Raw genomic sequence first — 55831 nt, forward strand, 5'->3', positions numbered from 1 at the left:
CCTATCGGCGGTCGAGCTCGGCAAGGCGTTCGGCGCACGCGTCATCGCGGCGGTTTCCAGCGAGGAGAAGGGCGAAGTCGCCCGGCGCGCCGGAGCCGACGAGGTGGTGATCTACCCGCGCGAGGCGATGGATAAGGACGCGTCGAAGGATCTCGCCAACCGCTTCAAGGCCGCGTGCGGGCCGAACGGTGCGAACATCGTCTACGACATCGTTGGAGGACAATATTCCGAACCCGCGCTGCGCGCCATCGCGTGGGAGGGCCGGTTCCTCGTGGTCGGCTTCCCGGCCGGCATCCCCAGGATGCCGCTCAACCTCACCCTGCTCAAGAGCTGCGACATCTGCGGCGTGTTCTGGGGCGCTTTCACCGCGCGCGAGCCGGAGAAGTTCCGCGCCCAGGCGGCCGAGTTGTTCGAGCTTCTCAAGGCCGGCAAGATTGATCCGTTGATCTCCGAGACTTTCCCGCTGGAACGCGGAGGAGAAGCGATCGCCAAGCTGGAAAACCGCGAGGCTGTGGGCAAGCTCGTCGTCACGATGGAGTAGCGCGGAGGCCGGGTGCGCGCCCGAGCGGTCTTGCCGCTCCCGCGCGCGCGCCCTATGCCTGCCCGCACACAGACTTCTTTCAAAGGGCAACCATGACCACTTTTGACGATCGCGAGCGCGGCGAGGAACGCAAGTTCGCGATGGACGAGGAAACCGCCTTCCGCATCGCGGCGCGGCGCAATCGGTTGCTCGGCCAGTGGGCCGCGCAAAAGATGGGCCTGACCCCTGAAGAAACCGATGCTTATGCAAAGGCGGTGGTCCAGGCCGACTTCGAGGAAGCCGGCGACGAGGACGTGATCCGCAAGGTCCTGGGCGATCTCACCGGCGCGGGTTGCGATGTCGACGAGGCGGAGGTCCGCGCGGCGCTCGACGAAAAATCGGTCGAGGCGCGCCGCCAGCTGATGAGCGAGAGCTGATCGCATGGCGATGGCGGCGGCCGAGATCGAGGCGCTGATCCGCGCGGCGCTGCCCGATGCGGTGGTGGAAATCCGCGATCTTGCCGGGGACGGAGACCACTACGCTGCGCATGTCGTCTCGCCTGCGTTCGCGGGACTGTCACGCGTTGCCCAGCACAAGCTGGTGTACGAGGCGCTTGGGGGCCGCATGGGCGGCGCCCTCCACGCCTTGCAACTGACAACCGCCGTTCCCAACTGAACAGCAAGTCAGCACCACCAGGAGGGTTCGCTCATGTCCGACGTCAACCAGCGCATCAGCGACATCGTCAAAGGTAACGACGTGGTCCTGTTCATGAAGGGAACGCCGCTGTTTCCGCAGTGCGGCTTCTCCAGCCGCGCGATCGCCATTCTCGACCATTGCGGCGCGAAGTACGAAACCGTGGACGTGCTGCAGGACATGGAGATCCGCCAGGGGATCAAGGGCTACAGCGACTGGCCGACCATCCCGCAGCTCTACGTCGGCGGCGAGTTCGTCGGCGGCAGCGACATCATGATGGAAATGTACGAGGCGGGCGAGCTGCAGCAGATGCTGGCCGACAAGGGCGTCACGCAGGAAGGCTGAACGCCCTCTCTCCCATTCTTGCGGCGCAAAGAAAAACCCGTCCGGCTGGGTAGGCCGGACGGGTTTCTTTTTTGGGTCTTGGGCCGATCGGGGAGGCGGAACCGGGAGACTGGGTTCCGCCTCGTTTGCAAAGACTGTTTGGGTGACGGTTATCTAGCACGTCTTGTGCCAATTCCTGTTTCAGCCGTCTTTCCAGCCACATCCATGGTTAACGCCGCGCGCACGCCGTGACAGGTGTAAATTTTTCCGACGCCGGCGCACGATACAATCGGTCTTGGCAAGCAACCCATCGCTCGCCAAAGTCCGGTCATGGATACATCCGACCAGCCCGCTTCGATCCCGGCCGCGACAGTCGTCGTCTTTCGCCGCGCACCCGATGGCGGCGCACCGCAGATCCTCATGGTCACCCGCGACCGCGCGATGAGCTTTGCCGGAGGCATGGCCGTGTTTCCGGGCGGCAGGGTCGATCCCGAAGACTACGCGCTGGCGGAGACTTTGGGCACCGCGTTCGACCTCGACGAAGCAGCTCACCGCATTGCCGCCGTGCGGGAGACGCTGGAGGAAACCGGCCTGGTCATCGGCATCGCCGAAGGCGCGACCGACGCCCACGCGCGCGAGGCCCGCGCGCTGCTGCTCGAGCAAGGGGCGCTTGCCCCGGTGCTCGAAGCAATGGGCTGGACGCTCGCTCTGGACGCGCTGGTCCCGTTCGCCCGCTGGCATCCCAAGAACGAGCGCCTGCCGCGGGTATTCGACACGCGCTTTTACCTCGCCGACCTCGGGACTGGCGCGGTCGAGCTCGAGATCGACGCGACCGAGAACACGCACCTGTTCTGGTCGGGCGCGGCCGAGGCGCTGGAAGCGGCCGAGCGGGGCGATCTTTCGGTCATCTACCCCACCCGCCGAAACCTGGAACGCCTGGCCCAGTTTGCCTCTTTCGAGGAAGCCCGCGCCCATGCCGAGGCGATCCCGGTCCGCACGATCACTCCCTGGATGGAGGAACGCGGCGGCGAGCGCTGGCTGGCGATCCCGGCCGACGCCGGCTACCCGGTCGATGGCGAACCGCTCACTTCGGCCCACCGCGCCTGACTGGCCGGCCCGCCGCGCTACGCGGACACCTCAATCGCGCGTCGGGGGCGAAAAGGCAGGTTGGCGCGCCCGGCAGGACTCGAACCTGCAACTCCAAGCTTAGAAGGCTCGTGCTCTATCCAGTTGAACTACGGGCGCGCGCTGCGCCGCGCATAGCGCGCTTTTCGCGAAGCTGAAATCGGGATAACCGCACGAAATGAGCGATCAAGTGACCCGCATCGAAGGCGAGGCCGCGGCCCCGCGCCATTTCCGCTACTACGACCTCGTGATGGCGGCGTTCGTCGCGATCCTGCTGCTGTCGAACATCATCGGCGCATCGAAGCCAAGCTACCTCGTCCTGCCCGGCGGGACCGAGTGGTCGTTTGGCGCGGGCGTGTTGTTCTTCCCGATCAGCTACATCATCGGCGACGTGCTGACCGAAGTGTACGGATATGCCCGCGCGCGGCGGGTCATCTGGGCCGGGTTCGCGGCGCTCGCGTTCATGGCTTTCATGGCCTTCGTGGTTGTCTCCCTGCCACCCGCCAAGGGGTGGCCCGGGCAGGCATCCTACGAGTTCGTGTTCGGCAATTCGTGGCGCATCGTGGCCGCTTCCATGATCGCCTTCTGGGTCGGGGAGTTCGCCAACAGCTTCGTCCTTGCCCGGATGAAGGTATGGACCGGCGGGAGGCTGCTGTGGACCCGCACGATCGGCTCCACGATCGTCGGCCAGGGGCTCGATAGCCTGATCTTCTATCCGCTGGCCTTCTATGGCCTCGCCGGCTGGCCGCCCGAACAGTTGATGCAGGTCGTCCTCTCGCAGTGGGCGATCAAGACGGCCTGGGAAGCGGCGCTGACGCCGGTCACCTACGTTGTGGTGGGCGCTCTCAAGCGGCGCGAGGGCGTGGAGGTGTTCGATGAGGGCACCGATTTCTCGCCCTTCGGACGGTCTGGCCGGTAGCGCGCAAAGGAAAAGGGCCAGACCTCGCGGTCCGGCCCTTCCTCCCCCTCCAACCGGTCAAGCGATCAGAAGCTCACCCCGGCCGCGATGCCGTAGCGCCGCGGTTCGAGCGTGAAGATGTTCGTGTAGTTGCCCGAAGAAGCATCGGTCACATACAGGCCCGTTACCGAGTCTGAATCGAAGATGTTCTGCACGAAGGCGCGTACGAACCACTTGTCGTCCGGTCCGTTCAACTGGATCTGCGCGTTTGCCTGAGTAAACGGCGCAATCCGGTTGACGCTGCCGTTGAAGACGTTGCCGTACTGCGTGCCCGTCATCGAGACGTCGAACCGCGGGACCAGCGTCATCGAGTTCATGAACTCGTAGGTGTACTGGACACCTAGCGAAGCCTTGAACTCGGGAGCCTGGGGCAACTTGTTGCCCTTCAGGTTTACCTCGACGCCCGGGCTGAGAACGTCGATGCCCGCGGGGGCAAACGCTTCGAGCTGTTCGCAGATGCTGAACGCCCCGGTCGATGCAATTCCCGAGTTGTCCGGGAACGCCGTGGGCGCCCGCAGACCGATCAGCGAGTTGAAGTACGCCACGAAGCCGTTGGTAGCGGCCTTCGACGGACCGGTCACCGCGCACAGCGCGCCGTTCGTGATGTCCTTGATGATCACCGCGTTCGGATCGCCGCCGCCCGGATCGCGCGGATTGGCGAAGAACTGGTCACCGGCAACCTCGGCATTGAGGTAGCTCAGACCCATGTTGATCAGCCAGTTATCCGAAGGCCGGATGATCGATTCCAGCTCGACGCCCCAGATGTTGGCATCGATCGTGTCGTTGACAGAGGTCCGGGCGATGATGCGGCTGAGCTGCAGGCTCGAATACTTATAGTAGAATCCGGTCAGGTTGACCTGCAGCCTTCCGTTCAGGAACGTGTTCTTCGAACCGATCTCGAACGCGTCGATCTTTTCCGGCCCGAAGCTGTCGGGCACCGCGAAGATCGGCGAGAGCGGGGGGTTGATGCCGCCGGACTTGTAGCCCCGCGAGTACGAGGCGTAGAGCAGGTTGTTCGGCGTCATCTGGAAGTCGAGCACAGCCCGCCCGGTAACCTTGTCGAACCCTACGTTCCTGATCGAGTAATCCTGCAGGCCCGGGGTGCCCGGGTCGGCGTCATATGGATCGCCCAAGGTCACGTTCGGATAATAAGGACTGGAGAAGGGATCTCCATCGTTGCTGTAGGGGTTGAAGAAAGCCGCCAAGGTAGTGCGGGCTTTGATGTACTTCTTGTCGTTGTTGTACCGCAGACCTGCGGTGAGCTTGAGACGATCGGAGATGTCGAAATAAACTTCACCGAAGATACCGTAGCTCTTCAGCGTGAACGACGGTGAGTTATTACGGTAGAACGAAGTGGCAAAATAGCCCGGCGGCAGGTTGTTCGCCGGGTCGGCGTCAAGCACCGATCCGAGGCCGGTGAACGACCCCAGCAGACCGGTGACGTAATCGATCCCGAAGGCGTTGACGTAATAGTCGACATCCTTTGCCTTCGAATTGGCATAGATGGCGCCGACGAGGAAATTGAGCGGTCCGTCGAAGTCGCTCGAGAGGATGGCTTCAGCAGACCATGAAGTGCCCTTGCCATTCGAACGGTCGAATGCGCCCGGCGTGTCCCCGCAGATCGAATATCCCTCGAACGCACCAAGATTGTCAGCTCGCGTATCCGAAGTGCACAGCTGGCCGGCAGGCCCATTGGGAATGATTCCGGCCGCGAGTGGTGCGAAGTACGACGCGATGGCAGGACCAACGAGGTTCGGGTTCGCGAACACACTCAACTGGTTGAGCGCGCCCTGCAGGACGCTGCGATTCTGGATCCCGAGATAATAATCTTCGCGCGAATCGACCTCGGTCTCCTGGTACATGCCTGTCAGCGACAGGTTCATGTTACCGAAGCCCTGGTCCAGGTGCGCCTGCAGCTGGAGTTCGTCGGCGAAGTATTCCGGCGTGAACTGCGTTCCCACGCGGCGGACATCCTTCGGCTCGACATAACCCGAAAATGCGTCCGGTCCGTAGAGGCTGCTCGCGCCGAAGCCTGCCGCGCTGGGGCCAATGAAGATATTCAGGAATTCTTGCGACCCGAGGGTGCCCACGAACGTCGAATTGAAGTTCGTTTTCTCGAAGTTGCGGGTCGCATTGAGGCATCCCAGGACGCCGGTGGGATCGCGCTGGCACAGCTGCTTCTGAATGCGCATGCGGTTATCGCGTTCATGGAAGTAATAGCCCATCAGATCGAGGGTCGTGGTGGGCGTCGGCTCCCAACGGATCGAACCGCGGACCGCGTACATGTCGCGGTCGTCGATCCGGGTGTTGTTGAAGGTATTGAATGTGTAGCCGTCGCGGTTGAGGTAGAAGCCGGCCACCCGCACGCCCAGCGTCTCGCCGATCGGCAGGTTGATCATGGCCTTCGCCTTGATCGAATTGTAGTTGCCGTATTCGGCTTCGCCCTTGGCGTGGAAACCGGTGAGGTCGGGCTTCGCGGTAACGATATTGACCACGCCCGCGGTCGCGTTGCGGCCGAACAGGGTGCCTTGCGGTCCGCGCAGCACCTCGATCCGTTCAAGGTCAAAGTACTCGGTTTCGAACAGACGGGTCCCGAAGACGGGCGAGCCGTTGACGTGAATTGCCGTGGCCGAGTCGCACGTAGTGCCCACGCACAAGTCGCCGATGCCGCGAATGGTGAAGCTGGCAGCGGTGAAGTTGCCCTTCGTGAAAGACACGTTCGGCAGGGTGAGCTGAAGGTCGGAAGCGTTGTCGATCTGCTGCGCTTCGAGGGCTTCCTCGCTGAAGGCGCTGACCGCGATCGGGACGTTCTGCAGCGCTTCCGCGCGACGCTGCGCGGTGACGACGATGACGTTGCCGCTCTCGACGGGGCCAGGCCGCTCGGTCTGATCCGGCGGACTTTCGGGCGACGTGTCCTGCGCCTGGACTGGGAATGCGACCACGGTCGCGCAGATGCCCGCAAGCAGGGCGGCCTTAACCCTCATAAGTCCTCTCCTCGATCGGGCCGTCTGTAATCGCGGCCTCTATCGAGAGCGAAGCTAATGCAATTTCCGGTATGCTGGCAATAGGCAGCATTGCAGTATGCCACCGCCCGCTACCACGAAACTTTCTTGCCCTACGGCCTGGAACCGCGGGCGGGGCGTTTACGCTACGGAAATCGTTGCGAGGAATTGGGGGTGGCGCGAATGCAACAGGGGTGACGCAATCGCCCCGTCAGTCGATGAGCGTCTCGCTCGGGGCGATGGCGGTGATCCCGCGCCTTCCCTCGCCATCGCGGCCAAGCTGGACGACCACGTCGATCACGCTCGCAGCATAGGCGATGGTGTCGTGCCGGGAGAGGCCGATGCCGGTCTGCATGACCATGAGCGCAAGCTGGTCCAGCGCGCCGCGCAGGCTGTTCGCATGGATGGTCGAGAAACTCCCCGGATGGCCGGTGTTGATGGCGCGCAGGAAGCTCACGCTTTCGGCCCCGCGCAGTTCGCCCAGCACGATCCGGTCGGGCCGCAGGCGCAGCGCTGCCTGGAGAAGCTCGTTGGGGGTCACCTTGGCCTCGCCCAGCTCGCCCTTCACCGCGACCAGGCCGACGCCGTTCTCGCCTGGCAGTTTCAGTTCGGGAGTATCCTCCACCAGGATGACGCGCTCGTGGCCGGGGATTTCCCCCAGCATGGCATTGAGGAAAGTCGTCTTGCCGGTGCTGGTGCCGCCCGAGATCAGGATCGTCTTGCGCTGCCGGATGGTCTCGCGAAGGTAGGCGATCGGCTCCGCCTGCGGATCCGGCAGATCGGGCGAAGCGGCGCTGGCAAGGGGCCCCGCGTCGTAGGCATCGAGCGGCAGGTCGAGCCGCCGGTGGCGGCGGATCGCCATCGCCCAGTGCTTGCGCGCCGCCGGCGGGCCGCAGAACTGAACTCGCGCGCCGTCTGGCAACGTGGCGCCGAGCAGCGGATGCTCGCGGTTGATGCCCTGGTGGCTGACCCGCGCCACCTGCTCGGCCAGCCGCTGGACGAGCCGGTCGTCGATCCCCGGCGCGGCGATGCGCTGCATCCCCGGCTCGGCAGCGTCCTCGATCCACACCTCCCCCGGTCGGTTGACGATGATCTCGGTCACCGTGTCGCGCGCCAGCCACTCCTCGAACGGAGCGAGATAGGCATCGAGATAGACGCTGCGCTCGCCCGTGCCGGCCTGCGGCAGGGGATGCACCTCCGCTGTCACCTCACTTGACCGCGGAGACTTGGCTGAAATCGAGGTCGCGCGCGGTGAACACGCGGATCGGTTCGCCCTGGCGCACGCGCACCGTTGGCCCGATCTGCCCGTCCTGCTGGAGCGCCGTGCTCGCCGCGCTCGCCCCGCCGCCCAGGACGACCGAAGCGCCGCCGGTCGCCAGGCCGCCGATCACCGACAGCAGCATCGCCGAACCGAAACGCTTGAAGAAGTGCGTGTTGACGCTGCCCGCCAGTCCCGTCGTCCCGTCGAAACCGACTGCCGGCGAGGCGATGTTGACCGAGGCGCCATCCGGGCGGATCAGCCGCGTCCAGATGACGTAGGCGCGCTTCTGGCCGCCCTGCAGGCCCGACTGGTACTGCCCGATCAGGCGACTCGAGCGCGGCACCAGCACGCGCGTGCCATCGAAGCTGCGCACGTCCTGGCTCACGACGGCCCGCACGAAGCCCGGGACGTCGGTGTTGATCGCGGTTTCGAGCACGGCGGGGATCAGCGTGCCCTGGGTCACCGTGGTCTGCGGATTGACCATAGCTTTTGCCTGCGCCGTGCCGCCGCCGACTCCGCCCACACGGCTGGCGAAATCACCCGCGTTGGCGGTGACGGCCTCTCCCGGCGCGACCACGCCCTCCCCAGCCGGCTGGGCGAGATTGCCCGCGTCGAACACCACGGTCGGGTTGGCGTAGGGATTGGCCGCCGGCATCGGCTGGCTTCCCGGCATCATCGACAGCACCGGCTGCGGCGCGGGGTCGCTGCGCGGCATCCCGGCGGGCTGCGGCTGAGCGACCGGCGGCACAACCGTCACCGCCTGGGCGGGTACGGCGACCGGCTGCACAATCGCCGGCCGCTGGTCCGCGGTGTCCTCGGTCTTGCCGGTCCGCGCCGCGTTCATCGACCACAGAGTAACCGCGCCAAGCAGGCCGATAACGGCCACGCCGGCCGCCAGTCCGAGACCATCGGACCTGCCCTTGCGCTGGGTGACCGCCGGAAAGGCATTGCGGCTGGCGAGATCGATGATTTCGGCCGTCTCGCCTTCGCGCGGATCGATGTCGTTGGCGACCGGGGCGCCGGCGTTTTTCGCGGGCAGGCGCATGGCTAGGCGCATCTCTACTTCTCCCCGAATGGCTGGCTGTCGCTGCGCGCAAGCGCTGCCGCCGGCATTTGCTTGACCGGTCCGCCGTTGGTCAATGTCGCAACGTCCTTTCCGGAACGCAGCACGATTTCGCGCGGCACCCCGTCCACCACGATGACATCCCCGCGCACGGTGAAGTTGACCGGCCCTTCGGTGCCAGCCGTGTCCTTGATAAGGATCGCCGGCACCGGGCTGCCCGCCGGCCACGCGAGGAAGGTGGCGGTCCCGTCGTCATAGGTGCGCGCGGGCAGGAGCTTGCGGTCGCCCTTCCCCGCCCATGCGAAATTGAGCGCAGCCGGATCGGTCACCGCCTCGGGTTCCGAAGCGGCAGCGATTTCCTCGGCGGTGGCCGCGCCGGCGGCCGCCACCTGGGGCTTGGGCTCGTCCGGATAATTGAAGCGCAGCACGTAGAGCGGCCGGGCGCTGGCGCTCGCGACCAGGTCGAACAGGTATGTGCGCCGGTCCGTCACCACCGTCATGTTGGTGGCCGCAGTGGGGGCCAGCGGCTTCACGAACAGCAGGTTGGCGCGCTTGTTCGGCGTCACCTGCCACGCTTGGGAATCGCCGATCGCGACGTTCTCGATGTGCTCGTCCTCGGCGAACTCGATGGTCGCCTGGACCTTTGTCCTCCCCTCGATCCGGACGACCTTTCCGGGATCGTAGAACTTCTCGACGATGCGCGCGTCGTCGGCGAAAGCCGGCACGGCCAGTGTGGGGGCTGCAAGCGCTAGGACAGACAGCGCGGGGATCAGCGCACGGCTCATTTCACTTTCTCCGAAAGACGCGGCGCGGGGGTGCGGAACCGGCTGCCAATGCCCCGCGCGCGTGAGGCGGTGGAGGGCGCGAGCGGCGTTGCCTGTAGGCCGGCACCCGTCACCTCGCGCGAGATCACGCGGGTGTCCCGGCCGCCCGCGCCAACCGCGCCGGCATCGTTGGCCGGGGGCGCGACTGCAAAAGATGACACCGGGATGCGGCGCTCTTGCGCGGCGGCCGGCGGGGCGGCGGCCACCTGGCCGACGGGGACGACACTGGCCGGTGCAGCAGCGAAGCCCGGAACGTTCCGCTCCCACTTCTCCGGCGCGAGGCCGAACACCCGCCAGCCACCGACCATCGTCGCGGAAACCTTCAGGACCATGACCATCAGCGCCATGTGCACCGCGCCCACAAGGAAGAACGCCATCGCCGCCTGCGGATCGACCTGGCCCGGCATCTGCGTGAGCGCAGCCAGAATCGGCACCGCGAGTTCCAGCATCACGCTACCGCCAATTACTGCGAACAACGGCACCAGCGCCAGCATGACGAGCCCTTTGAGCCAGCCGGTAAACAGGCCGCGAGTGCCCGGGAACAGGGCCATGACCACGAACACGGGACCGATCGCCACCAGCACGGCGAGCGCAATGCGCGCGGTCACGAGTACGCCTACCGTCCCCAGCAGCAGCAACATGGCACCCAGCCACATCATCCCTTCGGGCGAGAAGGCCGAAATGTCCTTGCCCGCCCCCTGGCCGGAACCGGTCTGCTGGCTTGCCTGCTGGAGCGCCTGGAACACCACGTCGATCTTCTGCGCGAATACCTGGGTGGCGGATTCGCGCGTGCCCGTGACGATCCCCGCGATCCAGTCGGGGCCGCCGACGGCGAGGTTCCACACCATCGTGCTGTAGGCAATCCAGCTGGTGACGAAGGTCAGCACCAACCCGATCGTCATCATCCGCGGAGTGACCGAGCGCACGCTCAGGCTGGCGCGGCCAAGCATCAGGTTGACCGCGAACCAGCCGACCACCAGCGTCAGCAGGATGGTCAGCGATGTCACCAGCGCGCCCCCGGGAGCGAACAGGCGCGCGAACGCCGAGGTCATCGTTTCGCCGGCAACGCAGTCGACCGCCTGCAGCGCGGCAGCCACGCCGTTGCCGACGGACTGCGCGACCTGGTCGCAGGCCGCGCTCATTCGGCCGCGAGCCGGAAGGGCTCGTCGCCGCTTCCGCCATCCTCGATAGCCGGGCCGCCCGGCCAGGCGTGGCCGGTGATTGCCGGGAACCAGTCGGCCGGATTGTCGCCCACCGCTTCGCGCAGCAGGTCGAGCCGACGCACGGTGCTTTCGCGGCCCGACAGCACGCTGAGCACTTCGGGCGCGCCGGACAGGTCGAGCCGGACCACCACGCTTGCGTCCGGCTGGCGGATCAGGAACGCGCGGCTGTGCGCGGGGAGCGAGCGGATCAGCGCCAGCTCGTGACCGCTGAGGCCGAACCCGTCGCAATAATCCTCTGCCCGCGCCCGGGCGTTGGGCATGAAGATCATCGTCGCGGTCTGCTCGACCAGCGCGGTGGCGATGCGGCTTTCGAGCGCATCGCGCGCCGACTGGGTGGCGAAGCCGACCAGCGCGTTGCGCTTGCGCAGGGTCTTGAGCCAGTCGCGGATGCGGGCGGCGAACACCTCGTCGTCGAGCGCCTTCCAGCCCTCGTCGATCAGGATCATCGTCGGCTTGCCGTCGAGCCGCTCCTCGATCCGGTGGAACAGGTACATCATCGTCGGCGTGCGCAGCCGCGGGTTCTCGAGCAGCGCGGTCATGTCGAAGCCGAGCACCCGCGCGCCGAGATCGAGCCGGTCCTCGGCATTGTCGAACAGCCAGGAATGCTCGCCGCCCGAAATCCACGCCGAGAGGCGGTCGGCAAGGTCACCCGGCTGCGGCCGCCGCGCGCCCGACAGCAGCTCGCGGAAATGCTTGAGGCGGCGCAGCGAAGCGTCGTTGGCGTAGGCCGCATCGACCGCCCCGGCGATCGTCGCCAGCTCCTCCGGCCCTTCGGCCTTGAGCAGCACCCCGAGCCAGTCGCGCAGGAACGCCCGGTTGGTCGCGGTATCGGGCAGCGCGAGCGGGTTGAAACCGGTCGGCAAGCCGCTGGCGATCCGGTCGTATCGCCCGCCGATGCCGCGGATGAACAGCTCCGCGCCGCGGTCCTTGTCGAACAGGATGGTGCGCGGGGAAAATTTCTGAGCCTGCGCGGCGAGGAAGTTCATCACCACCGTCTTGCCCGAACCCGACGGCCCGATGACGGTGAAGTTGCCGAGATCGCCCGAATGGAAGTTGAAGAAGAACGGGGTGCTGCTGGTGGTCTGCAGCAGCGTGACCGCCTCGCCCCAGTGGTTGCCCTCGGCCTGGCCGAGCGCCATGCCGTGCAAGGATCCGAAGCTCGCCATGTTGGCGCTCGAGATCATCGCGCGGCGAGCGATATAGGCCTCGTTGCCGGGGAACTGGCCCCAGAACGCGGGTTCCAGGTTGGTGTCCTCGCGCACCACGATCGCGCCGGTATCGGCCAGCGCCGCGGCACAGGCGGCGGTGGCTTCGTCGAGCGCGGGCAAGGTCTTCTCACGCACCAGCACGGTCAGGTGATGATCGCCGAAGCCAACCGCGCCATTGCCCAGCGCATCGCGCGCGGCGAGCATGTCCATCCGCTCGGCCATCGCCTCCTCGTCGGCCGATTTCAGCCGCCGGATGGCAAGGTCCATCCGCTCGCGCGCGGTGGTGCGTTCGGACGGGGCGTAGCTCTCCGACACGATCATTTCGAACGGCTGGCGCAGCAGTCCGTCGAGCAGGCCGGGGCTGGTCGCCTCGGGATAGTCCTTGAGGCTGAGGATCGCCGCGAAGTCGGGCTCGCCGCTGCCGCGCAGCTCCATCGCATCGAGCCCGAAGCTGGCGCGGCGATAGGGCAGCATCTGGCCGATGTCGGTTTCATGCGCCGGCCGCCGCACGGGACGCATCTCGCCGTTGTAGAGCGCGCTCAGCAGCTCCAGGATCTCGTTGTTGGTGCCCCCGCTCGGCCCCTGGTAATCGTCGAGCAGCGCAGCGTTGTAGGCTTGCAGCGAAGCGACGAGGCCGGTCGCGGCGGCTTTCAGCGCGCGAATGTCCTTCGGGTCGGCCTCGACCTCGCGTTGACCCTTCCGGCTCCACATCTTGCTCGCCTTTTCGGCGAGGCCCGCCTTGCCCCGCGCGGGGCGGCGGATGAGGGTGACGAACTGGTCGTTGACGAACAGCGATCCGCTGCCAAGCCGCTCCTTCCAGCGCCGGTCGATATGCGCGCTGAGCGGATCGGGGAATTGCGCCTCGAGCTCGATCTCGACGCGCCGCCGGATGACGTGGTGGTACAGCACGAACCGCGCGTCGAGCGTCGAGCGCAACATCACCTCGCGCGTCGCCGCGTGATGGTTGAGCGCGTCCGAATCCTCGGTCTCGAACAGCAGGCCGGGCACCTGCAGCGCGGTCATCACGCTGCCATCGCGCAGCAGCACGGTGCTGCCATCGATCAGGCGGGCATAGGGCAGGCGGTCGCCGGCGCGGGCTTCCTTCGCGCTCCAGGCGGCGGCTCCGATCCACTTGCTCATGGCCGTTCGTCCAAAGTGCGACCCATTGCCATCATGCCGCGTAGCTGTTGCAGTTCCAGCGCTTCCAGTTGGGCACGCGCGGGCATTTGCTGACCTTGGTCAGCCACAGGTCGAAGATGCGCGGTTCGCGCAGGCAGGCGAAGTAGCCGATCGCGTGCAGAACGATGGGCACGGGCACGATCCAGAAGCTCTTGGTCATCAGGAACAGTTCGGACGACACGAACAGCCAGACGATGATGAAATAGTTGAGCGTGACCCCGGCGAACATCTGCGGCCTGGTCAGCGCGCGGTGAACGGGATGACGCACAAGCTCCACCGCTCAGACTCCCGCCGCCGCGCCCTGGATGCCGGCCACGATCGAGGCCGCGCCGAACAGGATGAACACGCCGATGATCACGGTCGCGCCGAAGCGCCAGTTGAGCCGGCCCGTCAGCATCATGAAGCCCACCGCGGCTACCGCCATCACCGCCACCGCGGTGGCGACGTTGCCGAGCAGTGTCCCTTGCAGCCAGCCCAGTGCGGCGACGATCGGGCCCGAGCCCTGCGGATCGGCGGCTTGCGCGAACGCAGCGCTCGATGAGACACCGAACAGCAGCGGAAACAGGCGAATTAAGCGCTTCATTGACTACTTCTTGTTCCTTGGTTGAGCAGGCCGCGAATGGTCGGACAGCCGTCCCATGATCGCGGCGACATATCCTTGCGTTTCGCGGATGCGCGGAACTCCCCCGGCGGCGATAACTCGCCCGGGCCCCGCGTTGTAGGCCGCCAGCGCCTTTTCGATGTCGCCGTCGAACCGGTCGAGCTGTTCCCGCAGGTAACGCGCGCCCCCTTCTAGATTGGCGAACGGATCGGCCGCATCGACACCGAGATAGCGCGCCGTTCCAGGCATCAGCTGCGCCAGCCCGCGAGCCCCCACCGGCGAAACCGCGTTCGCGCGCCAGCGGCTTTCCTGCCAGACGAGCGCCTCGATCAGCGTGGGGCTGAGGTCGAACCGGCGGGCCAGCTCGGCGACTTTGGCGCCATAGATGGCGGGCACCACCCCCGCCTGCCGCGCGGCATCGGCTATCGCTTCGGCGGGGACCGCGAAGTCGGACGACAATTCGATGATGTCCCTTGCCGCCGGATTCTGGGCAGCGGGCGCCTGGGCCAACGTTCCCGAAAGCCAGCGCGCACCGTCGGGACCGATTTCCATCACGTCGGCATGAGCAGGGGCCGCCGCGCACAGCGCCGCAAGCGTGACCAGCCCTCCCACTCGCGCGAGAATCATCCCGAACTCCATTCCCTCACCGTGTCTTACACCAAGAGAGCCCCCGGCGACACACCTGTGAGCGCGCATCCCGGTCCGGCGCGGATCGCAAGATCATGAAGTCGCCAGACGACCGAAGAACCTATGCGCGAAGCTCACGCGCATAGAACCAGCCGATGCCGATGAGGCTGAAGCCCAGCGCCATGAACGACGCGACCCGGCCAAGCCCCTCCAGCCCCGCCGCATCGATGAGGAACACCTTGAAGACCGCGACGACCATCAGCACCAGCGAACCGATCCTCCAGCTCCTTTCACCCGATCGCGCGCCCCACAGGAGGAAGCCGATCGCGAGCACTATCCCGGTCAGCGAGCGCAGCAGGTCCTCCCCCTGGCCGACCGGCGTGCCGACAAGGATCGTGCCGGAAAAGCACTGGCGCAGCTCGCTGATGGCAAGAAGCGCGGTGACCAGCATGAGGGCCGCATCGACGGTCCAGCGAAGGTGAGCTTCCCCGCGTGCTGCCAGCCGTCGGAGAAGAAGAAGCGCGGCGATACCTACCGCGTAGGATGGCAAGAGAGCATTCAGGATCGGAACCGCGCCCACCGCCTGCGGCGCCCATAGCGGGTTGTGCAACGCGAGCGAGAACCACGCGAAGTGAGCCGCCGCCGCAAGCGCGATCGCGCAAGCGACCCTCGGCCAGCCGCGCAACATCGCCAGCCAGGCAGCGGCCACGAGCAACGCCACCCATCCCGCGCGCTCCATCGCCCCGGTTGAAACGAAGTCACTGCCAGCCACCGAGGCGAATCCCGCCCGGTACGCGATATGCGCCGCGACGCCCGACGCGACCCCCAGCGCGGCGAGGGTAGGGATTTTCCGAAACGCGGTTATTCTCCAGGCCACGAACCCCAGCGCGGTCACCCCCGGCAGCAGCCGCCGCACCACCTCCCCAAGACCGGGCATGTCTGTTGCCGCGGCCGGCACGCCGGCGAGAGCCATCGCGTTCATCGAGGTCCAGCCAAGCACCGGCTCAGCGCCCCAGAGCGCGCAAACGGCCAGCAGCGTAGCGATCGCGCCGGCCAGCGTGGCAGCGCGCCAGGCCAGCAGCACGGCCATCGCCGCGGCGGTCCAGGCAAGCATCGTTTCCGGCAAGAACTGAACGAGCGCGCCATAGCCCAGCAGCGCGGCGACCGCCTCATCGGCCCTTGTCCACCGACTGCCAAGGGAACCCGAACGGGATGCAAGGGCGACGGCCGCGGCGGCCAGGCAGGCAAGCGCGAAAAGAGCGAGCGCCATTGCCGGATCGGGCCGCTCCGGCAAAATTACGCCGAAGTGCCAGAGCGCGGTCGCCGCAACACCGAGGGCAAACCCGCCCGGCTGCGCAAGATCGAGTGCGCGTCCATTGCCTCGCGCGATTTGCGCCAGCGGCACTCCGGCGAAGATTGCCGCCAGCGCCGCGCAAACAAACGAGAACCCTTGTCCCGACGGTTCGGTCCACGCGAACAGCAGGGCAATGGCGATCACGGCGGCGACAGCGCTGCCTTCCCGCACGGCAGGCGCCCGCCACCCGAACCAGGCGAGGGCCGCGCCCAGCATGAGGTAGAGCGACCATTCGAGCGTTCCGAACCCGCCCTGTCGAACCAGCAGGGCAAGCTGTACTGCGGCGAGCGCGGCTGCTCCCACACGGACCGCCCAATGCGGTTTGTCATCCGGTCCGCGCGAAAGCGCCGGCAGCACGGCGCCCAGGATCACGAGATAGATGCCGACAACCGCCAGATCGGAGGGCCGCACCGTCCCGCCCAGCACGAGCAGCGCGCCCCACCCCAGCCCTCCCGCGAGTGCTGCGATGCCGAGCCAGGCGCGGTCCTGCCGCCTTCCGGTTAGCGAGAGCCCCGCCGTCACCAGCGCCAGATAGAGCGTCAGCAGAGGCACGTTGGGCTGCTCGCTCCCGACCAGCGCAGGGGCCGCGAAGCCTCCCACCAGCCCCAGCACCGCGCTGGGCAGGCCGAACCGGTACGACAGCCCGATCGCCGCCCCGGTGACGGCCGCAAGCCCGAGAAAAGCGAGGGTCGTGCCGATCAGGCCATAGGCGCTGCCTGCCAGGTAGAACGCAGCATACAGTGTCGCGAGGCCGGCGCCGGCGAGGGCCTGCGACACCCGGGGATCGGCGATCCGGTCGCGCCACCGGTAGGCGGTTTCAGCACCCGCGATAAGCACGATTCCGAACAGCCCTGCCAGCACCACGCGGACCAGAGGGGTGAGCAGGCCCGCGTCGATGGACCAACGGACGAGGAAAAAGTCCGCCACCGCGAGGGTCACCCCTCCGGCCCAGATCGGCAGCATCCGCCCGAAGAGATCCTCGAAATCGAGCGCCGGGCGCCAACGGGCCGCGCCAGCGGCCAACCGCCTGATCGGCGCATTGTCGGTTCGGCGGGGTTGAACCTGCGCCTCCCCGGCCGCGCCCGGTGCGGATTCCGCCGGTAATGGGCGGGAGGGCGGACCACGGCGAAGTGCCGCGACCTCTCCTTCGAGGCGTTCGACCCGGCGCCACAGCCAGGCAATGGCGCCGACCAGGAAAATGAGGGTGATCAAGGTCATCGCGGAAACACGGTTCACTCCCGGGCGAGATTATTCAAGGCTTGCCGGAACCGAATCCCCCCGCGAAACACTACGGTCAGGACATGGTGGACGATGTCACCCGATACCCCCTGACGGGGCGCTTTCTGATGGGCCGCACCCGTCACGCCATGCGCGAGCGCGAGAAAGAGCTGCTCGAGTCCTCGATAACCGAAGTCGCCGAGTACGATCGTTCCCACCTGGTTCTGGTGCGGGGCGAACTGGCCGAACGAAGCACCTTGCTGATCGAAGGCTACATGCTTCGCACCATCGAGGAGCACGGCCGCCGCTACATTGTCGGGTTTCATGTCCCTGGCGATTTCGTCGATCTTCACGCCTACGCGCTCAAACGGCTCGACCACGACATCGTCACCCTCGGTCCGGCGAAGGTAGGCATCGTGCCGCACGAGCGGATCGGCCATATTCACGAAAACGAGCCCCATCTTTCGCGGCTCTTCTGGTTCTCGACATTGCTCGATGCGGCAATCCAGCGGCAGTGGACGCTCAAGCTGGAACAGCTCAAGGCAAGCCGCCGGGTTGCCCACCGGTTCTCGGAAGTCTGGCGAAGGCTCGAAATGGTCGGCCTGGCTCGCTCCAATGGTTTTCGCACTCCGCTGAACCAGACGGACCTCGCAGACATGTGCGGCACCACGTCCATCCACATGAACCGCGCTCTGTCCGAGCTGCGCCGCGAAGACGTGGTCGAGTTCCGCCGCGGCCTCGTGATCGCGCGGGACCGTTCGCGGCTCGAAAGCTTCGGGGATTTCAATCCCGACTATCTCTATGGCGGCGGGCCCCTGGGCGTTCAGCACGAACTCGACGGAACCGACTGAGCGCATCCGGCTTGGCTGTGGCTGAAACGAGCCGCCGGGCGGTTGCAGAGCGTCAGATCGCTCCCGGCAGCATCCGCCGTCCAAGCTCGATAGCGCCGCGGATCCCGGCATCATCTCCCAGAGCAGGCGGAACGATGTACTCCCTAAGTCCGGGGTCAAGCGCCGGGTGCCGGACGTAGCCCGCCAACCGCTCCTCGGTCATCCGGCGGATCGCATCGATCAGCCCCGGCGCCTTGCTTACTCCTCCACCGAAGATCAGCCGCTCCGGCATATGGAGAAGGATCAGCGTCACGGCGAAACTCGCCAGATATCCCGCGATGATCTCGGCCTCCCTCCGCCCCAACCGGTCGAGGCTGGCGCCCCAGCGGGCAATGATCGCGGGGCCGCTGGCGAGGCCTTCGAGGCAATCGCCGTGAAGCCGGCATATTCCCTCGAAGTCGTCGCCAGCCTCCCGCCGTATGGGCACGTGCCCCGCCTCGTAATGGCCGATGCCTCCCATTGATTGGCCTTTGCGCAGGACGCCGGTGCCCACTCCGGTGCCGACGGTCGTGTAGGCAAGCGTGAATGCTCGCCGCCCCGCCCCCGACAGCCACTCACCGAGCGCGGCGGCGTTTACGTCGGTATCGACCGCCAGAGGCACGCCGAAACCGGCGAGGGCCTGCGGATAGGACGCCCCCGGCCAACCTTGCTTGGGCGTGGTCGTGATCGTGCCCCAGTTTGCAGCCGCATGATCGAGCGCGAGCGGTCCGAAGCTGCCGATCCCGAAAGCGCCGATCTTTCCGTGAGTTGCTTCCGCCTCTCGAAAGAAGTCCGCCATAGCCCCAAAAGTGTTGTCCGGCTGCTGGGTCGGAATGCGCCGGTGCGCCAGGATCGCGCCGCTTTCGTCAGCCAGCGCGAGGACGAACTTGGTTCCGCCGGCTTCGACAGCGCCGATCAGGCGTCCAGCGGCGGTGCCGCCGCTCATTCGCCCATCGCCGTGACGACGATTTCGCGCCGGTGGCCACGGGTGCGATGCTCGGCCAGGAAGACGCCTTGCCAGGTGCCGAGCAAGATCCGGTTCGACGAAAAGGGGATCGTCAGCGCGCTGCCGGTGAGCATCGCCTTGATGTGCGCGGGCATGTCGTCGGGCCCTTCCTCGTCGTGCTCGTAGCGGCCTTCCTCAGGTGCGAGCCGGTCGAGCCAGCGAAGCAGGTCCCGCTGCACGGCGATGCTGGCGTTCTCGCTGATCAGCAGCCCTGCGCTGGTGTGCCGGCAGAACAGCGTCAGCACGCCCTTGAGCAAGCGCGACCGGGCAAGCCAGACCGATAGCTCGCTGGTGATGTCCGTCAGCCCCCGGCCGGCGGTTTCGAACCGCAATATGTCTTGCGCGACGCTCACGTTTCGCCGGCGGCCGCCAGCGTGCGGCGCGCGGCCTTGAGGTGGGGGATGTCGAACATCTTGCCGTCGATCCCGACGGTCCCGGCGTCCGGCTGCGCGGCGAAGGCCGCCACCACGCGGCGTGCAAAGGAGACTTCCTCGTCACTCGGGGTAAAACCCTCGTTGATCGGCCCGACTTGCGCCGGGTGAATGGCCAGTCGTCCGGAAAAGCCCTCGCCGCGCGCCTGGCGGCTGCTGGCGAGAAGTCCCTGCTCGTCGCGGAAATCGGCATGGAGGGTCTCGATCGCGGGAACCCCGGCCGCGTGCGCGGCCATCAAGGTGAGCGAGCGCACGAGGCGATATGTGAACAGCCACTCACCGTCCGGCCCACGATTGCCGGTCGCGCCGAGGGCCGCCGCCAGGTCTTCCGCGCCCCACGTCAGGCCGCGCAGCCTCGCAAGCCCGGCCGAAGCATACTCGCCGAGTCGGAACGGAGCGATCGCGGTTTCAGTCGCGACCGGGATGATGCCGATGGAGCCGGGCCTGACGCCATGAGCCAACTCCATGTGATCGAGCAGGCTGGATACTCTGGCCACGTCCTCCGGCCCATTGGGCTTGGGCTGCATGATGCCGTGCGGCTGGGCGGGGACCATCGCCGCAATATCGGCTTCGGCCAGGCCGCTCTCGAGCGGATTGATGCGCACCCACAGCTCGGGAGCGTCCGGAGCATTCCTGTCGAAGGTGCTCACGAAGTCGGCGACACGCTTGCGCGCCGCCAGCTTGTTGGCTGGTGCGACCGCGTCCTCCAGGTCGAGGATTACCGCGTCCGCGCCGCAGCCTGCCACCTTGGACAGCTTCTTGTCGCTGTCGCCGGGAATGAACAGCAGGGAACGCAAGGTGCGGCTCATGAGGGCTTCTTTCGCTGAAGCCCGCTGCGCTTGCATGTCGCGACCAGCTTGCCGTCCTGGTTGTAGGCGCGGTGCGAGAAAGTGACGATGCCCGCCTCGGGCCGCGACTTGCTTTCCCGCAATTCGAGCACTTCTGTCTCGATGCGCAGGGTATCGCCGATGAACACGGGCGCGGGAAAGCGCACTTCGTCCCAGCCGAGATTGGCCACAGCCGTGCCCAACGTGGTGTCGCCCACCGATACGCCGACCATCAGCGAAAGGGTGAAGCAGGAGTTTACCAGCACCCGGCCGTAATCGCTGTTCTTCATGTATTCGGCATCGAGATGCAGCGCGGCCGGATTGTGGCTCAGCGTCGTGAACAGCAGGTTGTCGGTTTCGGTCACCGTGCGGCGGATCGGGTGATCGAAAGTCTGTCCAACAGTGAGTTCGTCGAACCACAGGCCCGGCATCGGCATCTCCCTTTTGTCAGCCGACTAGCGCGGAGCAGCCCGGAATGACAGAGGAAGCCGAAACCAGTCCGCCACCCCATCCGTTCGAGATTCTGCCATGCCCATAGCCATTTCCGCCAGCTTCGATTTCCAACTCGACAGTCCGACCGACATCATCCTCCAGTTCGAAGCTGCGGCCATTCCCGAGCAGACAATCCTGTCCTGCAATACGAACGTCACGGCGGAGGATTGCGCGCGGGTTCCGGCCCATGATGCCATCGGCGAACGCGTGCTGTTCGAGGCGGAAGGGCGCGTGGATGTCTCCTACGAGGCGCTCGTCCAAGTGAACCGGATGGTGCCGGACCTGTCTGCGCTGGACCAGCTGCCGCCTCACGACCTGCCGGGCGAGACACTCGATTACCTGCTGGACTCGCGGTACTGTCCCGCGGACCGTTTCCAGCCGTTCGTGGAGGATGAGTTCGGCGGCACTTCGGGGGGCCAGCGCGTACTCGCCATCCATGACTGGATCGGCCGGCATTTCTCCTATGAGCCGGGCAGCAGCACCTCGACCACCACCGCACTCGACAGCTTCGTCGAGCGGCGGGGGATTTGCCGCGACTATGCCCACGTGCTGATCACGCTGGCGCGCGCCTCCACCATCCCCGCGCGCTATGTCTCCTGCTTCGCGCCTGGAGTTAACCCGCCGGATTTTCACGCAGTCGCCGAAGTCTTCCTGGCCGACCAGCAAACCCCTGGCGGAGGAGCCTGGTACATTGTCGACGCGACCGGAATGGCAGACCCGCGCGAGACGGTGAAGATCGGAGTTGGCCGCGACGCTGCCGACGTCAGTTTCCTGACCAGCTTCGGGCAGGCGCATTTCGGCGGCAAGCAGGTGACCGTCACGCGCCAGGCAGGTTAATCTTTCGCAGCGCGCCGTCCCGGCGGGGGACGCACGGCCAGTGCGGGTGGAACGCGGCGGGAGGGTGCCGCATAGACAGGCCATGGACGCGATGATCAAATGGATCGGCGGCGCAACGGCAGCCATAGCGCTCGGCCTTGCAGGCGCTGCTTTTTTCACTGGAGCATGGTCGCCTGCCCCTGCCCGCGCCCCCGGGGCTCCCTACGCCGAAACCGCCTCCTCCCCGTCCCTTGTCGATTCAAGGCCGGCAACGAAAACTGCCACGCCAGCCGCCGCCGCTCCGTTTACCGTGAAGCGCATCCTGCCCATCGCAGGACCGATCAAGTACGGCGAATGGCATTGGGATGAGGCAGGCATTCCCGATGGCCCGATCGTGATGACTGTCGACCTCGATGCGCGGGTTCTCTCGGTGTTCAAAGGTGGCTACGAGATCGGCGCCGCGACGGTGCTGGTGGGCACTGACGAATATCCGACCCCGCTTGGAACCTTTCCCATCCTCGCCAAGCAGCGCCACAACAAGTCGGAGAAATACGGCGGGGCGCCGATGCCTTGGTCCATGTTCCTCACCAGTGACGGGGTCGCCATCCACGGTGGCCACGTGGTGGAGAATGGCTATGCCAGCCACGGCTGCATCTCCGCTCCGGACGAATTCGTCTCCCGCATCTTCGCGATCGCGAGGCCCGGGGACAAGGTCATCGTCACGCGCGGCGAGACGATGAAACTGGGCGATCCGATCGTCTGATCTCAGGCGCGGCGCGGCGGCTCCCGCTCGAACCGCCAGGCATCGAGCTGGGCCGTTTCATCAGCACGGTGCCGCGCTCGCCGGGCGATTACTCCGCCCAGTGACGCATGTCCGTCGCTGCGGAGTTGCGCAATCATGCGGGCCACTGCCGATCGCGGTACGTTCGCGCCGTGTTCGCGCAGGATGCCGGCCACCAGTTCAAGCTCGATGAGCGAGGAGTGACCACTGAGGAGCCACGTGACCTCGCCCTCGCGGACGATCGCCTTGCAGGCTGCTTGCGCCACCGCTTCCTCCACCGCGCTCTCGGCCTCCTGCAGGTGGGCCGCGCTGCGCGCGATTGCCAGCGGGTCGAGCCAAGGCAGCGCGGACAGCGCCTGCCGAACCCGCACCCGGTCGAAGCGCTCGTCTTCGTTGGACGGGTCCGACACGGGATCCATTCCTGCGGAAGAAACGATCCGGGCAAGTTCTTCGCGGCGCCAGTTCAGCAGCGGGCGGACGACAAGAAACCTCGTCGAGGGATCGCAGGCTTCCATGACCGCCCGCTCCCTGATCCCCGCAAGTCCCGCCAAGCCACTGCCCCGATTGAGCCGCATAAGCATCGTCTCGGCCTGGTCGTCCGCGTGATGGGCGGTTGCGAATACGCCGGCGCCGCGGCTTCCGAAGGACCGGCACAGCGCCTCGTAACGGGCATCCCGGGCCCTATGCTGCAGGTTGCCGGACGCGAGGATGACCCGAACCGTCTCGTGCGGGACCCCGATCGCCTCGCAGATGCCGGCGACCTTGCGGGCTTCCGCTGCCGCCTCGAAACGCAGGCCATGATCGATGGTCGCGGCGATTACGCGTTCGGGCAGCGCGGCGTGGGCCAGCAGGAGTAGCGCGAGGCTGTCGGGGCCTCCGGAAACCGCCACTCCGAAGCGCCCGCCTTCGCCTGCTTCGGGCCAAAGGCGCAGCAGCCCGGTGCGAAAGCGCGCGATCAGTTCAGGCGCGAGCGCCGTATCAATTGCATTTCACCTTGGCGCGGTCGGCATTGTACTGGCTCTTGAGCCGGCCAGTCGCGACAGCGGGATAAGTCTCGCTGAACTCGGCAAGAGCGATGCAGGCGCGCTTTGTGTCCTTCTGCACGATCATCGCCTCGGCAAGAAAGAGCAGGCTGTCGGGCGCGCGCGCACCCTGCTTGTCGGCCTGGTAGTTCTTGAGGAACCACGGAGCCGCCTCGGCCGGCTTGCCGCCATCCAGATAGGCGCGGCCCAGCAGGTTGCGGCCATAACTGATCTGCGCATGCCTTGGGTACTTCTCGACATAGAGGCTGAGCTGCTGCTGCGCCTCGGGGAAGAACCCGGCATCCCACAGGCGGAAGCCGTAATCGTATTCGTCCTTGCCCGGATCGTCCGTCTGAGGTTTGGCAATCGCCTGGACCGCGGCGAGACGCTGAGCGGTGGGCCCGGCCGGCTTGGCGGCCGGCGGCGTCGAAGCCGAAGTGCCGGTGGTGGCCGATGCCGGAATCGGCGCGGGACGGGACGCGCCGCCAGTCATCGCGGAAAGATTGGCCTCCGGGGCCAGGGGCTTGGGGGTGGCTGCAGTCGCCGCGGCGCCGGAAGTGACTTCGAGCGCGCCGAGACGGGTTCCGAGCTGGGCGATCGCGTTGGTGTTTTCCTCGGTCTGGGAAGTCAGGCGCGCAAGCTGGCTCTCGAGCGCATCGAGGCGGGCGAGAATGTCCGTCACCGCGGTGGTCGATGGACGCGCCGCGCCGGTCGACGCCGGCTGGGCGGCGGTCACTTCGGGTTCGAAGTACTTGCCGTCACTGCCGGGAAAGACCTTGCGCTGCAGCGCGCGGATTTCCGTTTCGGCCTTCCGCAACCGCGCTTCGGTCGAGTTGTCCTGCGCGTTCGCCGGAATGGCGGCAACGGCCATTGCGAGGACCGCCAACGGAGCGGCGATCGCACGATTCACAGTGATCCTCATCGAATTCTTCCCGTCACAACAAGACCGGCTCAAGCCTTTCGCCTTCACCGGACGAACTGTGCATGAACGCGGTGTATCTGGTTAACGCGCGCCTGCCGACCTTGTCGAGCCATCAGCAGGGCAAATCAGGGGAAAGCAGGACGTCACGTGCCTGTGGGAACCGTCTCGTCGGTCAGCCCCGGCTTTCCCGTCTCGCGTGCGAGCAACGCCTCGGCGGTGACCGGCACGTCCTTCATGACGCCCTCGCTCTCCGCGAGCTTGGGGACCGGCTTCCCGCCGACCGTGATCGTCAGCGCGTCCGGGCGTCCGGTCCACACCTTGGGGCCGGTCGCATCGGCGGGAACGGTATAGCTTTCCCCCTTTGCCATCTGCTTCTGCATCAGCTGGGTACCGGCTCCATCGTAGAACTTGACCCAGACCCCGTCCTCGAGCGCCGTGAACACTACCGGCCCCGTGGCCGAGGCAACCGGCGCGGCGGGCCTCGTGACGCGAGCGGCCTGCCCCGGCACCCCGCGCTGTTCATCGAGCAGGGAGCCGGGGCCCGAGCCGGGTGACAGGATAGTGTTATAGAACACCACCCCGCCCGTGATCAGCAGGATCAGGGCGAACAGGCTGAAAAGCGCCAGGCCGCGCGAGGGGATTCGAGCGGGATCGCCGGGCTCGAAGGCTGCCGCGCGGTAGCGGTCGCTGCCCTCGCTCGCCGCCAGCTCGGCGCGCACTTCATCGGCGGTCGCCCGTTCGTCCAGGCCGACCGCGCGCGCATAAGTCCTCGCGAAGCCGGTGGCATAGGTCTTCGCGGGCAACGCGGCGAAATCACCCTTCTCGATCAGGAGCAGGTGGCGCTCTGGAATGCGCGTCTCGGCGACCAGCTGCTCGATCGTCATGCCTGCCTTCTCGCGTGCTTCGCGGAGGCGATCGCCGATGCCAAGCAGCGGCAGTTGTCCGTCGAGCGGACCCGTGTTCTCTTCCATCTAGCGTCCCGAAATTTCGACCCGATGCCCCCTGCGACGCCAAAACGCTCAGGTGCGATCTGTCAAGCACGCCGACACCTTCTGTTCGTGCGGGCAGCGACGAAGCGCGCCTGCCGCGCGGCGAACTCAATCGGTATCGATGCCTTGGGCCTCTGCCCATGCCTGCAGTTCGCTGCGGAGGCTGGCGGTGGGGGATGACAGAAGCTGCTTCATGATCGCGGTAATCTGGGAAAGATCGACCTTGCGAACCAGTTCCTTGATCGGCCCGACCGCCACGGGGGTGATCGAGAAGCGGCGGAACCCCAGTCCGAGCAGCGCCAGCGCCTCCAGCCTGCGTCCGCCCATCTCTCCGCAGATGCCAAGGTCCACCCCGGATCCCGCGGTGGCCTGGGTGACCCGGGCCAGGAACCGCAGGATGGCGGGGCTGAGCCAGTCATACCGTTCGGCGAGCTTGGGATTGGCGCGGTCGGCCGCGAACAGGAACTGCGTGAGATCGTTCGTGCCGACCGACAGGAAACTGATCTTGGGCAGCAGGATATCGAGCGTTTCGGCCAGCGCGGGCACCTCCAGCATCGCGCCGTACCGGATTGCCTCGGGAAGCAGCTTCTTCTGGCTCTTGAGATATGCGAGCTGCCGATCGAACACTGCCTTGGCGGCGTCGAACTCCCACGGCTCGGACACCATGGGGAACATGACGTAAAGGGATTTGCCCGCGCTCGCTTCCAGCAGCGCGCGGGCTTGTGCCTTGAGCAATCCTTCTCGCTCGAGAGCGAGGCGGAGGGCTCGCCAGCCCATCGCCGGGTTCTCGTCGAATTCGCTCTGGGCCGAATCCAGGTAAGGCACGGCCTTGTCGCCACCGATATCGACCGTGCGGAAAATGACAGGACGGTCTCCCGCAGCGTCCAGCACGTCACGGTAGAGCCGGGTCTGGCGCTCGCGTGCGGGCATGGTGGCCGAGACGAGGAATTGAAACTCCGTACGGAACAGGCCGATGCCGTCGGCGCCAACCAGCGCCAGGTTTGCGATATCGTCGCGCAGGCCGGCGTTCATCATCACCTGAATGCGCGTGCCGTCGCGCGTGAACGGCTCGATGTCGCGCATCTCGGCATAGGCGGCCTGCCGCTGGCGCGAGAGGGCGAAGCGCTCCCGGAAGATGTCCACCGTCTGCTGGACCGGCCGGAAATGGGCCACTCCCTTGTCGGCATCGAGAAGCACCTCGTCACCTTCGGTGACTACCCCGCGCAGGCCTCGCACCCGGCCGAGCACAGGCACGCCCATCGCGCGAGCGACGATGACCACGTGCGCGGTGAGCGATCCTTCCTCCAGAACCACGCCCTTCAACCGCCGCCGATCGTATTCGAGCAGTTCTGCCGGCCCGAGATTGCGGGCGATGAGGATGGTGTCGCGTTTCAACCCCTGGGTCGCCGCGGTGCCGAGCTGGCCCGAGACGATCCGCAGCAGCCGGTTCGAAAGGTCCTCCAGATCGTGCATCCGGTCAGCCAGCAGCGGGTCGTCGATCTCACGCATCCGCATCCGGGTGCGCTGCTGGACCCGCTCGATCGCCGCTTCTGCCGTGAGGCCGGAATCGATCGCCTCGTTGATCCGGCGGCTCCAGCCTTCGTCGTAGGCGAACATCTTGTATGTCTGGAGGATATCGTCGTGCTCGCCGCCAACACCGAATTCGGCCTGGCTTGCCATGACGTCGATCTGGTCGCGCATCTTGTCGAAAGCGCGATAGACCCGCTGGCGTTCTGCCTCGATATCATCGGCCACGACCTGGTCGATATGCACGCGCGGCTGGTGGTACACGGCATGGCCACCGGCGATGCCCTTGACGAGGGTAAGACCCTGAACTGTCAGCGGTCCGGTGGCAGCTTCCCCGAGCGTGCCCGCTTCCTCGTCTACCAGGCCGGCATGAGCGATGAGCTCGGAGAGGACCATCGCCACCGTTTGCAGCGCCTCGATCTCGACGTCCTCGTAGCGGCGGGGATCGGAATGCTGGACGCACAGCGTGCCCACCGCCCGCTCGCGGTAGACGATCGGAACGCCGGCGAAGGAGTGAAACTTGTCCTCCCCCGTCTCCGGGCGGTAAGCGAAATCCGGGTGCGCGGCCGCTTCGGCCAGATTCAGCGTCTCGATCCGTTCGGCGATAATGCCGGTGAGACCCTCGCCAATTGCAAGCCGGGTGACGTGAACCGCCTCCTGCTCGAGCCCGCGGGTCGCGAACAGCTCAAGCATCCCTTCCCGCAGGAGATAGATCGAGCACACCTCGCTATGAAGTGTCTCCCCGATGATCTCGACCACCCGGTCCAGCTTGCCCTGCGGATGCAGGCGCGAAGCCATGACCTCGTGCAGCTGATTGAGGATCTGGCGGGCGGCGGCGGCGGCTGACATCGGTCCGGGGGACTACAGCAACGGCGCCGCTATGGGAATTCGCTCGATGTGTGAATTTGCCGGCCCGATCAAATGGCGCGCCCGGTGACTCGCTCACCAGCCGCCGAAGCGCGCCATCCCTCCCGTCGTCAACTGGGTGATCTTCTGCGAACCCAGGTCGTTGCCGACCCTTAAATCTGGTTCAGCTCCTCCTTGATGCGGAGCTTGGCCCGCTTGAGCCGCTGGATCGTCCCCGTGTCAGGCACCGGCCGGCCCATTTCCTCGCGCAGCCTGGCATCGAGGCCGGCATGCTTGGTCTGGAGTGCGCTGGTGTGGGACGAAGACAGCATTGCGTGTTCTCCTCTGCGGGTTGCGACCCTTTTGTGAGGCGACTCGCGTCCACGCGGGCCGTCGAGCCGCACAGCCATGATAGAACCACATCAATCAGGTATTGCGAAGCCCCGCGATGGGCCTAAGCGACCAACCGCGCAGTGGCGCGCGACGAGCCGATTTCCAGCGGGAGATCGCGCTCGAGGCAGCATCGGGTGGGGACGAGGTGACCGAACAGGAGCTAAAAAAGCTGCTCGCTTCGCTCAGGACCGAGCATCGCGATCTCGACGCGGCGATCGACGCGCTGAGCGGAACGGGATCGACCGACCAGCTCCAGATAGCGCGTCTGAAAAAGCGCAAGCTGCGCCTCAAGGACCAGATCGCCATGGTCGAAGACCAGCTACTGCCCGACATCATAGCGTGAATCTGGAGTAAAAGCGTACCATCCAGGGACACCCCGAAATCGATTCGGGATTGTCTGGCACGAATTCTGGCGGCGCGGACTCTGCGGGGGTAGCGCAGCAGAACGATGGTCATCACGAGCAACCTGAACAAGCCCATCATCGAGGCTCTGTATTGCGAGGCCCTGGTTCTCGCCGACGAAGTTCGCGCCGCCTTCGATCTTGCCCCGCCGCGTTGCGGACATGAGGATCTGGTTCGCATCGCATTGTCGGTCGAAGGGTTGCGAACGACCACGCGCATGATGCACCTGCTCGCATGGTTGCTGAACCAGCGCGCCTTCTTCGCGGGCGAGCTTTCCGAATTCCAACTTCGCCGGCACGGCGTGTTGCCGCCCGATCGCCCGTCTGATCCGGAGCAAATGGAACTGCTGGAGCCTGAAACCCGCGTGCTCATCGGTGAGACGGAGGCACTGCACGGCCGCGTCGCCCGGCTCGATGCAGCCTGGCGCGAAGGCTTTACAGTCCAGCCCGTCGGGGTGCAGCGCCTGCAAGAGCGCCTGAACCGCGCGCTGGGCTCCTTCTAGACCGCTTCCAGCGCGCGCTGCCAACGCGCCAACCGCTCGCTCCTGGCGGCATCATCCATATTTGGCGTGAAAGTGCGCAGCGGCCCGCGCATTGCTGCCAGCGCCTCGTCGAGGCTCGCGAAGACCCCGGCACCTACCGCCGCCAGGATCGCCGCTCCCAGCGCGGTGGTCTCGACCATATCGGGCCGCTCGACCGTCAGGTCGAGAACATCCGCGAGGTCCTGCGCCATCCAGTCGTTCGCGCTCATGCCTCCGTCGATCCGCAGACGCTGCCACGGCGCCCCGTCGGCAGCGAATGCGAGGGCAAGATCCTGCGTCTGATGCGCCATGGCCTCAAGAGCGGCGCGAGCGATCTGCGCCCGTCCGCTGGCAAAGCTGAGTCCGCTTATCGTGGCGCGGGCATCCGCCCGCCAATGGGGCGCGCCGAGCCCGGAGAGCGCGGGGACGATCGTGACCCCGCCACTGTCCGCGACCGAGCGGGCGAGGGCTTCGGTTTCGGCCGCGCTCGAAATAACTCCAAGAGAATCCCGCAGCCACTGCACGAGGCTGCCGGCCACGAACACAGACCCTTCGAGCGCGTAAGTGCGCTGTCCACCATTTTGCATGAGTATCGTGCCGAGCAGGCGGTGCGCGGACCTGGGAACCGTCCGTCCCATGTTGGTCAGCACGAACGCGCCCGTCCCGTAGGTCGCTTTGGTCTCTCCATGCGCGAAGCAGCCCTGTCCGATGGTCGCCGCCTGTTGGTCACCGGCCAGCCCCGTTATGGGCGTCGTGCCGCCGAGAGCGCGGGTCGCCGCAAGCAAACCGTGAGTGTCCACCACCCGGGGGAGGGCCCCGCGCGGCACTCCGAACAGCTCGCACAGGCCCTCGTCGAACTGGGCACCGGGCAGAGCGAGCAACTGCGTGCGGCTGGCGTTGGAGGCGTCGGTAAGGTGCTCTCCTTCAGACAACTTCCACACCAGCCAGCTTTCGACCGTCCCCAGCGCCAGCCTTCCGGCCTCGGCCGCCGAGCGGACCTGGCCTTCGTTATCCAGCAGCCAGCGCATCTTGCTGGCCGAGAAATAAGGATCGAGCAGCAGACCGGTCTTTTGCTGCACCGCCTCCTCGTGACCTTCGTCCTTGAGCAGATTGCAGAAATCGGCCGTTCGCCGGTCCTGCCAGACGATCGCGCGGGCCAGCGGCTCGCCGCTCTGGCGGTCCCACGCGACCACTGTCTCGCGCTGATTGGCGATGCCGAGCGCGGCAATGCCGGAAGTCCCGATTTCGCCGGCGACCTGCTGGGCGCACGCCAGCGTGAGGCGCCAGATTTCCTGTGCGTCGTGCTCTACCCATCCGGGACGCGGGTAATGTTGGGTCAGTGGACGCTGCGCCACCGCGGCTACCCTGCCCTTCAGGTCGAAGGCGATCGCCCTGGTCGAAGTCGTACCGGAATCGAGAACAAGGACGTGATCGGACATGCGTATCTCCCGAGCGTGACATGCGCAGCGCCCCGCTCCATATGCAAGATCATGGCAGGCCCTCCTCCCAAGCCCTGGCCGACCGGCCTTACCGAACAGCTCGAGCCGCTGGTGCGCCGCGTGCTCGCGCCAAACCCATCGCCCTACACCTACACCGGCACGCAGACTTACATCGTGGGCAGCGAGGACCGGGTCGCGGTGATCGATCCGGGACCGGACGATCCTTCGCACCTCGATGCACTGGCGCGCGCGATCGGCGACGCGCAGATCGCGGCGATCATGTGCACGCACACACACCGCGACCATTCGCCCGCCGCCGCTCCGCTGGCAGAGCGGACGGGAGCGCCGATCGTGGGCTGCGCGCCGCTGGTGCTCGATGATAGCGGCCCGCGCGCCGACGCCTCGTTCGACCGTGGCTATTCGCCCGACCGGGTGCTGCTCGACGGGGAAGGAATGACCGGCCCGGGCTGGACGCTCACCGCGGTGCACACGCCTGGGCACACCTCGAACCATCTATGCTTCGCGCTGGAGGAAAGCGGTGCGCTGTTCACCGGCGACCACGTGATGGGCTGGTCCACCAGCGTCATCGTCCCGCCCGATGGCGACATGAGCGCCTACATGGCCAGCCTCGACAGGCTCTATGGCCGCGCCGACCGGGTCTATTACCCCGCCCACGGGGCGCAGATCGACAACCCGCGCCAGCTCGTTCGCGGCATGATCGGCCACCGCCGGCAGCGGGAGAACCAGATAATCCGTCTGTTGGCCGAGTACGGGCCGGCGAGCGCGGCCGATTTCGTGCCCCGGATGTACAAGGGCCTCGACCCCCGTCTGTCCGGTGCCGCCGAGATGAGCGTGACCGCTCACCTCGTCGATCTGGAACGGCGCGGCATGGTGACCCGTTCGGAAGACATATGGACCGGACAATGAATACCGAGCGGGAGGCGCTCGACGTGCGCCAGCCCGTCGTCGACGAGCGGCCCCTTGCCCGCATCCAGGCGGTGCCGTGGATGATCGTGATCGTGCTGCTGGCCGCGGTCGCCTGGCTCGGCTGGCGCGCGTTCTTCTATAACGAGGAGGGTGATCCCGTCGGCAGCGCCATGCTGGCGTTCGAGAAGCAGAACTCGCTGAACGTCTTCTCAAGCCGGTTCGAGATCGTCGCCGAAAGCGAGAACGCGCAAGGCGTGCTCGGGATCGACATTCTCAAGAGCCGGCAGGCGACGATCATCCCGGCAACGGTCACCTACCGCCTCGATCTCGGCAACATGGACCGCGACGCTTTCGCGTGGGACGACCGCAGCCAGACGCTGAACGTCGTGCTGCCTCCCTTGCGCATATCGCGCCCCAACCTCGACGAAGCGCAGGCGCGGGTGTTTACCGAGGGCAACTGGGTAACCGCCAACGCCCAGCGCAGCCTCTCGCGCAACAACTCGCTGCAGGCCGAGCGCAAGGCCGCGGTGTTCGCGAAAAACCCGCAAGTACTGGGCCTTGCCAAAAACGCCGCGAAGGAGGCGGTGCGCCAGAACCTCGCCATCCCGCTGCAGGTCGCTGGATACGAGAACGCGAAAGTATCGGTGCGTTTCGAAGGCGAGCGCCCACCCGCCGATTGAACCGGCGGCGCTGATGGCGTAAATCGCCGCTGGGTCGCGGAAGGGGGAAACTTCCGATGGCCACGCTAGCTGCACCGTTCGACCACGATGAGCCTGCCCGGCAGGAGCGCTTCTTCGCGGGCCTCGCCATATTCATGGCGCTGGTGATCGTCGCAGGCTTCCTGACCAATCTCCTCATGGGCCGATCGACTTTCGCATCCCCGCTCCGGGTGCACTTCCACGCGATCGCGTTCATGGGATGGACCACCATCTTCGTCCTGCAAAGCTGGCTCGCGACGCACGGACCGCTCGCACTTCACCGCAAGCTCGGCTGGATCGCGGTTGCATGGATGGGCCTGATGATCGCTGCCGGTCTGATGGTGATCGTCGCCGGCTTGCGCGAGGGTACCGCGCCGTTCTTCTTCCAGCCGCAGCATTTCCTCATCGCCAATCCGCTGTCGATTCTGCTGTTCGTCGGCTTCACGCTGGCGGCAGTGCGGATGCGCCACCGGACCGACTGGCACGCGCGTCTGCACATCGGCGGGATGACGATGATCATGGGGCCCGGCTTCGGCCGCCTGCTGCCGATGCCGCTCCTCATCCCGTACGCGTTTCAGGCCGCGGCCGGCGCGTCGGTGATCTTCCCGCTCATCGGGATGGCGCGCGACCTGAGGCGCTCGGGCAAGGTTCACCCGGCATGGTGGTTCTGCCTGGCCGGGCTCGCGGTGCTGATCGCGCTGCCTGGGCTGCTCGCACCAACGAAGTTTGGCGACTCGCTGTATCGTGCCGTGACGGCAGGTTCGCCGGGCGCATCGGTGCCAGGCATGGCTTTCGCGCCGCCACCGCCTGATGGTGCACAGAGGCCGCGCCGGCCGAGTTGAGCGGCGATCTTTCCTACATGCACGTTTTCTGCCTTACCCTCGGGGATGAAGACTTATCCCCGCACCACTCGCCCTAGAGCCCGCCATCCGCGCGTGCCCGCTTTCGTGCCTGTCCCCCAGCGCGTCCGGCACGACGGGTGGACTCCCGAACGACAGGCGCGCTTCCTCGCCGCGCTGGCGGTGACACGCTCGGTCTCCGCGGCCGCAAGGACAGTGGGAATGGCCCGCGAGACGGCCTATCGCCTGCGAACGAAGCGCGGCGCCGAAAGCTTCGCGCGTGCCTGGGACCAGGTTCTCGGTCGCGCCTCGGCAAATCGGAAGGTCTCACCCGAGGAGCGGGCCTTGCGCGCGATGGGCACCCTGATCCAGCCACGCGTCTTTCGCGGCAAATGCACCGGCATCGCGCAAAAAGCCGACAATTCCGCGCTTCTGGGGCACCTCGCCGATCTCGACCGGTCATGCGCGGCAGCCGACGGACCCGCCCGAAGGTCACAGAGTTTCGCGGGCAATCCGGCGGTCCACGCGGCGCCATTGCCCCGCCGCTCCCACCGCCCTATCTCGGCTCCGGGCGCACGTATTCTCGCGCCCGAGCGCGAAGGATTCCGATGACCGACCAGCCCCGCATCCCGCTCGCCGGCGCCGACCTGCTCGCCGAGATCGACCGCCTGCGCACGGAGCGCAACGCGGTGATCCTGGCGCATTATTACCAGAAGCCGGAAATCCAGGACATCGCCGACTTCGTGGGCGACAGCCTCGAACTCTCGCGCAAGGCGGCGGAGACCGACGCCGACGTGATCGCGTTCTGCGGGGTCAAGTTCATGGCCGATACCGCCAAGATTCTCTCCCCGCAGAAGATCGTCGTCCTGCCCGACATGGACGCCGGGTGCAGCCTGGAAGATTCCTGCCCTCCCGAGAAATTCCGGGCGTTCCGCGGGGCGCATCCCGATCACATCGCGCTCACCTACATCAACTCCTCGATCGAGGTGAAAGCACTGTCAGACGTGATCGTCACCAGCTCATCGGCGGAGACGATCATCAGCCAGATCCCGCCCGAGCAGAAGATCATCTTCGGGCCCGACCGGCACCTTGGCGGCTATCTCAGCCGCAAGTTCGGGCGCGAGATGCTGCTGTGGCCGGGCGTGTGCATCGTGCACGAGGCGTTCAGCGAAACCGAGCTCATGAAGCTGAAGGCTCAGCACCCCGATGCCCCGGTTGCCGCGCATCCCGAGTGCCCTCCGACGATCGTCGATCACGCCGATTACGTCGGCTCGACCAGCGGCATCCTCCAGTTTGCCAAGACTTTCCCCGGCGACACGCTGATCGTCGCGACCGAGCCGCACATCATCCACCAGATGGAACTCGCGCTGCCGGAGAAGACCTTCATCGGCGCCCCCGGCGCGGACGGAAACTGCAGCTGCAACATCTGCCCGTACATGGCGCTCAACACGATGGAGAAGCTCTACGCCGCGCTGCGCGACCTCGAACCCCGTATCGAGATCGAGGAAGGGCTGCGCCTCGCCGCCAAGAAGAGCCTCGACCGGATGCTGGAGATGGCGAGCGGAACGATCGGCAAGGGCGACCTGGGGGCGCGCCCGTGAAGCGCCTTTTCCCCGCCGCTGCTCTCGTTCTCCTCACCGCCTGCACCACCACTCCTCCGCCCGCGGCGGTGAGCGAGGCGGTCGATCCGTACTTGTGGCTCGAGGACATACACGGCGACCGCGCGCTGACGCAGGTCAAGCAGTGGAACGGGAGGACCCAAGCCGCACTCACCGCCGATCCCGCTTATGAACGCGACCGCGCGGAGGCACGCGCGATCCTCGACGATGAAAGCCAGATCGCCGAGCCCGGCCAGGTGTTCGGAGACCAGGTGACCAACCTGTGGCGCGACGCGCAGCATCCTCGCGGGTTGTGGCGACAGGCGAGTCTCGCCTCGTTCCTCGCTGGCAAGCCCGAATGGCAGACGCTGATCGACGTCGATGCGCTGGGCAAGGCGGAAGGCAAGAGCTGGGTCTGGCACGGCGCGGACTGTCTCGCGCCCGATTACAACCGCTGCCTCGTCTCGCTCAGCCCCGGCGGCAGCGACGCGGACGTGGTGCGCGAATGGGACCGGCGGACCAAGGCGTTCGTCCCCGGCGGCTTCATGGTTCCCGAAGCCAAGAGCGACGTCACCTGGCTCGACGCGGACACGCTTCTCGTCGGCACCGACTGGGGCGAAGGTGCAATGACAACGTCGGGCTATCCCCGCGTGGTCAAGCGCTGGAAGCGCGGCACTCCGCTTGCCAGCGCGGAGACGGTCAAGGAAGGCATCGCGACCGACATTTCGGTTGGCAGCTTCGCGATCATGGACGGTGATACCCGCCATGTCTTCGTGCGCCGCGGCACGAGCTTCTACGCGAGCGATACGTGGCTGATGCGACCGGACGGATCGCTGGTCGCCACCCCGGTGCCCGACACCGCCGACATCCAGGGCATCATCGGCGGCGAGCTGGTCGCTTTCCTCAACAAGCCCCTCGATGCGTTCCCGGCCGGCGCTGTCGTGTCCTGGCCGATGAGCGGCGTGATCGCCGGCAGCTCGCCCGCGCCGCGCCTCGTCTTCCAGCCGAGCGGAAAGCAGGCCGTGCAGGGCGTCGCCACGACCGACCACGCGATCTGGATCTCGCTGCTTGACGACGTGTCGGGCAAGCTCGTCGCGCTGACGCGGGACGGCAACGGGTGGCGCCAGCAATCGACCGCTCTTCCCGCGAACGCCACGGTGTCGATGGTCTCGGCCGACGACGCGCACGACACCGCCTTCGTCACCGTGCAGGGCTTCGTCGTTCCGCCGACGCTCTATGCCGTCGCGCTCGATGGCCAGGCGCGGGAGCTACAATCGCTTCCCGCCCGGTTCGATGCGCTCACGATCGATGTCGAGCAGCACTTCGCGACGTCCAGGGACGGGACGAAAATCCCCTACTTCATGGCGCGCAGGAAGGGTGCGAGCGCGCCCGCCGCCGCTCTCATCCATGCCTACGGCGGCTTCCGCAATCCGCAGCTGCCGACTTACCTCACCACCGAGCCTTACCGCGCGGGCCCGCTCGCCAAGTGGTGGGTCGAGGACGGGCAGGTCTATGTCCTCGCCAACATTCGCGGCGGCGGCGAGTACGGGCCGGCGTGGCACGAGGCAACCTTGCGCGAAAAGCACCAGAACGCGTTCGACGATCTTTATGCAGTCGCGGAGGATCTCGTCGCGCGCGGCCTCACCACCAAGGGGAAGATCGCCGTTTCGGGCCGTTCCAACGGCGGGCTTCTGGCAGGCGCCGCGATCACCCAGCGGCCCGACCTGTTCGGCGCGGCGATCATCGGCTCCCCGCTGCTCGACATGAAGCGCTACAGCCACCTGCTGGCAGGCGCTTCGTGGATGGAGGAGTATGGCAACCCCGACGTGCCGGGCGACTGGACATTCATCTCGAAATACTCGCCCTACCAGGCGGTGAAACCGGGTGTGAAATACCCGCCGGTGTTCTTCTACTCCTCGACCGAGGACGACCGCGTCCACCCCGGCCACGCGCGCAAGATGGCGGCCAAGCTGATCGACTACGGCAATCCGGTCTATTTCCACGAGTATCTGGAGGGCGGGCATTCCGTCGGCGCGGACCATGCGGAAGATGCAGTGCGCGCCGCCTTGCTCCACGCCTACCTCAAGCGCGTGCTGATCGAAGGGGACCGCTCGGCACCGTAAGGACAGGTCAGCCTTTGGACTTGGCCAGCACCAGTGCGACGCTCACCAGCGCCATGCCCGCGATGTCCGGCAGGCCGAGCGTCTCGCCAAATGCCATCCACCCCACCGCCGCGGCGATCGCGGGCTGGGTCAGCAGCGCCATGCCGATGATGAGCGGGGGGAAATGCTTGAGCGAGTACACGAGCAGACCCTGTCCAATTACCTGGCTCGATACCGCCAGGCCCACCACGGGAACCCAGCCCGCCGCCGTGCCCGGCAGGACCGGCTCCCCGAGCGCCAGCGCGATCGCGAGCAGCATCGGCGCGGCCGAGGCGCAAACCAGCGTGAGCACGCTCCACTGACCCATCGAGACCCGCGCAGATTGCGCCGGCAGGAGGTAAAAGACGTAGAAAATCCCGGCGAGCAGGCAGAAAAGGTCGCCCACCAGCGTAGCGGTCGAAATCTCGAGGCTGCGCCCCATGAGGATCGCCGCGCCGCCGAACGCCGCCGCCAGCGCGAGCACCTCGCGCCTGCTCGGCGCGCGGCGTAGCGCGATAAGCCCCCACACCATCAGGACGATGCTGCCGGAATTGCCGAACAGCGTCGAGTTGCCGAGCCGTGTGCGCTCGATGCCGATGTGCCAGCTCGCAAGATCGGCGGCGAAGAACGCTCCGGCCGCCAGCAGAAGAAGCACGGTCCTGCGGGTCGCGGCATTGGCTGCGCGCTCGCGCAGCGCCAGCAGCACAAATAGTGGCAGAGGCAGCAGCATGCGCCAGAAGCCTGCCGAGACCGGACCGGTATCGGCCAGGCGCACCAGCCACGGGCCGAGCGCGAGCGCGGCATTGCCGCCCATCAGCGCCGCGTAATGCGGCAGGCGGGGGGCCAAGTTTTTCTCCGCAACGGAGTCGGTTGCGCCGGTCATCGCCGCCCCCTAGCTCGGTTGCGAAACGAAACCAGCGAAAAGGACTTGCTGCCGATGCACGACGTCTTGTTCACGCCCATAGATCTGGGTGCCATCCGCGCAAAGAACCGCATCCTCATGGCCCCGCTCACCCGCGGCCGTTCGACCCAGCCCGGCTCGGTGCCCAACGAGATGATGGTGGAATACTATCGGCAGCGCGCGGGCGCGGGCCTCATCATCAGCGAAGCGACCGGGATCAGCGTCGAAGGGCTGGGCTGGCCGGCCGCGCCGGGCATCTGGAGCGATGAACAGGTCGAGGGCTGGAAGCCGATCACCGATGCCGTCCACGAGGCGGGCGGCAAGATCGTGCTGCAGCTGTGGCACATGGGTCGCCTCGTGCACCCCGACTTCCTCGGCGGCAACCCTCCGGTATCCGCCAGCGCGACATGCGCGCCCGGCCATGCGCACACTGCGAAAGGTCGGCAGGACTACCAACCCGCGCGCGAGCTGCCGAAGGAGGAGATTGCGCGCGTGGTCGCAGATTACCGTAAGGCGGGCGAGAACGCCAAGGCGGCCGGCTTCGATGGCGTGCAGCTCCACGGCGCCAACGGCTACCTCGTCGATCAATTCCTGCGCGATTCGACCAATCTGCGGACCGACGAGTATGGCGGCAGTCCGGAGAACCGCACGCGCTTCCTGCGCGAAGTGCTCACCGCGCTGATCGAGGTGTGGGGCGCGGACCGCGTTAGCGTGCGCCTGTCCCCGAACGGCGAAACGCAAGGGTGCGACGACAGCAACCCGGCCGCGACATTCGGCGCCGCCGCGCAGGTCTGCCAGGACCTCGGGCTCGGTTTCGTCGAACTGCGCCAGCCGGGGCCGGACGGCACTTTCGGGCAGACCGAAGTGCCCAAGCAGGACGGGGTGATCCGTTCGATCTACAAGGGTCCGCTCGTGCTCAATAGCGACTATACCGCGGCAAGCGCCGAGGCCGACGTCGCCAGCGGCAGGTGCGAGGCCATCGCCTTTGGCCGGCCTTACATCTCCAACCCCGACCTCGCCGAGCGCATTCGCGTGGGCGCGGAATGGGCTCCCAATGTCAACGTCCCTGCTAGCTGGTACCTGCCCGGTCCCGCGGGCTACATCGACTATCCGACCATGGAGCAGGAGTCGGCACAGGCGGCGGAGTAGAGACTACTCGGTGGCCTCCGCGGGGACGGCGGCGCCCGGTTCCGCCGCTGCCCCCGCAGCCGCCCGGGACGACGCGGGTCTGGCCTCGTCCTTCCTGTCGCGGACGGGAGTTCCGCTGGAAGCACCCTTTTCGTCCCTGCTCGCATCTCCGCTCGCCGGAGGGTTCTGCGATTGCACGGTCGCCAGCGGCAGCATGTCGTCGCTGATCGAACCGCCCAGGACCTGCCCGGCGGCGCTCTTGCGCTCCCCCGCGGCGTCCTTTTTTTCCCCATCGCAGCCAGACAGGGCGAACAGAAGGAGGACGGTGGTGAGGGCGGCAGAACGCATCAACGGAACTCGCATGGCTTGAGGCCCGCGAGGAAATCGCCGGCGCGGGCGAGCAATGCCGCATCGAAGGCCTCCGGCGCAAGGTCGATACCGAGCCTGGCCAGGCTCGTGACCCCGAATTCGGCGATCCCGCACGGGACGATGCCGCCGAAATGCGACAGGTCGGGCGCCAGGTTCACCGAGAAACCGTGCATCGTCACCCAGCGCCGCACCCGCACCCCGATCGCGCCGATCTTGGCTTCCGAGCCATCGATATCGCGGGTCCATATGCCGATCCGGCCCGGCGCGCGCCAGCTCTCGAGACCCACGTCGGCAAGAGTGTCGATCACCCAGCCTTCGAGCGCGTGGACGAAGGCGCGCACATCGCGGCCGCGCCGGTTCAGGTCGAGCAGCAGGTAGCCGATCCGCTGGCCGGGGCCATGGTAGGTGTAGCGCCCGCCCCGCCCGGCCTCGACCACCTCGAAGCGCCGATCAAGCAGCTCGTTTGTCGCGGCGCTGGTGCCGGCAGTGTAGACCGGCGGATGCTCGAGCAGCCAGACCAGCTCGCGCGCTTCGCCCGCTGCTATCGCCCGGTTGCGCGCCTCCATCTCCTCGAGCGCGTCGCGGTAGGGAACAGGCGCGTCGGCGATGCGCAATTCGATCTCGGCGGGCAGGAAGTCGGACATTGCCGATTGCGTGGGGTGCCGCGCGCCGGTTATCAAGCACTTCACGCGAGGCGGAAGGGAAACGACCAGATGAAATTCGACATGAGCGCCGCCTGGAGCGAGGCGATGCGCCTGGTCGCCGCGAACCGCCAGGTGGTGACAATCGTCGCGGGCGTTTTCTTCTTCCTCCCCTATCTCGCGTTTATGCTCGTGTTCGCGAACCAGATGGAGGCTCTCGAAGCGTCGCAGGCAGCCAGTCCCGATCCCGACGTGGTGGGGCAGGCGATGATGGGCTTTTACGGCGAAATCTGGTGGGCTGTTCTCCTGATCGCGGTGATCCAGGGCATCGGCATGCTGGGCCTTCTCACGCTTCTGACCGACCGCAGCCGTCCCACGGTGGGCGAAGCCCTCAAGACCGGGGCCCGGCTGGTGCTGCCTTACTTGGGCGCGCAGTTGCTGATCAGCGTCGTCTTCGGAATTCTGGTCCTGCTACCGATCGCAGTGGGAGCGGGCGTCTCGGTGGCGGCGGGCCTGCTGCTCGCCCTCGTCGCGGCCGTCCTGTTCCTCTACCTTTTCGTCAAGGTCATCCTGACGCCGGTGGTCATCGCGATTGAACGGCAGGCCAACCCTATCTCCGCGCTCGGCCGCTCATGGCAGCTGACCAAGGGCAATTCGCTGCGCATCTTCCTGTTCGTGTTCCTGCTATTCATCGCCGTCGCGATCGTCGGCGGTGTGTTCAGCATGATCGTGGGCATCGTGTTCGCGCTGGGCGGACCGCAGACGACGCTGCTCGGCCAGGCGGTGGCCTCGAGCCTTGTCAACGCCGTGTTCTACGTGATCTTCCTGGCCGTGCTCGCCGCGATCTATCGTCAGCTTTCCGGCTCTTCACCCCAGATGGTGCGCGAGACCCTCAACTGAAGGATCAGTCCTTCCAGCCCCAGAACAGGCGGCAGGGGAGCACGTTCAGTGCTTCGAAACCGCTGTCGATGCGGCGGAAGTGCTTCGCCATGAAATCGCGCGCGGCAGCCGAGAACTGGTAGACCAGGAACGCGCCGCCCGGCCGCAGAACGCGATGGGTGGCCGCGGCGATCTCCGGGCCCACGCCATCGGGCAGGGTGGAGAACGGCAGGCCCGACAGCACGTAGTCGGCATGATCGTAGCCGTGCGCGCGCACGATTTCCTCGACATCGGCCGCGCTGCCCAGCACCGGCTTGAACCGCCCGTCGGAAATCGTCCTGCGAAGATAATCGATGTACAGCGGGTTGGTGTCGATGACGATCAGTACCCCGTCGCGGCGCATCCGTTCAAGCACCGGGCGGCAGAACGTGCCCACTCCAGGCCCATATTCGACGAACACCTGGCATTCGTCCCACTTCACCGGCGCAAGCATCTTCTCGATCGTGAAGCGCGAGGACGGGATGATCGAACCGACCATTTTGGGGTGTTCGAGGAAGCCGCGGAAGAATACCCCCCACTGGCCGAAAAACCGGGCGACCCGCTGTCCAAACCGTTCAGGACGGCCGATCGCCATTTCGTTGGGGTTCGTCAAAGCTTCGCGCGCCCTGTCTGCAGCTCCCGCAAAGGAGCCCATTTTGGAGGCGCGGCACTGGCAGTTTCGCGAGCGCATTGCAAGCGCTTGCGGAGGCGGCTAGCCCACCTGCATGGCCGAGACCGACCCCCCGCCCACGATCGGTGAAGCATCGGCCAGGCCGATTTCGCGCGAGCGGCTGGTCCTGCTGTTCATGGTCATGCTGGTCACCGCGGCCGGAAACACGGCCATGCAGTCGGTCATGCCTTCGATCGGCACCGAGCTTGGCGTCGCCGACGTCTGGATCAGCCTGGCCTACACCTGGTCGGCCCTTTTATGGGTGATCTGCGCGCCGCTGTGGGCGCGGCGGTCGGACAGGCGGGGCCGCAAGGCGATGATGGCGCTGGGCCTGATCGGCTTCATCGCCAGCTTCGCACTATGTGGTGCAATCCTTTGGTTCGGCCTCAGGGGAGCCATTTCGGCGCTGGCGACGCTGCTGCTATTTGCCGCCGCGCGCAGCCTTTACGGCGGCTTCGGATCGGCGGCCCCGCCTGCCGTGCAAGCCTATGTCGCCAGCCGCACCCCGCGCTCGGAGCGCACACAGGCAATGGCTTTGATCGCCTCGAGCTTCGGTCTCGGGACGGTGATCGGCCCCGCTGTCGCGCCGCTCATGGTATTTCCGGCGACGGGACTGCCCGGCCCGTTTTTCGCGTTCGCGCTACTGGCCCTGGCCGTTCTCATCGCCCTGCGCATTTCACTCCCCAACGACGACCCGATGTTTCCGACCCGTAGCGAAGTGGTCGGCGCACCCTATGGCGCAAATTCCAACCCGCGTGTCGAGGACGACGAGGCGCGCGAGGAAAGCGAAAATGCGGTCGGCGGAGAGGACATTCCAAACCTGTCATGGCGCGACGAGCGGCTGCGGCCATGGCTGCTTGCCGGCCTGATCGGTGGGCACGCGCAGGCCGCCTTCCTCGGGATCGTGGGGTTCTTCATCCTCGACCGGCTTGGCCTCCGCGATACCCCGAACGAAGGTACCGGCCCCATCGGCCTGGTGCTGATGTGCGGCGCGATCGCCACCCTGTTGGCCCAGTGGGGCCTTATTCCGCGCCTGAAGCTCGGGCCGCGCAGTTCGACCCTGTGGGGCATGGCGCTGTCGATCGTCGGCGTCCTGGTGTTCGCAGTTTCGAACGAACTCCAGGCGATCGCACTGGGCATGGCGATCGCATCGCTCGGTTTCGGCCTTTATCGTCCGGGCTTTACTGCCGGCGCCTCACTCGCGGTATCGCGGGCCGAGCAGGGGCAGATCGGCGGCATCGTCGCTTCGGTCAACGGAGCCGCCTACGTGGTCGCAGCGCCGATCGGGGTGTGGCTCTATGGTCATCACGCCTGGATCGGCTTCGCGACCATCTGCGCGCTGTGTGCCGCGGTGTTCATACTGGGCTGGCAATCGCTCGCCCGCGACGAAGTGCTCGAGGGTCCTCGCCAGAGCTAAAGGATTTCCTCGACCTTTTCCGGCGGACGGCAGAGCCGCACGCCCTTTTGCGTCTCGACCAGCGGGCGCTCGATCAGCCGGGGCTCGGCGATCATGGCGTCGAGCACCGTATCATCGTCGGCCTGCGTCAGCCCGCGCTCTTCGGCGTCGGTCTTGAAAGTGCGCACCCCTTCGCGCGGAGCCATGCCGGCATCACGGTAGAGCTGCGCCAGCTTCTCGCGCGCCGGCGGGTTCTTCAAATACTCGACCACCGACAACTCGATTTCGGACCGCGCTTCGAGCAGCGCCAGCGTCGCACGTGATTTCCCGCACTCGGGATTGTGCCAGATCGTTGCCTTCATCTCATGCATCTCCTCGGTGCCGCCTTATCGAGCGTAGTCGGTTACGCCAATGCGCGCGATCGAAAGTTGTAATTGAGAATTAATCGCAATAGATGCTCGCCCACCATGACGATAATGATTCGCAAAAGGGCCTTCATGAACCTGTCCGACTTCCGCCGCACACTGCTGGTCGCCACCACATTCGCGACCAGCGCCCCGCTGCTGGCGGATGATGCAGGCCCGGGCGACTATCTTGCCGAGGGCATCCTCGTGGTGGGCCAACGCGATGGTTATGCCACCGATGACGGGTCGAGCGGAACGAAGACGCCCACCCCGCTTATCGACGTGCCGCAGACGGTCTCCACCATTACGGAGGACCAGATCGACGACCAGGCGATCACGCAGCTTGCCGATGCGCTGCGCTATGTGCCGGGAGTGTCGTTAAGCACCGGCGAGGGTCACCGCGATGCTATCTACATCCGCGGCCAGTCCAGTACGGCCGATTTCTACCTCGATGGCCTGCGCGACGATGCGCAGTACTACCGCCCGCTCTACAACGTCGACCGAGTGGAGGTGCTCAAGGGCGCGAACGCGCTCATCTTCGGGCGCGGTGGCGGCGGCGGGGTCATCAACCGCGTCAGCAAGGTGGCGGACCCGCTGCACCCCGCACTGACTCTCGATGGCGGGATCGACAGCTTCGGCGCCTTCTCCATTGCTCTCGACGCGAACCAGCCGCTGACCAACGGCGTCGGCGCGCGGATCAACGCGATCTATGAGGACATCGACAACAGCCGCGACTTCATGAGCGGGCGGTTCATCGGCATCTCACCCACCGTGACCGCAGAACTGAGCGAACGCACCCGCGTATCCGCGTTCTATACCTACGACGATGATGAGCGGACCACGGACCGGGGCGTACCATCGCTCAGTGGCGCGCCATTGACCGGCTTCGACAGGACCTTTTTCGGCGACCCGGATTTCAACCGCTCAACCAACGTGGCACACATTGCGCGGCTGCGCCTTGATCATGAATTCACTGACAGCCTCAGCGCCAATCTTACGGGCCAGTTCGCGGACTACGACAAGTTCTACGCCAACGTGACACCCAGCAGCACCGACGGCACCACCGTGACACTCGGCGGCTACAGCAGCCGGACCGACCGGCGCAACTGGATCGGCCAGGGCAACCTGGTGTGGACGGCGCAGACCGGGCCGGTGGGCCACACCGTGCTCGCGGGCTTCGAAGCGGGCGACCAGGAAACCATCGCGGACCGGGGCGAGGTTGGTTTCGGCGGAGGCCTGCGCACCGTAACCGTGCCGCTGGCGCGGCGGCTGGCGCTGCCCGCCGTGACCGACGCCGAAATCTCGCGCCGCACCTCTTCCGATCTCACGTTCGTTTCGGGCTACCTGCAGGACCAGGTGGCAATCGGGCAGCACCTGCAGCTCATCGCCGGGGTGCGTTATGACGAGTTCACCCTAGATACCGTCAATCTGCTGAACGGACAGGCCCTTTCACGGACAGATCGCAAGTGGAGCCCGCGCCTCGGCGTGGTCGTGAAGCCGATGCAGACGCTGTCCCTCTATGCCAGCTACGCAACGAGCTTCCTGCCCCAGTCGGGCGATCAGTTCACCACGCTTGACGCCAATACCGCCAACCTCGAGCCGGAGAAGTTCCGCAACCTGGAACTCGGCGCCAAGTGGGCGATCCATCGAAACCTGTTCGCCACGGCCTCGGTCTTCCAACTCGATCGCACCAACACCCGCGCGGCCGATCCGGCCAATCCGGGTCTCGTGGTCCTCACCGGGGAGGCGCGCGTCTCCGGCTTCGAGGCGAGCATCGCCGGGCGTCTGGCGCGCAACTGGCAGGTCACGGCAGGCTACACTTATCTCGATGGTGAAATCCGCTCCGATACCAGCGCGGCACCGGCGGGCCGCCGGCTGCAGCAACTCCCCCGCCACCAGGCGAGCGCGTGGACCCGCTACGACGTGACGTCCACCTTCGGCGTCGGGCTCGGCGCGATCTATCAGGGCAAGCAGTTCGCCTCGATCAGCAACGCCGTCACCCTGCCCGACTGGGTGCGGTTCGATGCGGCGGCGTTCTGGGACGTTGGCCCCCGACTCGCGCTGCAGGTGAACGTCGAGAACCTGTTCGACGCGGACTATTTTTCGAGCGCGCACGGCGACAACAACATCGCGCCGGGCGAGCCGCTCAGCGTCCGCTTCGGGGTGCGGCTGAAGCTTTAGGGCTTGTTCCCCGGGTTCATCGCGGGGACCTCGCGTGCGGCGTCCTCCGCGCTGATACCCGGCGCGGGCGCGGCACTGATCGTCTCCTCGCGCCGGGCCACGCGCGCGGCTAGCTGGACCGCGCGCACGAGCCGCGGGTAGACTCCGCAGCGGCACAGGTTGGGCAGCGCTGCCTTGATCTCGTCCACGCCCGGATCGGGGTTGCGCGCCAGTAGCGCGGCCGCAGCCATGGCGATGCCGGGAGTGCAGAAGCCGCACTGAATCGCTTGTTCGGCGACCAGCGCCTGCTGCACCGGATGGCTGCGGTCGCGGCTCAAACCTTCGATGGTGACGACGTGGCGCCCCTCACTCTCGGCTACCGTGACGAGGCAGCTCCGCAGCGCCTCGCCATCGACGATCACGGTGCAGGCATGGCAATCGCCCACCCCGCAGCCGTATTTCGTGCCGGTGAGGTTGGCCGCATCGCGCAGCGCCCACAGCAACGGGGTCTGCGGATCGACGTCGAAGCGAACCGGCCGTCCGTTGACGGTGAGCGCGGTCACCAGCAGCCCCCTTTAGTCGAACCCGCCCGCCAGGCGCTCAGTCGCGCCACGAACGGTCGATGCGGTCGATCTTGCGCTTCCACGCTTCGAAATCGGCCTTGCCCGGACCGCCCGGCAGCGCAACCTGGCCCAGATCGCGCTGGTGCACGTCGATAACTTCCTGCGGTACGGTGATCGGCTCGCCTTGAGAAAGCGTCGCGATCTGGATCTCGCACGCCCGCTGGAGCGACCAAGCGGTAACGAACATCTCCGCTATCGTTCGCCCAAGCACGACCGGCCCGTGGTTGCGCAGCATCAGGATGCGTTTGCCGGAAAGGTTCGCCAGCAGGCGCTCGCCCTCCTCCTCGCGCACAGTCACGCCTTCGAAATCGTGATAGCCGATCTGGCCCTGGAAGTTGCAGGCGTAGAAGCTGATGGGAAGCAGGCCGCCCTTGTGGCTCGACACCGCCATCCCTTCGGTCGTGTGGGTGTGGCAGATCGCGTGTGCGCTCTCGATGTGGCGGTGGAAATAGGCGTGTTGCGTGAAGCCCGCCTTGTTCACCGGGTAGTTGCCGGCCAGCACATTGCCATCGATGTCGATCTTGACGAGGTTCGATGCGGTCACCTCGTCGTACATCAGCCCGAACGGATTGATGAGGAAGGCGCCGTCTTCGCCCGGCACCTTGACGCTGATGTGATTGTAGATCGATTCCGACCAGCCGAGGTGGTCGAAGATGCGGTAGCACGCAGCCAGATCCAGACGGGCTTCCCATTCGGCATCACTGCATTCGATCCGCGGCTTGAGCTGGGTGGCCATCGTACTCTCCTTCTGCATCGGTCTCTTGTGGCTACTTATCGCACACCGGCTCTTCAAGTGCCAACAGCGGGAACCTGGCAAGGTCGGGCGGCGCCCGCGCTTACGGGGAGTTAACCATCGCGCGCCCATAGCTCTCGTCAACTTAACCGGGGGCATTGATGGACGATCTTCTGGCCGAATTCCTGGCCGAAACGCGCGAGATGCTCGGTGCGGTCGGCAGCGAACTGGTCGCGTGGGAAGCCGATCCCGCGGACAGGGCGCGGCTCGATGCGATCTTTCGGTTCGTCCATACGGTGAAAGGCAACTGCGGCTTCTTCGACTTCCCGCGGCTCGAGGCCTTGAGCCACGCGGCCGAGGATGCGCTGGCGGAAGTACGCGCGGGTCGCCGATCGGCCAGTCCGCGCCTTGTCACCGCGGTGCTCGCGATCGTGGACCGTATTGGCATGATGATCGACGCGATCGAGGCTGGAGAGGAAATACCGGCACGCGGAGATGAGGTTCTGATAGCCGCTCTGGAACCAGATAGCGACGATACGGCCGAAGCGATAAACGGCGACACCCCGGATGCGCATGGCGCGCGTGCCGCCGCTCCCGGAACAGGGAGTCAGCGTTCGATTCGCTTGCCCATAGGTTTGCTCGACAGCGTGATGAGCAGCGTGTCCGATCTCGTCCTTGCCCGTAACGATCTCTCGCGCCGCATGCGCGATGCGGGGGTCGACCCGGCTGTGCAGGGGCCCTTCGAACGCCTTTCGACCATCCTCGACCAGGTGCGCGAGGCCGTGACGCGCATGCGCATGCAGCGCATCGAGCACCTGTTCGGAGCATTGCCCCGGCTGGTGCGCGACCTTTCGGCCGAGCTCGGCAAGCAAGTGATGATCGATCTCGAGGGCGGCGACGTGGAACTCGATCGCGAAATGGTCGAGATGATCCGCGATCCACTTACGCACATCATCCGCAACGCCATCGACCACGGTGTCGAAACGCCCTCCCAGCGACTTGCCGCGGGTAAGCGGGAGATCGGAACACTGCACATCTCAGCTCGGCAGAGCGGCAACCGGATCATGCTGGCAATCGCCGACGATGGCCGCGGCATCGACAGTGCACGGCTGGTCGAAAAGGCCATAGCTGCGGGCGCCCTGAGCCGGGCCGAGGCCGACGCGCTCGACGAAGCCGGGCGGCAGTCCCTCATCTTCGAGCCCGGCATCTCCACGGCCGCCGAAGTGACCTCGGTTTCGGGCCGGGGGGTCGGGATGGACGTGGTCCGCGCGAATATCGAGCGCGTGGGCGGAACCATCGAGGTTTCCAGCTTGCCGGCCGAGGGCACCCGCATCGTCCTCAGCCTCCCATTGACCCTCAGCATCATCCCATCGCTCACCGTGGGAGCTGGCGACCAACTGTTCGCCATGCCGCGCTCCTATGTCGAGGAGATCGTCCATGGGCGCGCGGGGCACATTGAGTTTGCCCGCGCTGGCGATGCGGTACTGGTCACGGTACGGGGCAAGCGCGTCGCCTGCCTTTCGCTCGCCGCGCAACTCGGGTTCTCCAATCCGCTGCCGCCCGAAGACAGCACACTGGTTCTTGCCCGGCTTGCCGGTGGCGACCTGTTCGCTCTCGCCGTCGACCGCATTTTCGATCACGAGGAACTGGTGATCAAGCCGCTGGCTCCGGCGGTGATGGCCACGGGTCTTTACGCGGGCAGCACATTGCTCGACGATGGACACCCCGTGCTCATGCTCGATGTTGCGGGAATTGCCCGCAAGGCCAACCTCGCCGGCGGCAGCAAACGCGTACGGGTGGCCGAGGATGGCCTCGAGACGAAGACGCATCGCGGCACGCCGGCACTCCTCTTCGTTGGGCTGGACGGCGCCCGCCGGGCGGTGCGCCTCGGTGCGATCCGCCGGATCGAACGAGTCGCCGCGAGCGGTATCGACCTTGCCTGCGATCCACCGCGTGTCGTGATCGGCGACATGCTGCTGCCCCTCGCCGGCATTGAAAGCGGCGATGCGATACCGGCCGACCAGGTGAGCATGCTGAGACTGGGCGACGGCGCGAGCGAGATCGCGTTTGCCATCGCCCGCATAGTCGACACGGTAGAGCTCCCGCCAGATATTGCGCCCGCGCGGCGGGGCGGCGTGTCCGAAGGGACCGCGCTGATCGGCGGCCTTCCTGCAGAGGTCGTCGATACGCACTGGCTCTTCGCCAGTCTGGCCGCTCCGCCCCGCGCGCTCGATCCGCCACTTTGCAGACTGCCTCGTGATGACCAGTGGGCGCGCACGATCCTCGCTCCCCTGATCGAGAACGCGGGATACCGCGTGGTTGACGAGACTTTCGAGGGGCCGGCCGACGTCACGATCGCCACCCAGGCTGACCCCGTGCCTGACATGGGCACAGGCTTGGTCATCACCCTGTGTGCCGACCCCGAACAGGCGACCCGCCTGCCCGGAGCGCTCTATCGTTACGACCGAGCCGGTCTCCTTGCAGCGCTCGCCGCACTCCGCGGAGGGAGGGCGGCATGAGCGGTCTTGTTCTTCTTCTTGAGATTGCGGACCGCCGCGCCGCCCTGCGCACGAGCGAGGTCCAGTCCGTCGTCGAACTGGAAGCGGTTTGTCCCGTTCCGGGCGCACCCGATTTCGTGCTCGGTTTGACCGCTCTGCGCTCAAGCACGCTCACGGTGGTCGATGCGGGTGCGGCCATGGGCCTTCGCCCCCGCGGGCCGTTGGGCTCGGACGCCCGGGCGGTAGTCGTCGACCACGCGGGCCATCGCTATGCTCTGGTTGTCGACGCGATAGACGATGTGGCGGAAGCACTAGGCGATCCGGTACCGGTTCCCGGCGAGGCTGGGCCCGGCTGGCAACGCGCCAGCGACGGCTTGATCGAAACGGAGCGTGGCCCGGCGCTGCTTCTCCAGCTTGAAACGGTCCTGGCCGGACCCGTCGCGGCCGCGGCTTAATCGAATGGTTACGGCTCCTGCCTAGCACCGGTCAAAACAAGACCAGGATCGCACCTTCATGAAAGACTGCCTCATCGTCGATGATTCCCGGGTGATCCGCAAAGTTTCGCGGCACATCCTCGAATCGCTCGGCTTTGCCGTCGACGAGGCCGAGAATGGCCGCGAGGGGCTGGAGCGCTGCATCGAGCGCATGCCCGACGTGATCCTGCTCGACTGGAACATGCCGGTGATGAGCGGCATCGAATTCATCGTCCATCTTCGCCAGCGGCCCGGCGGCGACCGGCCTAAAGTCGTGTTCTGCACCACGGAGAACGACGTGGCGCATATCCGCGAAGCGATTAGCGCCGGCGCGGACGAATACGTGATGAAGCCGTTCGACCACGAGACGCTGCAGATCAAGCTTCAGCTTGTCGGGTTCGCCTGAGGCGCGGGTCATGAACGGGCTAGCCCCTGACCCCGGCCCGCAGCGTGCAGGGCCGGCGGCTGGCCGTCGCGCCATACGGGTGATGATCGTCGATGATTCGCTCGTCGCGCGCACAGTCCTTTCGCGCATCGTCGAGGCTGAGCCGGATTGCGAAATCGTGGCGAAGGCGACCACCGGCGAAATGGCAATCGCACGGCTGGCCGAGACCCCTGTCGATGTCATCCTGCTCGATCTCGAAATGCCCGGCATGGGAGGAATCGGTGCTCTCCCGAAAATTCTCGAAATGGCCGAGGGAGGCCAAGTGCTGGTCGTCTCCTCGTTGACCGCAGAGGGCGCGGAGCACACGCTCTCCGCTCTTTCAATGGGCGCTGCCGACACCCTCCTCAAGCCGCGCGCGGGCGAATTCGGGACCGATTATGCCCAGGCCCTTGTGGCCAAGATCCGCGCGTTGGCACGACGTCCACGGGCCGCGGAGGAACCGCTGCGCCGTCCTCCGTCTCCGGCGACCCGGGCATCGCGATCCAGTCCGCGTGAGGAGCCGCTCGCCCTCGCGATCGGCGCATCCACCGGCGGCATTCACGCGCTGTGTCTGCTGCTCGGCGCCCTGCCCAAGTCGTTCGACTTGCCAATCCTGGTCGTTCAACACCTTCCCGAAAGCTTCATGGAAACGCTCGCCCGGCAACTGTCCGGCGCGGCTGGCCGACCTGCGGTAGTGGCGGGCGCCGGAACCCCGATCGAGCGCGGACGCATCCACGTCGCCCCCGGACAGGGCCATATGATCGTTCGGCGAGAGGGGCCCCTGCTCGTTACCGGCGTGTCGCATCACGCGGTTCCCAGTGGCTGCGTTCCTTCGGTCGACCCGCTCTTCGAATCGCTGGCCGATGCCGTTGGCGCAAGAGCGTTGGGTGTCGTCCTTTCGGGAATGGGCAGAGACGGCGCGATCGGCGCCGCTCGCCTTGTCCAGGCTGGCGGTATCCTGTTCGCGCAGGACGCAGCGAGTTCCGCGGTCTGGGGCATGCCCCGCGCGGTGGCCGAGGCCGGCCTTGCGACTGCGGTGCTGCCGCCCGAGCAGATTGCCGCTCGGCTGGCGGCAATCCCGTCGCAGATCCGGGCGGTCAGCGCATGAGCGAGATTTCCCACCGGATCATCTCGGATCTCCTGTTCGCGCGCACCGGACAGCAGCTTACGGCGAACCGCCGCTGGCGCATCGACACGGCGCTGTCCGGGCTGTTTCGCAAACGTGGCATATCCAACCTCGATCAACTCGTGTGCCTTCTTGCGGACGCCAACGAGGAGCGGCTCGCGCTCGAGGTGGTGGAGGCATTGCTCAACAACGAAACCTATTTCTTCCGCGACCGCATCATGTTCGATCTGCTCGGCTCGCAGGTCCTGCCGGATCTGGCTGCCAAGCGCGCCGACGTTCGCCGGCTGTCGATCTGGTCCGCCGGGTGCTCGACGGGGCAGGAGGCGCTTTCGTTGGCAATGCTGTTCGCCGAACAGCCCGAGCGATGGAAGGGCTGGCGGATCGAGATTCTCGGCACCGACATCTCGGGCCGTGCCGTCGCCGCGGCGCGCAGCGGTGTCTACAACCAGTTCGAAATTCAGCGCGGACTCGGCGTCTCGCAAATGCTGCGCTGGTTCGTCGAGACGCCCGACGGCTGGCGCCCCCGGTCCGAGCTGCGGCGCCCGGTCCGCTTCGAACAGCGCAACGTGCTTGATGCGCCCCCGGCCCCCGGCCGGTTCGATCTGGTCCTCTGCCGCAACGTCCTGCTTTATTTCGCCCCGGCCAATCGCAACCGGGCATTCGGGCGGTTGGCCGAAGCGACTGCCCCCGATGGCTGGCTGATGATTGGTGCAGGCGAGACGGTCAGCGGTCACTCAAGTTCCTTTGCCCCGGCGTGCGACACCAGCGGGCTCTATCGCCGAGCGGAGCCACTCACAGCTGCGCTACGGGCGGCCAAAGGGTAAATTTCGGCTTAGCAGTTCGTTAGGCAATCCCGGCCTATGCTTTGATCAGGCACGGGTCTTCGACAGTGCCCGGGGGGTCGGGGTGAAAGCAAAAAGTCCAAAACTTGCGTTCGGAACGCGTGCACTTGTCTTTGCACCGCTGATTGTTCTGTCCGCCATCTTTGGCATTTTTGCCGGGCTCCTCCTGGTGCAGGCAGAGCTTTCGCGCGGCGCCATTATCTGGATCGCCGGACTCGGCGTGGGGATCTATTCACTCGCGGTGCTGGCTCTCGGCCGCTTCGGCCTTACCCGCGTCATGCGTCTCGAGGGTCTTGGCAGGACCGACAGCCTGACTGGTCTTCCCAACCGCCGGGCACTCCACGAAGACGCCGCACGGCTGGCGCGTCCCGGCCAGGAAGTCGCGGTGGCGCTCATCGATCTCGACGGGTTCAAGCTGGTCAACGACCACTACGGGCACGTCGTGGGCGACCAGGTGCTGGTTGAATGCGCGCACGAACTCCAGGAAATCTGCGGCGACGAGGCGATCTGCTATCGACTGGGCGGCGACGAATTCGCGGTGCTCAAGATGGGTCCTGTCGCAGGCACCATCCTGGAAGGTATCAGCCGCGCCCTGATCGACCGGCTCGGAGCACCGGTGCCGGTGGAAGACCGCCGCATTCTGCTCGGGGCGAGCGTAGGGCTCTCCCGTTCAACGGGGAACGATGGCCTGGGGTCGTCGGAGCTTCTGCGCCGGTCCGATGTGGCGATGTACGCCTCAAAGCGCGGTGGCAGGATGCGCTGCACCTGGTTCAGCGACGAGTTTGACCGCAATCGCGCTGCCTCCCAGCAACTCGCTGAGGACTTGCGCGGGGCACTGGCGAACGGCGAATTTGACGTGGCCTACCAGCCGCTGGTGGATGCCCGCTCGGGCGAAATCGTCGCCGTGGAATCGTTGCTCCGGTGGAGACGTCCGGACGGCAAGAAGATCGGCCCAAACGTTTTCATTCCGGTCGCCGAGGAATCAGGTCTCATCAACGGGATAGGCTTATGGGTGCTGGAACGCGCCTGCACCGATGCCCTTGCGTGGCCGTCGATTACCTTGTCGGTCAACATCTCCGCGGCGCAATTGCGCAATCCGGAGTTTCCCATTCAGCTCGGCCAGATTCTCGAGGAAACCGGCTTCCCGCCAGAACGTCTGGAGCTCGAGATTACCGAGACCTCGCTGGTCATCGACCCGCTCGTGGCAGAGCGGTGCCTCAATGTCATTCGCGATTTCGGCGTGAACATCTCACTCGACGATTTCGGTACCGGATACGCTTCGATCGGCTTCCTCAGGCAGTTCCGGTTCGAGAAGCTGAAGATCGATCGTTCGCTCGTCTCGCAGGCGCAGGCGGACGAGGGCAGCCGGGCGATGATGATGTCGAGCATCTCCGTCGCACGGGCGATGAACATGGACGTCACGGCCGAGGGGGTCGAAACCGACGAGCAAGCCGAACTCGTTAGAGCTGCCGGGTGCGACCAGATTCAAGGCTGGCTCTACTACAAGGCGATGCCAGCCGCCGAGGTGGCGACACACCTGGGTAAACCCGCAAGCCGCGCAGCATCGAGGGCAGCATGAACGCGATTAGCACGATCGAACCGGACACCATTCACCAGGAGATCGCGAGCGTCACGCTCGCTGATGGAACCGTCCGCACCGAAGCCCAGGGTTACTTCCTGAAGCGATGGTACAACAGCCTTCCGCTCGCGCGTAAGCTGGTGCTTCTCGGCGGCGGCCCGCTGCTCGCGCTGAGTGGCACGGCTGCCGCGAGCCTTCTGGTTCTGCGAGACGTGCCCGGCGCGGGACCGGCTTCCTCGCTGATCGCGGCGCTCTGGGCAATCACGCTGTCACTAGGGGGCATGGCGTTGCGGCGCAGTCTGATCGACACCGCGCGTCCGCTGCGTGAGCTGACCGGCGACATGGTTCGCCTGAGCACCGGAGATCGCAACTTCACCCTCCGCTATCTCCAGCGCCCGGATGAGATCGGGGACATGGCTCGTGCGTTCGAAGTGTTCGTGAAGTCCGGCCACAAGCTCGACGAGATGTTCGCCGATCGCAAGAAGGCTCGTGAGGCTCAGAAGCGCATGCTGCTGCAGCTGAGCGCCGACTTCGACCGCGAGGTGAGCGACGTAGTCAATGCCGTCGCTTCGGCGGCCGACCAGCTTGAAGGAGCGGCAAGTTCGATGGCCAGTGCGGCCGAACAGGCTTCGACCCAGATCGATCTCGTTTCCCGATCGATGACCGAGGCGTCGTCCGGCGTCTCAGCAGCGGCGGCGGCGAGTGACGAGTTTGCCATGTCGATTGGGGAAATCAGCCGTCAGGCCGCCCAGTCGGCGGTTCTCGCGCGCGAGGCGACTACTGCGGCCGAACGCGCCGACGGCACGGTGCAGGCGCTGGCGTATTCCGCAGACCAGATCGGCGAAATAGTCGAATTGATCGGTTCCATCGCCCGCCGGACCAACCTCCTCGCGCTCAACGCCTCGATCGAGGCCGCGCGCAGCGGCGAGGCTGGGCGCGGGTTCGCGGTCGTTGCCAGCGAGGTGAAAGAACTCGCCGCGCAGACCAGCAAGGCAACCGAGGAAATTGCCGCCCAGATCCGCGCCATGCAGGACTCCACCGGCGACAGCGTCGGGGCGCTCAAATCGATCGCCGGGCAAATCCAGCAACTGGAGGCAACTGCGGTATCGATTGCTTCTGCAGTCGACCAGCAATCGGTGGCTGGCCAGGAACTTGCACGCAACATCGATACCGCCGCCCGCGGCACCGGCGACGTCTCGGCCAATGTGGTCCAGGTGCGCGAAACAGCGCTTACGACCGGGGCAACCGCCTCCCAGGTCCTGAGTTCGGCGAGTGAGCTGAAAAGCCAGGCATCGACCCTTCGCAGCAAGGTCGATGGCTACCTGCGGCATGTGCGCGCGAGCTGAAGCGCGGCAAGAGGCCGCCCCTTCGGCCTCCACCCGTCGCGCAGACTAAGCCCGGAAATACTGCCCTCGTCGAAGGGTTGACCGAACGAATGGCGCAGCCGACAAAGGCGTCCAGATAAAACGTCCGTTCGGGGGAACCATTTTCATGACCATTCAACTCGCCGCCGCCGTGCGCGTGGCGCTTCTGGCCGGTGTCGCCTTGCCGGCCGCCGCGATGGCCGCAGACCCCGCCCCGATCGTCCAGCCAAGCGCGCCGGGCCAGCCAAGCCGGGTTCTTACGCCCGAACAGGCGACCAAGCTTACCAACACCCGTTACGCGCCTGGTGATGTGACTTTCATGCAGCACATGATCGTGCATCATAACCAGGCCGTCGAGATGGCGGCGCTGGTCAAGCAGCGCACGAACAACGCCGACATCCTCAAGATCGCGAACCGTATCGACGCGAGCCAGAAGGATGAAATGAAGTTCATGACCACCTGGCTGACCGAGCGGAACGAACCGCTGCAGATGGCCGGGATGCAGCATCATCACGAAGCGATGAAGGGCATGGCCACGCCCGAGGAAATGGCCGCACTCGCCGCCGCCAACGGTACTGCCTTCGACCAGATGTTCCTGAAGCTCATGGTGAAGCACCACCGCGGGGCGGTCGACATGGTCAAGGACCTGCAGAACAGCCCGGGTACGGCGTACGATCCTGTCATGTTCAACTTCACCAACGATGTCGTGACGGATCAGAATGCCGAGATCGACCGCATGAACCTGGTCCTCGCGACACTTTCGCAGGATCCCAGGGCGACTCTCGCGGCAGGCTTCCGCGATGCCGGCGAAGCGGTCCTGAACATGCGCAAGATCGCGTCGCTCCCGAAGCCCGCCGGGTTCTTCGATCCGGAAAACCCCGCCCAGTTGCAGCCTCTCAAGCCCAAGGATGACAAGG

The 55831-nt window shown here is 66.2% G+C and carries 56 protein-coding genes and 1 tRNA gene (2 of these 57 running past the window's edge); 29 read left to right on the forward strand and 28 right to left on the reverse strand.

Annotated elements, in window-relative coordinates:
- The 5 genes from IEW58_RS10440 to IEW58_RS10460 form a co-directional block, all read left to right on the forward strand.
- Positions 1 to 541: the 3' portion of an NADPH:quinone oxidoreductase family protein gene (locus IEW58_RS10440; RefSeq protein WP_188645062.1), read on the forward strand. The gene continues 458 nt to the left of window position 1, outside the view; 541 of the gene's 999 nt are visible here — the last part of the coding sequence; the start codon falls outside the window, past its left edge; the stop codon is at positions 539 to 541.
- 92 nt (positions 542 to 633) lie between these two features.
- The gene (locus IEW58_RS10445; RefSeq protein WP_188645063.1) at positions 634 to 957 is read left to right on the forward strand and encodes a DUF1476 domain-containing protein; all 324 of its coding nucleotides are present in this window, start codon (positions 634 to 636) and stop codon (positions 955 to 957) included.
- A gap of 4 nt (positions 958 to 961) precedes the next feature.
- On the forward strand, positions 962 to 1195 hold the full coding sequence (locus IEW58_RS10450) for a BolA/IbaG family iron-sulfur metabolism protein (protein WP_188645064.1): 234 nt from the start codon (positions 962 to 964) through the stop codon (positions 1193 to 1195).
- A gap of 33 nt (positions 1196 to 1228) precedes the next feature.
- The gene (grxD, locus tag IEW58_RS10455) at positions 1229 to 1558 is read left to right on the forward strand and encodes a Grx4 family monothiol glutaredoxin (protein ID WP_188645065.1); all 330 of its coding nucleotides are present in this window, start codon (positions 1229 to 1231) and stop codon (positions 1556 to 1558) included.
- A gap of 309 nt (positions 1559 to 1867) precedes the next feature.
- The gene (locus IEW58_RS10460; protein ID WP_188645066.1) at positions 1868 to 2644 is read left to right on the forward strand and encodes an NUDIX domain-containing protein; all 777 of its coding nucleotides are present in this window, start codon (positions 1868 to 1870) and stop codon (positions 2642 to 2644) included.
- Between the two features lie 61 nt (positions 2645 to 2705).
- On the opposite strand, the gene IEW58_RS10465 is transcribed toward IEW58_RS10460, so the two are convergent.
- Positions 2706 to 2782: transfer RNA gene (locus IEW58_RS10465), tRNA-Arg, on the reverse strand.
- Positions 2783 to 2840: 58 nt separating this feature from the next.
- Between IEW58_RS10465 and IEW58_RS10470 the strand changes: the two genes are divergently transcribed.
- Entirely contained in the window at positions 2841 to 3581 is a 741-nt protein-coding gene (locus tag IEW58_RS10470; protein WP_188645067.1) for a queuosine precursor transporter, read from the forward strand.
- A gap of 65 nt (positions 3582 to 3646) precedes the next feature.
- Here the strand turns inward: IEW58_RS10470 and IEW58_RS10475 are convergent, their stop codons facing one another.
- From IEW58_RS10475 to IEW58_RS10520, 10 genes are all read right to left on the reverse strand, one after another.
- The gene (locus tag IEW58_RS10475; protein ID WP_188645068.1) at positions 3647 to 6604 is read right to left on the reverse strand and encodes a TonB-dependent receptor; all 2958 of its coding nucleotides are present in this window, start codon (positions 6602 to 6604) and stop codon (positions 3647 to 3649) included.
- A 229-nt stretch (positions 6605 to 6833) separates the two neighbouring features.
- Positions 6834 to 7829, reverse strand: a complete 996-nt coding sequence (gene virB11 / locus IEW58_RS10480) for a P-type DNA transfer ATPase VirB11 (protein WP_188645069.1) — start codon at positions 7827 to 7829, stop codon at positions 6834 to 6836.
- A gap of 1 nt (position 7830) precedes the next feature.
- A complete protein-coding gene (locus tag IEW58_RS10485) occupies positions 7831 to 8940 on the reverse strand; it encodes a TrbI/VirB10 family protein (RefSeq protein WP_229658542.1) in 1110 nt (369 codons plus the stop codon).
- Between the two features lie 2 nt (positions 8941 to 8942).
- Positions 8943 to 9731: a TrbG/VirB9 family P-type conjugative transfer protein gene (locus tag IEW58_RS10490; protein ID WP_188645070.1), complete on the reverse strand. Its 789-nt coding sequence runs from the start codon at positions 9729 to 9731 to the stop codon at positions 8943 to 8945.
- The gene (locus tag IEW58_RS10495) at positions 9728 to 10912 is read right to left on the reverse strand and encodes a TrbL/VirB6 family protein (protein WP_188645071.1); all 1185 of its coding nucleotides are present in this window, start codon (positions 10910 to 10912) and stop codon (positions 9728 to 9730) included. The genes IEW58_RS10490 and IEW58_RS10495 overlap by 4 nt, the downstream gene beginning before the upstream one ends.
- Positions 10909 to 13341 carry a VirB4 family type IV secretion/conjugal transfer ATPase gene (locus IEW58_RS10500; protein ID WP_188645072.1) on the reverse strand — a complete coding sequence of 811 codons (2433 nt, stop codon included), beginning with the start codon at positions 13339 to 13341 and terminating at the stop codon, positions 10909 to 10911. The genes IEW58_RS10495 and IEW58_RS10500 overlap by 4 nt, the downstream gene beginning before the upstream one ends.
- A gap of 31 nt (positions 13342 to 13372) precedes the next feature.
- A complete protein-coding gene (locus IEW58_RS10505) occupies positions 13373 to 13657 on the reverse strand; it encodes a VirB3 family type IV secretion system protein (protein ID WP_188645073.1) in 285 nt (94 codons plus the stop codon).
- A 3-nt stretch (positions 13658 to 13660) separates the two neighbouring features.
- Positions 13661 to 13963: a TrbC/VirB2 family protein gene (locus IEW58_RS10510; protein ID WP_188645074.1), complete on the reverse strand. Its 303-nt coding sequence runs from the start codon at positions 13961 to 13963 to the stop codon at positions 13661 to 13663.
- Between the two features lie 3 nt (positions 13964 to 13966).
- Complete coding sequence (locus IEW58_RS10515) at positions 13967 to 14608, reverse strand: lytic transglycosylase domain-containing protein (protein ID WP_229658543.1); 642 nt, start codon at positions 14606 to 14608, stop codon at positions 13967 to 13969.
- A 121-nt stretch (positions 14609 to 14729) separates the two neighbouring features.
- The gene (locus IEW58_RS10520) at positions 14730 to 17180 is read right to left on the reverse strand and encodes a DUF2339 domain-containing protein (protein ID WP_188645076.1); all 2451 of its coding nucleotides are present in this window, start codon (positions 17178 to 17180) and stop codon (positions 14730 to 14732) included.
- A gap of 128 nt (positions 17181 to 17308) precedes the next feature.
- On the opposite strand from IEW58_RS10520, the gene IEW58_RS10525 reads away from it, so the two are divergent.
- A complete protein-coding gene (locus IEW58_RS10525) occupies positions 17309 to 18031 on the forward strand; it encodes a Crp/Fnr family transcriptional regulator (protein ID WP_229658544.1) in 723 nt (240 codons plus the stop codon).
- Positions 18032 to 18083: 52 nt separating this feature from the next.
- On the opposite strand, the gene IEW58_RS10530 is transcribed toward IEW58_RS10525, so the two are convergent.
- From IEW58_RS10530 to IEW58_RS10545, 4 genes are read right to left on the reverse strand one after another with little or no spacing between them, the layout of a single operon-like run.
- The gene (locus tag IEW58_RS10530; protein ID WP_188645078.1) at positions 18084 to 18995 is read right to left on the reverse strand and encodes an ROK family protein; all 912 of its coding nucleotides are present in this window, start codon (positions 18993 to 18995) and stop codon (positions 18084 to 18086) included.
- Complete coding sequence (locus IEW58_RS10535; protein ID WP_188645079.1) at positions 18992 to 19408, reverse strand: secondary thiamine-phosphate synthase enzyme YjbQ; 417 nt, start codon at positions 19406 to 19408, stop codon at positions 18992 to 18994. Before IEW58_RS10535 ends, IEW58_RS10530 begins: the two co-directional genes overlap by 4 nt.
- Positions 19405 to 20295 carry an HpcH/HpaI aldolase/citrate lyase family protein gene (locus IEW58_RS10540; RefSeq protein ID WP_188645080.1) on the reverse strand — a complete coding sequence of 297 codons (891 nt, stop codon included), beginning with the start codon at positions 20293 to 20295 and terminating at the stop codon, positions 19405 to 19407. Before IEW58_RS10540 ends, IEW58_RS10535 begins: the two co-directional genes overlap by 4 nt.
- Entirely contained in the window at positions 20292 to 20744 is a 453-nt protein-coding gene (locus IEW58_RS10545) for a MaoC family dehydratase (protein ID WP_188645081.1), read from the reverse strand. The genes IEW58_RS10540 and IEW58_RS10545 overlap by 4 nt, the downstream gene beginning before the upstream one ends.
- A gap of 97 nt (positions 20745 to 20841) precedes the next feature.
- Between IEW58_RS10545 and IEW58_RS10550 the strand changes: the two genes are divergently transcribed.
- Positions 20842 to 21642 carry a transglutaminase-like domain-containing protein gene (locus IEW58_RS10550; RefSeq protein ID WP_188645082.1) on the forward strand — a complete coding sequence of 267 codons (801 nt, stop codon included), beginning with the start codon at positions 20842 to 20844 and terminating at the stop codon, positions 21640 to 21642.
- 82 nt (positions 21643 to 21724) lie between these two features.
- The gene (locus tag IEW58_RS10555; RefSeq protein WP_188645083.1) at positions 21725 to 22384 is read left to right on the forward strand and encodes a L,D-transpeptidase family protein; all 660 of its coding nucleotides are present in this window, start codon (positions 21725 to 21727) and stop codon (positions 22382 to 22384) included.
- Positions 22385 to 22386: 2 nt separating this feature from the next.
- Here the strand turns inward: IEW58_RS10555 and tilS are convergent, their stop codons facing one another.
- From tilS to IEW58_RS10580, 5 genes are all read right to left on the reverse strand, one after another.
- The gene (gene tilS / locus IEW58_RS10560; RefSeq protein ID WP_506016863.1) at positions 22387 to 23385 is read right to left on the reverse strand and encodes a tRNA lysidine(34) synthetase TilS; all 999 of its coding nucleotides are present in this window, start codon (positions 23383 to 23385) and stop codon (positions 22387 to 22389) included.
- On the reverse strand, positions 23381 to 24346 hold the full coding sequence (locus tag IEW58_RS10565) for a hypothetical protein (RefSeq protein WP_229658546.1): 966 nt from the start codon (positions 24344 to 24346) through the stop codon (positions 23381 to 23383). Before IEW58_RS10565 ends, tilS begins: the two co-directional genes overlap by 5 nt.
- Before the next feature lie 143 nt (positions 24347 to 24489).
- Positions 24490 to 25317 carry a helix-turn-helix domain-containing protein gene (locus IEW58_RS10570; RefSeq protein WP_188645084.1) on the reverse strand — a complete coding sequence of 276 codons (828 nt, stop codon included), beginning with the start codon at positions 25315 to 25317 and terminating at the stop codon, positions 24490 to 24492.
- 126 nt (positions 25318 to 25443) lie between these two features.
- Entirely contained in the window at positions 25444 to 27711 is a 2268-nt protein-coding gene (gene ptsP, locus IEW58_RS10575) for a phosphoenolpyruvate--protein phosphotransferase (protein ID WP_188645085.1), read from the reverse strand.
- A 170-nt stretch (positions 27712 to 27881) separates the two neighbouring features.
- Positions 27882 to 28040 carry a YdcH family protein gene (locus IEW58_RS10580; protein WP_373284748.1) on the reverse strand — a complete coding sequence of 53 codons (159 nt, stop codon included), beginning with the start codon at positions 28038 to 28040 and terminating at the stop codon, positions 27882 to 27884.
- Between the two features lie 206 nt (positions 28041 to 28246).
- Between IEW58_RS10580 and IEW58_RS10585 the strand changes: the two genes are divergently transcribed.
- Both IEW58_RS10585 and IEW58_RS10590 read left to right on the forward strand, forming a co-directional pair.
- Positions 28247 to 28444 (forward strand): YdcH family protein, encoded by a 198-nt coding sequence (locus IEW58_RS10585; RefSeq protein ID WP_188645774.1) that lies wholly within the window; start codon positions 28247 to 28249, stop codon positions 28442 to 28444.
- 105 nt (positions 28445 to 28549) lie between these two features.
- Positions 28550 to 29005 carry a DUF1465 family protein gene (locus IEW58_RS10590; RefSeq protein WP_188645086.1) on the forward strand — a complete coding sequence of 152 codons (456 nt, stop codon included), beginning with the start codon at positions 28550 to 28552 and terminating at the stop codon, positions 29003 to 29005.
- Here the strand turns inward: IEW58_RS10590 and glpK are convergent.
- Positions 29002 to 30462, reverse strand: a complete 1461-nt coding sequence (gene glpK, locus IEW58_RS10595) for a glycerol kinase GlpK (RefSeq protein WP_188645087.1) — start codon at positions 30460 to 30462, stop codon at positions 29002 to 29004. The genes IEW58_RS10590 and glpK overlap by 4 nt on opposite strands.
- Positions 30463 to 30513: 51 nt before the next feature.
- On the opposite strand from glpK, the gene IEW58_RS10600 reads away from it, so the two are divergent.
- Genes IEW58_RS10600 through IEW58_RS10625 form a run of 6 tightly spaced genes read left to right on the forward strand, consistent with a single transcriptional unit; the run spans position 30514 to position 36647 of the window.
- Entirely contained in the window at positions 30514 to 31389 is an 876-nt protein-coding gene (locus IEW58_RS10600) for an MBL fold metallo-hydrolase (RefSeq protein WP_188645088.1), read from the forward strand.
- Positions 31386 to 32069, forward strand: a complete 684-nt coding sequence (locus IEW58_RS10605; RefSeq protein ID WP_188645089.1) for a DUF4230 domain-containing protein — start codon at positions 31386 to 31388, stop codon at positions 32067 to 32069. Before IEW58_RS10600 ends, IEW58_RS10605 begins: the two co-directional genes overlap by 4 nt.
- Before the next feature lie 56 nt (positions 32070 to 32125).
- Entirely contained in the window at positions 32126 to 32929 is an 804-nt protein-coding gene (locus tag IEW58_RS10610) for a hypothetical protein (protein ID WP_188645090.1), read from the forward strand.
- Positions 32930 to 32974: 45 nt separating this feature from the next.
- A complete protein-coding gene (locus tag IEW58_RS10615; RefSeq protein WP_188645091.1) occupies positions 32975 to 33538 on the forward strand; it encodes a hypothetical protein in 564 nt (187 codons plus the stop codon).
- Complete coding sequence (nadA, locus tag IEW58_RS10620) at positions 33535 to 34527, forward strand: quinolinate synthase NadA (protein ID WP_188645092.1); 993 nt, start codon at positions 33535 to 33537, stop codon at positions 34525 to 34527. Before IEW58_RS10615 ends, nadA begins: the two co-directional genes overlap by 4 nt.
- On the forward strand, positions 34524 to 36647 hold the full coding sequence (locus IEW58_RS10625) for a prolyl oligopeptidase family serine peptidase (protein WP_188645093.1): 2124 nt from the start codon (positions 34524 to 34526) through the stop codon (positions 36645 to 36647). The genes nadA and IEW58_RS10625 overlap by 4 nt, the downstream gene beginning before the upstream one ends.
- A 7-nt stretch (positions 36648 to 36654) precedes the next feature.
- Here IEW58_RS10625 and IEW58_RS10630 read toward each other — a convergent pair whose 3' ends face one another.
- Positions 36655 to 37548, reverse strand: coding sequence for a DMT family transporter (locus IEW58_RS10630; RefSeq protein ID WP_188645094.1), 894 nt, complete (start codon positions 37546 to 37548; stop codon positions 36655 to 36657).
- Between the two features lie 54 nt (positions 37549 to 37602).
- Here IEW58_RS10630 and IEW58_RS10635 point away from each other — a divergent pair, with 54 nt between their 5' ends.
- Positions 37603 to 38715, forward strand: a complete 1113-nt coding sequence (locus IEW58_RS10635) for an alkene reductase (RefSeq protein ID WP_188645095.1) — start codon at positions 37603 to 37605, stop codon at positions 38713 to 38715.
- Between the two features lie 3 nt (positions 38716 to 38718).
- Here IEW58_RS10635 and IEW58_RS10640 read toward each other — a convergent pair whose 3' ends face one another.
- Both IEW58_RS10640 and lipB read right to left on the reverse strand, forming a co-directional pair.
- A complete protein-coding gene (locus IEW58_RS10640) occupies positions 38719 to 39042 on the reverse strand; it encodes a hypothetical protein (protein ID WP_188645096.1) in 324 nt (107 codons plus the stop codon).
- Positions 39042 to 39707, reverse strand: coding sequence for a lipoyl(octanoyl) transferase LipB (lipB, locus tag IEW58_RS10645; RefSeq protein ID WP_188645097.1), 666 nt, complete (start codon positions 39705 to 39707; stop codon positions 39042 to 39044). The genes IEW58_RS10640 and lipB overlap by 1 nt, the downstream gene beginning before the upstream one ends.
- A gap of 69 nt (positions 39708 to 39776) precedes the next feature.
- Here lipB and IEW58_RS10650 point away from each other — a divergent pair, with 69 nt between their 5' ends.
- Complete coding sequence (locus IEW58_RS10650) at positions 39777 to 40604, forward strand: DUF7847 domain-containing protein (RefSeq protein ID WP_188645098.1); 828 nt, start codon at positions 39777 to 39779, stop codon at positions 40602 to 40604.
- A gap of 4 nt (positions 40605 to 40608) precedes the next feature.
- On the opposite strand, the gene IEW58_RS10655 is transcribed toward IEW58_RS10650, so the two are convergent.
- On the reverse strand, positions 40609 to 41217 hold the full coding sequence (locus IEW58_RS10655; protein ID WP_188645775.1) for a class I SAM-dependent methyltransferase: 609 nt from the start codon (positions 41215 to 41217) through the stop codon (positions 40609 to 40611).
- Positions 41218 to 41347: 130 nt separating this feature from the next.
- On the opposite strand from IEW58_RS10655, the gene IEW58_RS10660 reads away from it, so the two are divergent.
- Positions 41348 to 42709 (forward strand): MFS transporter, encoded by a 1362-nt coding sequence (locus tag IEW58_RS10660; protein ID WP_188645099.1) that lies wholly within the window; start codon positions 41348 to 41350, stop codon positions 42707 to 42709.
- Here the strand turns inward: IEW58_RS10660 and arsC are convergent.
- Positions 42706 to 43050, reverse strand: coding sequence for an arsenate reductase (glutaredoxin) (gene arsC / locus IEW58_RS10665; protein WP_188645100.1), 345 nt, complete (start codon positions 43048 to 43050; stop codon positions 42706 to 42708). The genes IEW58_RS10660 and arsC overlap by 4 nt on opposite strands.
- 135 nt (positions 43051 to 43185) lie before the next feature.
- Here arsC and IEW58_RS10670 point away from each other — a divergent pair, with 135 nt between their 5' ends.
- Complete coding sequence (locus IEW58_RS10670) at positions 43186 to 45273, forward strand: TonB-dependent receptor (protein WP_188645101.1); 2088 nt, start codon at positions 43186 to 43188, stop codon at positions 45271 to 45273.
- Here IEW58_RS10670 and IEW58_RS10675 read toward each other — a convergent pair.
- Entirely contained in the window at positions 45270 to 45815 is a 546-nt protein-coding gene (locus IEW58_RS10675) for a (2Fe-2S)-binding protein (RefSeq protein WP_188645102.1), read from the reverse strand. The two genes, IEW58_RS10670 and IEW58_RS10675, sit on opposite strands and share 4 nt — an antisense overlap.
- Positions 45816 to 45852: 37 nt before the next feature.
- Positions 45853 to 46611 (reverse strand): class II aldolase/adducin family protein, encoded by a 759-nt coding sequence (locus IEW58_RS10680; RefSeq protein ID WP_188645103.1) that lies wholly within the window; start codon positions 46609 to 46611, stop codon positions 45853 to 45855.
- A 158-nt stretch (positions 46612 to 46769) separates the two neighbouring features.
- On the opposite strand from IEW58_RS10680, the gene IEW58_RS10685 reads away from it, so the two are divergent.
- From IEW58_RS10685 to IEW58_RS10720, 8 genes are all read left to right on the forward strand, one after another.
- Entirely contained in the window at positions 46770 to 49127 is a 2358-nt protein-coding gene (locus IEW58_RS10685) for a chemotaxis protein CheA (RefSeq protein WP_188645104.1), read from the forward strand.
- A complete protein-coding gene (locus tag IEW58_RS10690) occupies positions 49124 to 49561 on the forward strand; it encodes a chemotaxis protein CheW (RefSeq protein WP_188645105.1) in 438 nt (145 codons plus the stop codon). The genes IEW58_RS10685 and IEW58_RS10690 overlap by 4 nt, the downstream gene beginning before the upstream one ends.
- Before the next feature lie 58 nt (positions 49562 to 49619).
- A complete protein-coding gene (locus IEW58_RS10695) occupies positions 49620 to 49985 on the forward strand; it encodes a response regulator (protein WP_188645106.1) in 366 nt (121 codons plus the stop codon).
- A 10-nt stretch (positions 49986 to 49995) separates the two neighbouring features.
- Positions 49996 to 51111, forward strand: a complete 1116-nt coding sequence (cheB, locus tag IEW58_RS10700) for a chemotaxis-specific protein-glutamate methyltransferase CheB (protein WP_229658547.1) — start codon at positions 49996 to 49998, stop codon at positions 51109 to 51111.
- Positions 51108 to 51953 carry a CheR family methyltransferase gene (locus IEW58_RS10705; protein ID WP_188645107.1) on the forward strand — a complete coding sequence of 282 codons (846 nt, stop codon included), beginning with the start codon at positions 51108 to 51110 and terminating at the stop codon, positions 51951 to 51953. Before cheB ends, IEW58_RS10705 begins: the two co-directional genes overlap by 4 nt.
- Positions 51954 to 52140: 187 nt before the next feature.
- Positions 52141 to 53550, forward strand: coding sequence for a putative bifunctional diguanylate cyclase/phosphodiesterase (locus tag IEW58_RS10710; protein WP_229658548.1), 1410 nt, complete (start codon positions 52141 to 52143; stop codon positions 53548 to 53550).
- Positions 53547 to 54896, forward strand: coding sequence for a methyl-accepting chemotaxis protein (locus tag IEW58_RS10715; protein ID WP_188645108.1), 1350 nt, complete (start codon positions 53547 to 53549; stop codon positions 54894 to 54896). The genes IEW58_RS10710 and IEW58_RS10715 overlap by 4 nt, the downstream gene beginning before the upstream one ends.
- 145 nt (positions 54897 to 55041) lie before the next feature.
- On the forward strand, positions 55042 to 55831 hold the start of the coding sequence (locus IEW58_RS10720) for a DUF305 domain-containing protein (RefSeq protein WP_188645109.1). 1454 nt of this gene lie beyond the right edge of the window; only the first 790 of its 2244 coding nucleotides appear in the window; its start codon is at positions 55042 to 55044; its stop codon lies off the right edge, out of view.

The organism is Tsuneonella deserti (assembly GCF_014644315.1).
Lineage (GTDB): Bacteria > Pseudomonadota > Alphaproteobacteria > Sphingomonadales > Sphingomonadaceae > Tsuneonella > Tsuneonella deserti.

Coding starts and splice junctions, on each gene's coding strand:
- IEW58_RS10445 (WP_188645063.1), top strand. CDS start 634: ATGACCACTTTTGACGATCGCGAGCGCGGCGAGGAACGCAAGTTCGCG.
- IEW58_RS10450 (WP_188645064.1), top strand. CDS start 962: ATGGCGATGGCGGCGGCCGAGATCGAGGCGCTGATCCGCGCGGCGCTG.
- grxD (WP_188645065.1), top strand. CDS start 1,229: ATGTCCGACGTCAACCAGCGCATCAGCGACATCGTCAAAGGTAACGAC.
- IEW58_RS10460 (WP_188645066.1), top strand. CDS start 1,868: ATGGATACATCCGACCAGCCCGCTTCGATCCCGGCCGCGACAGTCGTC.
- IEW58_RS10470 (WP_188645067.1), top strand. CDS start 2,841: ATGAGCGATCAAGTGACCCGCATCGAAGGCGAGGCCGCGGCCCCGCGC.
- IEW58_RS10475 (WP_188645068.1), bottom strand. CDS start 6,604: ATGAGGGTTAAGGCCGCCCTGCTTGCGGGCATCTGCGCGACCGTGGTC.
- IEW58_RS10485 (WP_229658542.1), bottom strand. CDS start 8,940: ATGCGCCTAGCCATGCGCCTGCCCGCGAAAAACGCCGGCGCCCCGGTC.
- IEW58_RS10490 (WP_188645070.1), bottom strand. CDS start 9,731: ATGAGCCGTGCGCTGATCCCCGCGCTGTCTGTCCTAGCGCTTGCAGCC.
- IEW58_RS10495 (WP_188645071.1), bottom strand. CDS start 10,912: ATGAGCGCGGCCTGCGACCAGGTCGCGCAGTCCGTCGGCAACGGCGTG.
- IEW58_RS10500 (WP_188645072.1), bottom strand. CDS start 13,341: ATGAGCAAGTGGATCGGAGCCGCCGCCTGGAGCGCGAAGGAAGCCCGC.
- IEW58_RS10510 (WP_188645074.1), bottom strand. CDS start 13,963: ATGAAGCGCTTAATTCGCCTGTTTCCGCTGCTGTTCGGTGTCTCATCG.
- IEW58_RS10515 (WP_229658543.1), bottom strand. CDS start 14,608: ATGATTCTCGCGCGAGTGGGAGGGCTGGTCACGCTTGCGGCGCTGTGC.
- IEW58_RS10520 (WP_188645076.1), bottom strand. CDS start 17,180: ATGACCTTGATCACCCTCATTTTCCTGGTCGGCGCCATTGCCTGGCTG.
- IEW58_RS10525 (WP_229658544.1), top strand. CDS start 17,309: ATGGGCCGCACCCGTCACGCCATGCGCGAGCGCGAGAAAGAGCTGCTC.
- IEW58_RS10530 (WP_188645078.1), bottom strand. CDS start 18,995: ATGAGCGGCGGCACCGCCGCTGGACGCCTGATCGGCGCTGTCGAAGCC.
- IEW58_RS10540 (WP_188645080.1), bottom strand. CDS start 20,295: ATGAGCCGCACCTTGCGTTCCCTGCTGTTCATTCCCGGCGACAGCGAC.
- IEW58_RS10545 (WP_188645081.1), bottom strand. CDS start 20,744: ATGCCGGGCCTGTGGTTCGACGAACTCACTGTTGGACAGACTTTCGAT.
- IEW58_RS10550 (WP_188645082.1), top strand. CDS start 20,842: ATGCCCATAGCCATTTCCGCCAGCTTCGATTTCCAACTCGACAGTCCG.
- IEW58_RS10555 (WP_188645083.1), top strand. CDS start 21,725: ATGGACGCGATGATCAAATGGATCGGCGGCGCAACGGCAGCCATAGCG.
- IEW58_RS10565 (WP_229658546.1), bottom strand. CDS start 24,346: ATGAGGATCACTGTGAATCGTGCGATCGCCGCTCCGTTGGCGGTCCTC.
- IEW58_RS10570 (WP_188645084.1), bottom strand. CDS start 25,317: ATGGAAGAGAACACGGGTCCGCTCGACGGACAACTGCCGCTGCTTGGC.
- ptsP (WP_188645085.1), bottom strand. CDS start 27,711: ATGTCAGCCGCCGCCGCCGCCCGCCAGATCCTCAATCAGCTGCACGAG.
- IEW58_RS10580 (WP_373284748.1), bottom strand. CDS start 28,040: ATGCTGTCTTCGTCCCACACCAGCGCACTCCAGACCAAGCATGCCGGC.
- IEW58_RS10590 (WP_188645086.1), top strand. CDS start 28,550: ATGGTCATCACGAGCAACCTGAACAAGCCCATCATCGAGGCTCTGTAT.
- glpK (WP_188645087.1), bottom strand. CDS start 30,462: ATGTCCGATCACGTCCTTGTTCTCGATTCCGGTACGACTTCGACCAGG.
- IEW58_RS10600 (WP_188645088.1), top strand. CDS start 30,514: ATGGCAGGCCCTCCTCCCAAGCCCTGGCCGACCGGCCTTACCGAACAG.
- IEW58_RS10605 (WP_188645089.1), top strand. CDS start 31,386: ATGAATACCGAGCGGGAGGCGCTCGACGTGCGCCAGCCCGTCGTCGAC.
- IEW58_RS10610 (WP_188645090.1), top strand. CDS start 32,126: ATGGCCACGCTAGCTGCACCGTTCGACCACGATGAGCCTGCCCGGCAG.
- IEW58_RS10615 (WP_188645091.1), top strand. CDS start 32,975: ATGAAGACTTATCCCCGCACCACTCGCCCTAGAGCCCGCCATCCGCGC.
- nadA (WP_188645092.1), top strand. CDS start 33,535: ATGACCGACCAGCCCCGCATCCCGCTCGCCGGCGCCGACCTGCTCGCC.
- IEW58_RS10630 (WP_188645094.1), bottom strand. CDS start 37,548: ATGACCGGCGCAACCGACTCCGTTGCGGAGAAAAACTTGGCCCCCCGC.
- IEW58_RS10635 (WP_188645095.1), top strand. CDS start 37,603: ATGCACGACGTCTTGTTCACGCCCATAGATCTGGGTGCCATCCGCGCA.
- IEW58_RS10640 (WP_188645096.1), bottom strand. CDS start 39,042: ATGCGTTCTGCCGCCCTCACCACCGTCCTCCTTCTGTTCGCCCTGTCT.
- lipB (WP_188645097.1), bottom strand. CDS start 39,707: ATGTCCGACTTCCTGCCCGCCGAGATCGAATTGCGCATCGCCGACGCG.
- IEW58_RS10650 (WP_188645098.1), top strand. CDS start 39,777: ATGAAATTCGACATGAGCGCCGCCTGGAGCGAGGCGATGCGCCTGGTC.
- IEW58_RS10655 (WP_188645775.1), bottom strand. CDS start 41,217: ATGGCGATCGGCCGTCCTGAACGGTTTGGACAGCGGGTCGCCCGGTTT.
- IEW58_RS10660 (WP_188645099.1), top strand. CDS start 41,348: ATGGCCGAGACCGACCCCCCGCCCACGATCGGTGAAGCATCGGCCAGG.
- arsC (WP_188645100.1), bottom strand. CDS start 43,050: ATGAAGGCAACGATCTGGCACAATCCCGAGTGCGGGAAATCACGTGCG.
- IEW58_RS10670 (WP_188645101.1), top strand. CDS start 43,186: ATGAACCTGTCCGACTTCCGCCGCACACTGCTGGTCGCCACCACATTC.
- IEW58_RS10680 (WP_188645103.1), bottom strand. CDS start 46,611: ATGGCCACCCAGCTCAAGCCGCGGATCGAATGCAGTGATGCCGAATGG.
- IEW58_RS10685 (WP_188645104.1), top strand. CDS start 46,770: ATGGACGATCTTCTGGCCGAATTCCTGGCCGAAACGCGCGAGATGCTC.
- IEW58_RS10690 (WP_188645105.1), top strand. CDS start 49,124: ATGAGCGGTCTTGTTCTTCTTCTTGAGATTGCGGACCGCCGCGCCGCC.
- IEW58_RS10695 (WP_188645106.1), top strand. CDS start 49,620: ATGAAAGACTGCCTCATCGTCGATGATTCCCGGGTGATCCGCAAAGTT.
- cheB (WP_229658547.1), top strand. CDS start 49,996: ATGAACGGGCTAGCCCCTGACCCCGGCCCGCAGCGTGCAGGGCCGGCG.
- IEW58_RS10705 (WP_188645107.1), top strand. CDS start 51,108: ATGAGCGAGATTTCCCACCGGATCATCTCGGATCTCCTGTTCGCGCGC.
- IEW58_RS10715 (WP_188645108.1), top strand. CDS start 53,547: ATGAACGCGATTAGCACGATCGAACCGGACACCATTCACCAGGAGATC.